A 56395-nucleotide genomic window follows, 5' to 3' on the forward strand; every position below is an offset into this window, starting at 1 on the left:
TCTTACAGATGGTTCTCCGCAACAAATTGAAATAAGCTGCACACCTTCCTTTGAAAAAAGGAAGGTTTTTTTCATGAATATGCGATTTTATGGTGAAAGTTTTAATGGAATCGGGAACAGGAAGAGAGGGAGGGGTATGCACATGGATCGAGATGAAAAAGTTGGAAAAAGTTGGTGGAAGCGGCTGATGCAACAAAAAGAAGTGGAGCCTGATCACGAGATTGATATCACGCTCTCTGAATTACGGCAAGCGATTCACGAATATGAACAAGCGTTGCCAAAAGGGGTAAATCGCACCGTCCTGTTGGATGACACGCAAGAAATCGACACGAAGCGATTGAAACATCATTTATCCGGAATTCCGAAACAACGCTTTTATATGTCAAAAGAAACATTTCATATCGTGCCTGAAGAAGAACGAGACGTCATATACGAGATGGATCAGGTGCAACGTGCCCTCGATCTGTATATGGATCAAGAAAAAAAATTACCGCTACGAAAATTTCAAGATTCATTACAACTAGATTTATCGCGATTAAGAGAAGGTGGTTATTTAAAAACGTTACCAAAACGACCGTACTACGTGGTGGACGAAACATTGATTGTCTCACTAGAACCTAAAGAGTCTACCTCTTGACAAGACACCTATATGTTTTGCGGTAAATGACACATTTAATGACAGATGGGGTTGTTACTTGTTTAAAAAGTATGTTAGGGTGGAAAACGTATATGAAAATAGAAAATTAAATAGGAGTGATTTTTATGGAACGGAAAAGCCGTGTGACGACCGTGTTCGTCGTATCTGCAATCATAACAGGCTTATTCACAATCTGGGGACTCTTCCCCGAGAGTGTCATTGGAAATGCGAGTCTACTCAATATAACGAGCACACTTCAAGGCTGGCTCTCAAACGGGATGGGTTGGTTCTATCTTTTGAGTGCGACAGGATTCCTGCTCGTTGCTATCTTTTTAATCTTTTCACGGTATGGCTCGATTCGTCTTGGGAAAGACTCGGACCGTCCAGAGTTTAGTTATTTGTCGTGGTTCGCGATGCTGTTTAGTGCCGGAATGGGGATTGGCCTCATCTTCTGGGGAGCAGCAGAGCCGTTACTTCATTTCCACTCACCACCATTCTCATCATTGACGCCTGAAGGAGACGCAAGGATAGCAATGCGTTATGCCTTTTTCCACTGGGGATTCCACCCATGGGCGATTTATGCGATGATTGCACTCGCCATCGCCTACTCGACGTTTAGAAAAGGACGTCCGGCGACGATTGGGGAAACGATCGGTTCGCTCGTCCACAATCGTTATGAAAAACCTGTGAAACAGACAGTCGATATCCTTGCAGTCATTGCGACGGCGTTCGGGGTAGCGACATCACTTGGTTTTGGTGCTCAACAGATTGCCGGGGGCCTTCATTACCTCATCCCTGGGGTACCGAACGCCTTCGTGACACAGTTGATCATCATCGCCGTCGTAACGGTTCTTTATATGATCAGCGCCTCAACAGGTCTCGACAAAGGAATTCGGATTTTAAGTAACACAAACATCTTCCTCGCCATCGTCTTACTCGTTGCAACGATGTTTGCTGGACCGACGGCGTTCATTTTCGACTTGTTTACGCAAACTGTCGGTACTTATTTGCAACAACTACCGGGTATGAGTTTCCGTACCGCCGCGTTTGAGCCGATTGAACGAGAATGGATCAACGGTTGGACAATCTTCTATTGGGCATGGTGGATCTCTTGGTCACCATTCGTCGGAACATTCATTGCGCGCGTTTCGAAAGGACGTACGATTCGTGAATTCATCATCGGAATCTTACTTGTCCCGACATCGTTTGGGCTCATCTGGTTCTCTGTCTTTGGTGGTTCAGCGATTTGGGCTGACTTGTTCGGTGGATACAACTTGATTGGTCAAGTAAACGAAATCGGTACAGAAATCGGACTTTTCGCACTGTTTGACACGTTCGGTGGATTTGGAACGGTACTGAGTATTGTCGCTGTCTTCTTGATTTCGACATTCTTTATCACATCTGCGGACTCTGCAACTTATGTATTAGGAATGCTCACATCGAATGGTAAGCTCGTTCCTCCAATGCGTATTAAAATGACGTGGGGGATCATTCAATCTTCAATCGCGGCCGTACTGCTTTATTCAGGAGGCCTTGCCGCCTTACAAGCTGTAGCGATTCTTGCGGCATTCCCATTCGTTTTCGTACTCATCTTTATGATCGTCGCCTTGTTCAAAGATTTGGCCGATGAACCAGATGAGCGAGACAAATGGCTCGAAATGCAAAAGAAAGATGAAGATAAGTTAGGTTAAACCAGTTAGGGTCTCTATGGAGGCCCTTTTTTAGTTAAAAATATTTTGCTTGTCTTCTTCGCTAGTGTAGGATAGTAAGTGAAGAAACGAGGAGGATAGGCTATGAAACAACAGATGAAAAAACGGTTGAGCTGGGTGATATTGGCCGGCATCCTCATTGTCGGGGCGTTACTCGCTTATAATTTTTACGTTCTCTTTAATTTAAATGGTGAAGAGAAAGAACAGGTCGAACCTTTTTACTCAAATGTCGTGATCGGATACCAAGAGCGTAAACTTCCGAAAGAAGGAGAAAAACTCGAAGAACGGGAATATCTTGTCACATATGACGATGACGGACATTTTGTCTCGGAAGTCGTTACAGGTCCGAATGTCGGTGCAAAAGCAGAATGGGACGGAGAGACGTACTTGGAGTTTAACCCGGATGGGGAAGAGGTTCTACGCCAAGAAACGAATTCAGGAGCAGTTGCGCCACACCCGTTCTTGTCACGTGCCACGAACGAACAGATTCGTAAATGGCTTGATGATGGTACTCTTGGTTCAAGTGAAGGAGAGACGAATTTAGTTGGACGTACTGCGCAAGCTTACGTAAAGTCCGAAACAGCTGAAGCGGTTCCGAAAGAATGGATTGAAAATTATCCATCGATTTTCAGTGAGGAAGAAAATAAAGAAACAGTCACATATTATGTCGATGCGAACGAACGAATTTTGCTCGCGGCAGAATCGCGGAATAACGGGAAGTTATTCCATTCGATTCGGATGACATCTTTTGAATCAAGATAATCCGATGGGGAGCAGACATGATGTCGGCTCCCTTGTCGTCTGAAAGGGAGAACAGGATGAAACAAATTCAAGTAGAACAAGTTCAAACGGATTTGGCGAACTGGGAAGCGGGCGAAAAAATCAATGAAGCAGCATTGTTATCCTATGCACATTGGTCTCGAGCGACTCAGCATCAAGAAGAATTGATTCGTTCGTTGACCTTACTCGCAACGAATCGGCTCGAACAAAGGGAGTCGATGGACCCGTTACTAAACCGTTGGGTAAAAGAGTTGGAGTCGATGAATGCGTTACCCAATGAGTTGCGTTTATTTCAATTGAATGAGCTGTTGCGCCGTTCGAAGCAGGCACTTCAAATCGATTGGCCGACACTACGGGAAGCAGATTATGCATCGATGAAGGTACAAATTTTGACGGAGTACGAGTCTAAAACATCAGTACTACTCGACCAACTCGACCAACTCCATGATGAAGTAGAGACTGCAAAATCGGATTTGCGTGATTCCGAATGGCGAGGTCAGCTCGAGAAATTGTTTGAGGCGATTATCGAGGCAATGCAAGAAGTCGCATCTCTCGAAGATGATACGGCGTCCTTGCTTGCATCGATGCAAGGGAACTATTTCAGTCGGGAAGCGTTTCGTCGGTTCGGGGAACGTGTGGGATTCGTTAAGGAGCGACTGGACACAATCTGCAATCTGTTACCGGAACGTCAGAGCGAAACTCGGTCGAGTGCAATTGAATCACTCGAGGAGATGATTGGACTCGAGAACATTAAAGAGCGGGTGAAGGCGTGGTATCGCTTTCTTCTCTTCCAAAAAGAACGAGAGAAAGCAGGCTTCTCTTCGAAGCATCAGCCTTCCCTCCACCTCGTTTTCACAGGAAACCCGGGAACCGGCAAGACGACACTTGCAAGGCTTATGGCAGAAATCTATTTCGAGCTCGGTTTGCTCGGTCGTCCAGATCTCGTTGAGGCGGATCGCTCGAGCCTTGTCGGGGCATATGTCGGCCAAACAGAGGAACAAGTGATGAATAAGGTGAAGGAGGCAGAAGGTGGCGTCTTGTTCATTGATGAAGCGTATGCGTTAAAGCGTCAAGATGCGAGTGGAAGCGATTATGGACAAGCAGCCATCGATACACTTGTCGCAGCAATGACGAGTGGTGAATATGCCGGGAAGTTTGTCGTCATCCTTGCCGGTTATCCAGAGGAGATGCGCCATTTCTTACTCGCGAACCCGGGCTTGCGTTCAAGATTCCCTGAATCGAATCATTATGAGTTACCGAACTATCGTGACGAAGAACTGGTCGCCATCGGAGAAAAAGTGGCGCAAGAGAACAATTACGTATTGACCGAAGATGCAAAACGTGCGCTACTCTCTCGAATTGACCGGGAACGAGTCGATTTGACATTCGGGAACGCCAGAACCGTTCATAACATTTTACTTGATGCGATGTTTAAAAAAGGCTCACGATTTGGCGCAGATGCCCCTCTAGACGAAATGGCCCTATTGACGGAAGAAGACTTCGAACAGCCGATGGATGAATCGTCTCCGACTTCTTTAGATGACCTTGTCGGTATGGAGGAAGCGAAAACGCAGTTGGCAGAGATTGAAGCGCTCGTAAAGGTTCAGAAGAAACGAAAGGCGCTCGGTTTGAAAGCTGCACCCGTCCAACTCCATATGACGCTTACAGGAAACAGTGGAACTGGGAAGACGACCTTTGCTTACTTGTATGCACAGATGTTGAAACGCACAGGATACTTGAAGCGGGGACATGTTAATGTCGTCAGTCGAGCCGACTTGGTCAGTGGCTATGTAGGACAGACAGCTCAAAAAACAAAAGAAGCAATCCGTGACGCACTTGGTGGCGTATTACTCATTGACGAAGCGTATAGCTTGAATGGAGGAGTGAATGACTACGGTCGGGAGGCGATTGATACGCTTGTTGACGAGATGCCTAAACATGGTGAGAACCTTGTCGTCGTCCTTGCGGGATATGAAGGGCCGATGCGCAGGTTGATCGAATCGAATCCAGGGCTGAGCAGTCGGATGAAACGCACGATCCATTTCGCTGACTATTCACAAAGTCAATTGGTGGAGATTGCTATAAATTATGCGAATCAGTTCGGATACGTGATAGACGATGAAGCGGTTGAAGCATTGGCGACTCGATTGGGAGAAATTAAGCACGCGAATGCACGAACTGCTCTTTCCGTCATTGATGAGTCGATTGCGCGTCAATCGTATCGTATCGTTTCGAATGAAGAGGAAGAAGCGTCTCTTCAACAGTTATTAGTAGTAGATATTAAGAGTAAGTTATAATATACTGGCGGTAGGAAAGAAGGATGATTCAATGCATACGATTCAAATTCCAGTTAGATATCAAGAAACGGACATGATGGGAATCGTCTATCATGCCAACTATTTGGTTTATTTAGAGATTGCGCGTACTGAATTGTTACGACAACTTGGGGTCGAATACAAAGATATGGAAGAGGCGGGATTTGTTTCACCCGTGACGAACGTTACTGTCGATTATAAACGGAGTGTGACATTCGGTGATACGGTCCATGTCCGCGTATGGGTTGATCAGTATTCGAAAGTCAGAACGATTTATGGGTATGAGTTGACGAACCAACAAGGCGAACTTGTCGGTAAGGCAACGACTACACATGTGGTCGTCAAACGAGGTGATTTTAAACCGATTCGCCTCGATCGTGAATTTCCAAAATGGCATGAGATGTACATGAGCGTCATGAATCCTGTCTAAGAATCTTCTGTCTTCGTACCGTCAGTGTGGTATCATATCTTGACGGTACTTTTTGATATTTAGAAAGGGGAAGATCGCATGCGTTATCCATCATTCCTGATGGTTTGCGGCGCCTTGACGTTTACATTGGTCGGTTGTACGACAAACGAGCAAGTTGAACCGAAAGAACCAACGACACAGTCACCAACAATAGATGAATCACAGACATCACCAAACTCAGATCGTGAAGACGATGTGGATACGGAGTCACCAACTGACGAAGAGTCGACAGATGATAAACCAGAAGTCGACGGACAGCCAACTGAACCGGATCCATCTACAGAGATGGAACCAACGATACCTGCCCAACCGATTGAGATAGATGGTGTGGCAAACTTGGAATTAGATGAATTAATTCTTGTGAATAAACAGATTGCACTACCGGCAAATTATCAGCCCGCCGATTTAGTTGAAGCGAATATTGATTTTGTTGATTCGACGGTCGGTGAGCGCCGGATGTTGCGTAAAGAGGCAGCAGTGGCGATTGAACGTTTGATGAAAGATGCGAAAACGGAAGGGATTGACTTAAAGGGGACAAGCGCATTTCGTTCTTACGCCTATCAAGTGAATCTATTCAATGCTTACGTCGAACGCGATGGAAAAGAACAAGCCATGAAGTATTCCGCTCCTCCAGGTCATTCTGAGCATCAGACTGGCCTTGCAATCGATGTATCGAGTGCATCTGTGAACTATCAACTCACTCAAAACCTTGGCGAAACGGTTGAAGGGAAATGGTTAGCGGACCACGCCCATGAATATGGCTTTATCATCCGCTATCAACGAGCGTTTGAGGAAGAAACAGGGTATATGTACGAGCCGTGGCACTTACGCTTTATCGGTATGGAACATGCCAAACAAGTGCATACTTTAAATAAACCATACGATCGTTATATTCAGGAATTTATGAAGTAAGGGGAATTGCGATGCCATATATGATAGAAATCATGATTATACTTTTAAGCTATTTACTCGGGGCGATCCCGTTCGCACTCATCATCGGCAAGATTGGCTACCGAGTAGATGTACGTGAACACGGAAGTGGCAACTTAGGGACGACAAATACGTTTCGAGTCCTTGGAAAGAAAGCCGGTATCCTTGTTTTGCTCGGAGACATGGGGAAAGGGTTCGCAGCGGCGCTGTTACCACTTTTATTTGGTAGTGAGATGAGTTTGCTCCTAGCGGGGATTCCTGCGGTCATTGGGCACTCTTATCCGATTTTTGCGAAATTCAAAGGTGGTAAATCAGTCGCAACGAGTGGTGGAGTTCTCCTAGCGGCATTCCCGTGGTTCTTCTTTGTCGTTGTCGGTACGTTTATTGTGACACTTCTCATCTCTCGAATGGTGTCCCTCTCTTCCATGGCTGCGGCGGCGGTCGGACTCGTGACGGCAACGACGTATAGCTTATTGACGAAAGATTGGTTACCGTTAATCGTTATCGTGCCACTGGCATTATTTATCATCATCAAACATCGTACCAATTGGCAACGTATACGAGCGGGGAAAGAACCGAAAGTTCCACTCTTTCAAAAAAAGCCTAAGTCTTGATTCATACAGGCGCGTCTATTGAGGACGTGCCTTTTATTGTGTATTGTTGTTGATTTACATAAAAAAGAAACAAAATCATGTTGGATTTGCTCGTTCTTTACTTTCACTTTACGTTAAATTTACATCCGTTCGTTACACTAGAAAAGGAATGATTTTAGTGGAGGAGGCAGGGATGTGTCTTTAATCGGTGAAGAGCGTAAACAAAAAATTGTCGAATGGGTTGAACGGGAAGGCAAAGTGAAAACGAGTGAGTTGATTGAACGTTTGAACGTTTCTGGGGAATCGATTCGACGTTATTTAGAAGAGCTAGAGAAAGAGCATCGGATTAAACGCGTATATGGGGGCGCGGTCCTTCATCAAAGTATGTCCTTTCAGCCCATTGTCATTGCAAACATGGATGGAATTCGCCGCATCGCCTATACAGCATTTCAGTTAATTCCAGATGATACATTATTATATATCGGGCACGGAGTCGCGGCCGAACAAGTGGCATCCCGGTTGCGTGGACGCAATGTGACAGTCGTTACCCCATCTTTGACGGTGGCGAAAGCGCTATTTGAACAGCGAGCAAAAGGTGTGCTCGGTGGCGAGATTCAGTTATTAGGTGGTACAATCGACCCGAAACATCTCGTGACGACCGGTGAACAAGTTCTCGCACAACTCCAAACGTATAGGTTTGACCTTGCGGTTATGTCTGTCGAAGGGGTTGATGCATCGCTCGGTTTGACTTGTGATGCCTTCGGACTCACTAGTATCACCCAAGCAGTGATGTCTCAGAGTCGCGAGACGTACTTATTGACAGATCATACTCAATTAAACCAACAAAAACGGTATCGGGTTTGTGATTTTTCAAAGGTGACGGCCATCATCTCTGATTTTCCGGAGCCACAAGAATTTAAAGGCGTCTTAGCCGAACATGGTGTGGACTGGAAGTTCGCGCCTTAAAAGGAGAGATTACATGAAAATAGAAGTGATTGTCACGACACTATCAGAAGCCATTCAGGCAGAGCATCTTGGGGCAGACCGACTCGAACTCATTGCTGATATGGGAAATGGGGGGATCACCCCTAGCTTTGGAACGATTCGAAATGTTGTCGAACACGTATCGATTCCCGTACATGTCATGATTCGACCTCATACACGTTCGTTTCATTATAACGAAGACGATGTTGAAACGATGCTTGCAGATATCGGTCTATGCCGCGAACTCGGAGTGGATGGGATTGTGTTCGGTGCATTGACAAAGGACGGAGCGATTGATGAGCGAATCTTAGGTGAGGTTATCAAACATAAAGGGGAGATGACGCTCACCTTCCATCGTGCTTTCGATGCATCTCGAGATGTGTTTGAATCAATCGAGGTACTGAATGAATATCCCGAAGTGGACATTTTGTTGACATCCGGTGGTGCAAATACTGCGATTGAAGGAATTGAAGTGTTGAATCGGCTTAAAGAACAGGCAGGAATGACGATATTGCCTGGTTCCGGCATTACGTTGAAGACAATGCCTTCTCTAAAAGAACGACTCGTTGTAGATATGGTACATATCGGGAACGGCGTGCGAACAGATGGACAGTTCGATGAATCGAAATTCAAACAACTACGAGGGTAACACGATGGCAGAAAACAGTCGAAAGACTGTTTTTTTGCTATAATGAAAGAAAATGATAAGTGTAGGTGAAGTCATGCAATCTTCTGTTTACAAACAATACGCTCTTCGAATGCTCTCTGGGAAATGGGGTGTGTCTTTACTCGTTGTGTTGACCGTCATGGTCATTCAGGCGATGATTACGACACGTCTCGACCTCTCGACGAACAATCCCGAAGTCCTCATGAGCTCGGTTGCACTCCTGTACGGGGCGACGGTCTTGCTTGCGCCGATAGAGCTCGGAAAGAACTGGGTCTTTCTTCAGGTAGCCAAAGATGAAAAGCCAAGTTTTGGTCTATTGATTGAATCGTTCGGTTCGGTCAAAGAGTACGGGCGAGCCGTGTCGTACTATGCCGTATTCTATCTGGGACTCAATGTGCTGATGTTGTTCCTCATCGTGCCGGGAGTCTGGTTTTATTTGACGTATCGTATCGTCCCATTCATCCTACGGGACGAACCGAAGCTATCTGCATTTCAGGCGATGCGAAAGAGTCGTCAGATCATGAAAGGACATAAACGGACGATGCTGAAGTTGTTCGCAAGCTTCATCGGGTGGTATGCGCTCGTTCTTCTCACAGGAGGACTAGCATATATCTTCGTCACTCCGTATCTACAGACGGCTATTTCTGGCCTTTATTTAGAGATGAAAGCATCCTATCAAGCAAAACAACCGGTCGGGTAATCCGACCGGTTGTTTACGTTCAATGCTGATCTGTCTTTTTAGGATTGGGGGCATCTTCAAAATCATGTTTTTCCTCTTCCGAAGCATCCGCATGCCACTTCTTCGCTTGTTCAGTGGCAATTGGTATTGCTTTAGTTTCGGAATAGCCTTGCGCGAGCAATGCATTCGCGATATCAATGGCTTTCTTTTTTACGAGTGGGTCGAAGTTTTTCAGTGATTCTGGATAATCTTTCATGTTCCATGGCACGAAAATCGCCTCCTTCACTCCTACTAATTCCACAAATGCTTGGTTTCAAACTTCTTGATGGATGTAGTAATCGATGAGCGCTTGGGTACCGTTCTCTCCGTAACCATTCTCCTCGAGGATATTATAGAGTCGGTGGGCAAGCTCGAGTCCCGGCAATTTCAAGTGAAGATCATTTGCACTCTCGATGGCGAGGGTCATATCTTTGATAAAGTGTTTAATAAAGAAACCAGGAGCGTAATCTTCAACAATCATGCGGGGAACAAGATTCTCGAGCGTCCAGCTTCCGGCTGCTCCTCCACGGATCGTACGGATGAGTGCTTCTGGGTCAAGACCTGCCTGCTTACTGAACGCCAGCATTTCTGCGTTCCCCATCATGATTCCAGCGATGGCAATTTGGTTGGCGAGTTTAGCGTATTGACCGCTTCCGGCATATCCCATCCGTTCGATTGCTTGCCCCATCGCTTCAAATAATGGCTTTGCTTTGTTGAAGGCAAACTCACCACCGCCGACTAGAATGGAAAGTGTTCCATTTTTGGCCCCGACGTCCCCGCCTGTGACCGGCGCATCGAGAGGGAGAAGACCCCGGTCGATGGCAGTTTCTGCGATTCGTTCAGCGAGCTTTGGCGACGAAGTTGTCATGTCAATCAATATTGTACCCGGTTCGGCTGAGTCGAGAATATTCCCATCTCCAAAATAGATGGACTCGACATCTGACGGATAACCGACGATTGTGATGACGGCATCGGCGCCTTCGCAGACGTCTTGTATCGATTCGCACCATGTCACACCCTCGTCGAGGAGATCTACCGCTCTTTCTTTCGTACGTGTAAAGGCCTGCACGTCAAATCCATGTTTCATCAAATTTCGTACCATCGATTGTCCCATGACCCCTAGTCCGATAAAACCAATTGTCTTCACGTTGATTGTCCCCCTAGTAATTGTTGTGAAACGAGTCGCTTATAAAGTTCGTTCTCATTTAAGAGTTGTTCATGTTGCCCGATTCCGCTAATACGACCGTCTTCTAAGACGACGATTTGGTCAGCGTGTCTGACTGTTGATAGACGATGGGCAATTACAAGTGTAGTTCGTCCGACCATGAGACGGTCGAGGGCTTCTTGAACGACACGCTCAGATTCTGAATCAAGACTTGATGTTGCTTCATCGAGCAATAGAATTTGCGGATTACGTAACAACGCCCGCGCAATCGCGAGACGTTGTCGTTGCCCACCAGACAATCGAATACCTCGCTCTCCAATTTCTGTATCGAGCTGTTTAGGCATCGCCTCAATAAATGACCACGCATTCGCCATCTCGCACGCCTCTCTGATTTCTTCATCGCTTACATCCTGTTTAAGTCCATAAATAATGTTTGTTCTTACGGAACCGGAAAGGACAGGAGAGTCTTGTGCGACATAACCAATGATTTGACGCCACATATCACGTCCGTATGACTGAATCTCGCGTTTTCCATATCGTATCGTACCTCCTGTAGGTAAATAGAATTGTTCAACGAGGGAAAAGAGAGTCGTTTTTCCGGCACCGCTGCGTCCCACGATGGCGGTCGTCGCTCCAGGCGAAACGTGAAGGGTCAATCCTTGAATCACCGGTTCCGTACCATAGTGGAATGCTACATTTTCAAATGAAAGTTCGGCTTGCTCGATCAGTTCTTCACGCGCGCTATACGGTTCAGGACTGACATCAAGCAATTCAGCGATTCGTTCAGTAGCACCACGCGCCTTTTGGAGTCTCGTCAGAAATTCACTCATTGTGATAAGTGGCGTGATGATTTGGAACAAGTACAACATAAACGCGAGCAGTTCGCCTGTCGATAATGCTCCGGTCGATACACGATAAGCGCCGAAACCAAGAATGGTAATCAACATTCCGGTCAATGTGACATTAAGGAGCGGGATAAGAATCGCTTGAATGCGCCCTTCCTTTACTCCATAGTCGAACAGTGTCTCGATTTTGGCTCTACCAGTTTGCACTTCCGTCTGTTCCGTTGCCTGTGATTTCACGAGTCGGATTTCACCGAGCAATTCGGCAAAGAATCCGGAAAGATTTCCAAGTTCTTGTTGTGTCTCTTTCGCAATGATTCGAAGTTTACGACCGAGCGGAATGACGATGATTAGTGTAGTTGGCACTGAGAACAAGATGACGAGTGTCATTTGCCAATCAAGTGTGAACAGTATGGCGACAGCACCGACGACCGAGACGAGAGAGGTCAATAGGCGCACGCTTTGCTCGGATAATAGCTGCTGAAGCGTTGTCGTATCATTGTTTAATCGGGAAACGAGTTCACCAGACTTGATTCCATCGTAGAAAGGAACGGGCAATTTAACAAGATGGGTCCACAATGTCGTCCGCAAATTGGCGACAACACGTTGACCGACAATATGTAGCCAGTAAATCGAAACAGCGCTCGTGATGACTTGAATGAGAAAAGCGATGATGAAGTACGCAATCCACTCGGGCGTCAACAGGTCGCTACTCCAACGGTCGACCACACGTTGCAGAATAAGCGGAATGGCCAGTGATGCAGCTGCTTGAAGGAGCGAAATAAGAATGGCGCCGACAAACAATCCTTTCGGAGGATTCGCAATTTTAAAGAGTTGAAAAAAAGTTTGCCATGTAGATGATTTCATTTTTGGAACATCCTCCTCTCCTCTTACTTTCGCTGTTTCAAAAACGGGTGTCAAGACGTCGAATCGAACGATTGAGTCATGCTAGAATAAGAAGAAGAGGTGATAGGTGATGAAATGGATTCACACGGCCGATTGGCATCTAGGAAAGATTGTCCACGGCCGTCATATGACACAAGATCAACGGAATATATTATTCCATTCGTTTTTGAACATCGTTGACGAGGAACAACCGAATGCAATCATCATCGCAGGTGATTTATATGACCGTGCCGTCCCACCGGTCGAAGCTGTCGATCTACTTGATAAAATGTGGCGGGAGCTCGTATTGAAGCGGGAAATTCCGGTTGTCGCTATCGCGGGAAACCACGATTCGGCAGAACGTCTTGAGTATAGTTCTAAGCTGTTGAGACAGGTGGGACTTCATATCGTCGGTAAACTAAATCCAGATGAAGGTCCTCTTGAAGTCGCCGGGGTTCCGTTTTATCCAATCCCGTTCCTCGAACCGGCTCGAGTGCGTCACATTCTTGGCATCGATACGATTCGTACGCATCATGACGCATTACAGGCAGTCATTGAAGCGTACGGAGTAATCGACAAAAGGGCGGTGTCGGTCGGGCACAGCTTTGTGGCAGGTGGACTTGAGACGGATTCGGAACGACAATTATCGGTCGGTACCGCCGGTCAAGTCGCGAAAAGCTTGTATGAACCTTTTTCATATACAGCTCTAGGTCATCTACATAATCGTGATGCGATTCAGGCGGAAGGAATCGCTTACAGTGGTTCCTTAATGAAATATTCATTCTCTGAGGTCAACCATGAAAAATCAGTCGATGTCTTGGAATGGGACGGGCAATGGAAGCGGCGACGCCGGACGTTGACACCAGAGCGAGATATGCGACAACTCACTGGAACACTGAATGAACTCCTTTCGCCATCTTTTTATCAAAAGCAACAAACGGATGACTACCTTAAAATTGTTTTAACTGACGATAAAGCGCTATTTGACCCAATGGCAAAACTGCGCACTGTATATCCAAATATTTTACATCTCGAATTGGAGCTGTTACGACGTCAGGAACAGACGTCCACGTTTAAACGAGAAGCACTTGAACGGCAATCGGTTGAAGAAGTCTATTTGCAGTTCTTTGAAGCTGTACATGACCAGGGTGCTTCCGATGCCGTGAAACAAATGATTGAAGAAGGTGATGTCACATGAGACCGGTTGAGTTGAAGATTCAAGCATTCGGTCCGTATGCGGAACGCGAAGAAATTGACTTTACACAGTTAGTTGGTCGCTCGATGTTTGTAGTGAGCGGTCGGACGGGTGCTGGGAAGACAACAATTTTTGATGCGATGACATTTGCGCTCTATGGTCGGGCGAGCGGAGCACTTCGAAACGCGAGTGACTTTAGAAGCCAATATGCACAACCTGAAATGAGGACAGAGGTGGACTTTTCATTCACGATTCGTGGTGACCGCTATCGAATCGTACGACAACCTCAGCAACCCCATCCGAAAAACAAGACACCAATCCCACATGAAGCGGTGCTGTACGAGTGGGAAAATGGATGGAAACCGTTGGCGACAAAAGTAAATGAAGTTCAAGAACAAATCGAATCGATTTTACAACTATCGTATGAACAATTCAGTCAAATCTTATTGCTTCCTCAAAATCAATTTAGACAATTACTTGATTCGAACTCAAACGAGAAGCAACAAATTTTACAATCGATCTTCAAAACAGAGGCGTTTCGTGCCTTTCAAGAGAAATGGGCAGAGCGATATAGCGTTTACCGAAAACAAGTCGAATGGTCGGTCGAACGGACACGACTAAAGTTATTGGAACTCGAAGACGATTCGATTGAAGAAGTTTCGACGAAATCGATTGATGAGATTGAGCGATGGCAAAACGAACGGGAAGAAAGATTGATTGAAACATGTGATGCTGCTAGTAGCACAAAACAGATTCATGCAAAAACGCTCAATCAAGTTCGGAACGAGTTCGAAGAGGCAAAAACACTCATCAATCTGTTCGTGGAGCAAGAACAGACAAAGCAGGCACTTGAAGCTTTTTTAAGTGGAGAATCGCTTCGAAACGAGCGACGGGAACTGCTACAGAACTTAGAAGCTGCAGCGAGCATTCGGCCAGTCTTTGAACGTTTATTGGAAATGGAGCAGCAAGTTCACCGGCTGACCATGGAAGAGCAAAATTCCTCGACGAAACTTGAAAAGTTGAAAGCCACTCAATCGACTTTAATCGAACAGCAATCAGCTATTGAAGCGGACAAACAAGAAGTCATCACCCATCAAGAGCGACTTCGGGTAATTGATGAGATGATGCCCCGAATCAAAGAACGTACGTCTCATATGACGCTTCGAGATCGATTGGCGCAACGGGCGCATGGTTTGGCTGACTTTTCAAAAGAAGCTCGACTGCAAGAGCTTCAAGAGCAAGAACAACAATTAGTTGAGGGACTGAAGACCGAGCCTACCGAACGCGCGGTTGATGTTGAACGGCATGTGGACCGATTGATGCAATTGGTATCACTTGAAACGAAGGTGGAAGGGTTATCGAAGCAACTCGCCGAGTGTGAACGAACGGGTAAAGACATTCAGCGACAGCATGCGACCCAGCAGGACGTGGTGTCCACTTATAAACATCAGGAACGACTGATGTTAGCAAGACAACTTAGCGAATCGCTCGTAGACGGAGAACCGTGCCCGGTATGTGGTTCCCGTCATCATGAAACCCCACAGCACGAGGAGACATCTGTAAACGTTGCTGAGCAGAATGAAGCTTTAACGCGTCTCGAAGAACTGTCTACACGTTTGATTGAGGCGAGAGCGGACTATCGTTCGCTCCATCAACAACTCGAAACAGTTCAAAGAGAATTTGACGAAGTGTCTAAAGGCGTAAGATTGGATAAATCGTTAACGGAAGAAGTCAAGAAATGGAGTGTTCATGCTGAGACGTTGCAACGTGATGAACGAATGCGTCAAGAGCATGAACGGACGTTACGTCAATTAACAGTCGAAATCAGACAGCTTGAGCAAGAGCGGCGTAATCAATTTGAGGAGCGTCAACGTGTCCTCTCCGAACTTGAAATGACCCAACAAAAGCTTCACGCTTTAGGTCAAGCAGAAGAAACAACGCTTGAAGCGTTACAATCAGAACGCATTGATCGACAAAATCGTTTAACGGGACTCATGAAAAAAGTAGAAACGTATGAGCATGAGTTCGAAACTGGGAAAAAAGCAATGTGGAAAGAGGAAGAACGACTTTCTGTGACGCGTGAACAACTGAACGAGGCGAATAAACAGTATGGTGTGCAACAAGCGCTTTGGTTCAAACAATTAGATGCGACACATCTGACTCGTGAACGCTACGAAGAGCTCGCCAATCAAATCGATCAACGAACGATAATTCGTGAAGAGCTACAACGTGAAGAGGAAGAAGGAGTTCGACTTCGACACTATAAACAAATGATTGAAGAGAAACTCGGAAGTGTGGAGCGGCCAGACTTACAATGGATTGAAACAAAAGTGAAGGAAGCCGCTGAATTGTATGAGCAAGCATCGGAACATTTGATCACCGCTCAGGACACCTTGTCTCGACATCGTCAAATCGTTTCAGAATGGAATGCCCTTCTTGAGGATACGGCGCTTGAAGAGAAGAAGTTAGAAACAATCAAGTTAATTGCGGATACCGGAAAAGGAATTAATCCGCAGAAAATGACGTTTGAGACATATGTACAAACAGCTTTCTTTGATCAGATTCTATATGCTGCAAACATTCACTTGGATCAAATGACAAGCGGGCAGTTCCGACTTGAACGTAAGGTAGAGACTGCGAAAGGAAATGCCAAATCCGGACTCGAGTTACTCGTTTTTGATGCGTACACCGGTCAATCAAGACGCGTCCAAAACCTTTCGGGAGGGGAAGGGTTCAAGGCGTCGCTCTCTCTCGCCCTCGGACTTGCGGAAGTAGTGCAACATTTGAGTGGGGGTGTCAGTCTCGAAACGATGCTCATCGATGAAGGATTTGGGACACTTGATGCCGAATCCCTTGACCAGGCGATTGAATTATTAATGTCTCTGCAGGCGACGGGTCGCCTCGTCGGGGTCATCAGTCACGTGCAAGAATTGAAAGATCGCGTCGATGCCCGAATCGAAGTGAAAAAATCTAGAAGCGGGTCATCGATCCAGCTGATTGTGGAGTGAAAGTTGTGAAACAGATGGTCACGAAATCAAGTATCATAGATAGTCTAAAAATAGCCGGTATTAAGCCGGGAGAGGCTTTGTTTGTCCACACGTCGCTTTCTAAACTCGGGTGGGTATGTGGTGGTGCCCAGACTGTGATTGAGGCGTTGCAAGAAGTGGTAGGGCCAGCTGGACTGATTATGATGGCGACCCAAACCGGAGACAATTCAGATCCGGCTGAATGGGAAGCTCCCCCCGTCCCGGTTGAATGGTGGCAGACGATTCGTGCCGAAATGCCACCATATGAAAAGGGGAAGACAGCGACTCGTGGAATGGGACGTGTTCCGGAGCTCTTCCGAACACACCCGGACGTTTATCGCAGCTCCCACCCGATGTGGTCAGTCGCCGCATGGGGAAAAGATGCAGAAGAAATCGTTTCTGGTCACACGGTCGACGTCGGTTTTGGTCCCGGCTCTCCAATCGAACGAATGATTGAGCGAGATGCACGTGTCCTTCATCTCGGCTCACCGCTCGATGCGACGACACTTTGGCACTATGCCGAGTACGGAATCGATGGACCGACAAAATCGTTTGGTTGCGCCGTCCTTGATCGCGATGAACGTGAATGGATTACGTTTGACCACATCGATGTAAACAGTGATCCATTTGGTGCGATAGGCGAAAATATTGTCAAACAAAAAGGTGTTCGAACGTTTACGATCAACGAAGCGACATGCTATCTGATTCCATCTAACACATGGGAACCGGTGCAACATGCTCTCGTCGCGCTTCGAAGTTGGTTGAGATAAATGAACGCAGAATCGAGGGGAAGAAACAGATGAGTCGTTGGATGAAAATATTGAGTATTTCTGTACTTGTCATCTTACTCGTTGCCGGACTAGTGATTGGCGGGATCTCAGCACACATCGGCGATCAATTGACTTCGCCTGAGCGTGAAACTTTGACATACACGCCGAAGTCATTAGGGTTAAAGTACGAGAATGTTACGATTCAATCGGAAGAAGAGTATGATTTATATGGATGGTGGATTCCACATCCTACGCCGCGTGCGACAATTGTTTTCGCGCATGGGTATGGTAAGAATCGAGAACAGGAAGATCTGCCGCTTAAAGAATTGATTCCTGAATTTCATGAACAAGGATATCAATTCTTAACATTCGATTTTCGTGCATCGGGCATTTCTGAAGGGGACCGTGTGACGGTTGGTGCCAAAGAACAATCGGATTTACAGGCAGCTATTAAGTATGCACAAGGCCGCTCAGAGGGACCAATTGTCCTGTATGGAATCTCAATGGGAGCGGCGACAGCACTTTCTACAGCAGATGATGTCGAAGTTGCGGCGGTTATCGCAGATAGTCCATTTAGTGATTTAAGGAACTATCTCGAGACGAATCTACCCGTGTGGAGCGATTTACCAAATGTTCCGTTCACGCCCGTCATCATGACTGTGACACCTTGGTTTACCGGTCTCGATGCCGATATTGTCTCTCCCATCCATGACATCAAATCAATTGATGCGCCGATTCTTTTAATTCATAGCTCAGGTGACGATGCAATCCCTGTCTCAGAAAGTGAAGAACTGGCTGCAGCTCAAGAGCAAGTCGAGCTCTGGGTGACCGATAACGACGGACACGTTGGATCTTATCGGTCATTCCAAACAGAATATCGTCAACAGATTTTCGATTTTTTAGAACGTTCATTATGAGTAAAGGGGCGCATTTGACGCCCCTTTTTGATATGATTGCAGACGAGACCAATGAAAGAAGGGTATAACATGGACTTTTTGCAGTTAATACAGTTTCTTTTGCTCGGGACGTTGATTGGAATCTTGAGCGGCTTCTTCGGAATCGGAGGCGGAATTTTACTGACACCACTACTCCTCGTTTTCGGGTATGAGGCGAGTGCGGCAATCGCCCTCAGTCTCATGTTGACACTCGGATCAACGACGGCAGGAACGATCTCGCACATTCGTTTGCGTAACGTGAACGTGCCTCATGCTTTATGGATTGGTGTATTTGGGATACTCGGTACATGGGTTGCGACGCCACTCGTCTTTTATTTAGAAGGGGTAGACGGAGCGACGCTGATCATTTCTCTCGTTTACATTGCGTTACTTACGTACTTCGCGATTTCTTTCTTCCGCTCGAAACAGCACGTGGAAGGAAGTGTTGGTACGGGTTCCGTGCCACGTCTAGGCATCATCGGTGTCTTTGCCGGTTTTATTTCCTCATTGATGGGTGTGAGCGGGGGGTTCGTATTGACTCCGCTACAAGTCAAATTACTCAATACTGAAATGAAACGTGCGGTAGGAACGAGTATTTCAGCGGCACTTCTTATCGTCATTTCCGGCGTGATTAGTTACGCCGTAGCTGGCGCAGAAACGAACTATTGGCATGGAATCGCCCTGATTGCTGGTGCCATGATTGGGTCACCGTTCGGAGCAAAACAGTTACAGCGGTTCAGTTCACAACATGTCAAAAAAGCGCTCGGTGGATTTTATGTTACGGTCGCATTCAGTGTGGCGCTCAACCTGATAGGATGGAATACCGCATCACTCTCACTTCTTGTGTCATTGGCGCTCCTCTTCATCATTACGCTCATCATTCGAGCCCGAAAAAAATAAACCCCGTCTACGGACGGGATTTTAACTGAATTTAGCGAGAGTTCTCCCACCTCTAAGCGTCTCGGGGCACAGCCGAGCGTAGGTGGAAGATGGATCGCCTGGTCCAAAATTCTATTCTCCCTGTGATGGATATAACGAACAAAAGTTCGTGATTCCGTCAGATTCCTATTCCCATTCGGCGGGTATCGGATGAGGAAGACACATCACGATCTTCTGGAGGGAGGAGGGACAGACATGCTGAAAGGCTACACATACCGGCTCCACCAGCCTCAACCTATTGAGGCTGGCAAACTGAAACCCCTTCAGGGCAGGGACTGCCCGGCGAGCTTGGTCAACAACCGTGGCTGGTAAGAGCACGGTCTTCCCAAGAAGCTCCCCCTTCAATGTACGAAGCACATAAGTGGTGAGTAGTTCACCGTCTAGAAATATGATCAATGTTTTCTTGGATTTCACCGACTTTGCCTTTTGCCTCGCGGAGTCTGCGCTCAAAAGCTTCTGTGTCACGTTTCTCATGAGACGATTTGTCGACTCCTCGATGTTGTCCTTTATCAGAGCGTTTATAAAAGTGGGTCGCTTTCTGTAATCGTTTTTTAAACGTCGAATCGCTCATAAGGACACCCCCTTCCATATAAACAATATTCCACATAAGGAAACCAGCGAAACGTTCAAACCTTTAAGAAACGAGCGAACGTCGCACTTGGACATTTTCAGAAATCTTGATTGCCATAATTCCTGCGAGCACAGCCTTGATTGAATCTCCGAAAACAAATGGGATATTCACTTTGAGCGCATCAATGAATGACATGCCAAGCATGAATTCAAGACCGATGCTGCCGAGTAAATAGACGAGTCCTAAACCGAATAAGAAGTTGTAACCAATTAATCCAGGAATCGAGCGATGGCGTTCGCTGAACCAGCCAATCAGAAAAGCCGCAATAGGGAAGGCAATCAAATAACCGACTGTCGGACCTACGAATGGTGCGAGACCACCTTGACCGCTCAGTACCGGAAGTCCGATTAATCCTAGTAATAGATAAACTATCACTGCCAGTGAGCCTTTACGTGCCCCGAACACACCGGCGATTGTCATGATGGCAAGTGTTTGAAGCGTGATGGGAACCGGTCCGATCGGTATTTCAATAAATCCGACACTCGCGATGAGTGCAGCTCCAAAAGCGATTTGTGTCATGTCTTGAATCTTCATATGTAAACCCCTTTCAAGTTAACGTTAACATAATAAAAGTTAACATCTTAGGAAGAGGTTAGCAAGAATTTTTTTGACAAGAATAAATTAGTAAAAATACACCAGAGATATTTGTCTCTGGTGTATTTTTTGTTAAAGTCCATTTTGACTTAGAACTGTCTGATATGCTTTTGTATCAGCATAGATTTCATCCTTGAGTGGATGAAGATTACGTTGGCGGATTCGATAAAATTGGTAAGACACAAGTGCTATATTCGAAATAAGAGAGATAAGACTAACGATGAAAAATGCTCTCGGATTATGAGTGGATGGAACAGGTGCCAACCGGTCGACAAAAGATGGGACAGTCATGACAAACATGATCCATAAAGCGAGTGTATGTGCACGGTGCTGTAACCATGCTCCTTTTTTGATAAAAAATGAAGGAATCGTACAAGCGAGTAAAAGTGCAAATCCCGCATAAAATGAATGGTCAGATATACAGTTGTAGACGTATGCAAAGTTCCAAAGATCATAGGCGATAATCCATGGCCAAATCATGTCAGGCCATATCATATCTTTTGATTGGTCTTTTGAAATCTTGATTCCAACCCATCCACAAATCGCAATGATATTTAGTAGTCCAGCGACCCCGTTCATTAAGTTCCACGGACCAGACATGACCCACAAGTTATCAATATATGCTCCGTTCGGGACGTTATAAAAATAAACTTGAAAGTCACGAATGCATGCTTCTAATATGTTTAGCGCCAATATACCAGGAGGGAATAAAAGAATCCATTTATTGTTTAATAAAGTAGGGCGATAACGAATTAGCATAAAGCCAAGGCACCCCGCGAGTGCAGAATAAGTCTTCACCCAGTTGAACCACGTACCTGTTCCATATTCATTTCCCGGTGACGCTGTCGTTGGCCAAACAAATATAGTTAAAACGACTGGAACAATCAAAAATAGAGTCAATCCACCCCATTTTGTCGTCCGACTGAATTCATTGAAAGCCATGAGCGCAAATAGAACAAATAACCATATTCCCCAGCCTACAAGATCTGTTTGCTCGTATAGTATTCCCATGATAAGTGACTCCTTTATAAAAAATATTGTTCAACATTGAGCAATTGAAGGCAAAAATTGATACGCAATACGAACGTTAACTCGCTTTAACTCTCTTAAAACTCAAGGTCGCTTTATTATTATGAAGTTGCCACATATGCCAAAATACATAAGGAACAATAATGACAAAATTAATCATTCCCCACGTTCTCAATACTTCTGGATTGAACCAAGTCGAGGAATTCATAACAGTCGGGAAGACATCATAGCATGCTCGAATTAGCAGATGAGCTGCTAACGTATAGATTCGGGCAGTGATATATAATTCTGGTCTACCTTTTAGCACTGGATAAAGTTCGGCAGCAATCAAAATACAGAGAGAACTTGCAAAATAAGTTGGTGATTCGGCATATACAAAACAAGCATTCCATGTCGTATAGATAAAATTCCAAGATCCGGTCGTATATGCGACGAGATCAGCATAACCTTCTTTTGCAAACCTCCAAAAAGTCGGAGCAAACGGAATCGTGACACAAAGTAAAAACCCACAAGCGGCATTAAAATAGTTTCCAAGTGTTGCATCCTTGATGGTTGCTTCGGCAATATTCAAAAACAGAATTCCATAAAAGAACCATAAAAATTCATCTCGCTTCAAGAAATCCCAGATGCGACCTTGTTTATTTTCATATATTGCGATTCGAGAAAAACCAACGATGATCGTCGGAATGATAACGCTTACAATTTTTGCCCATCTAAACCATCCATCTACATTTCCCATCATCCATAACGGGATCGTCAACAGCGAAGCGAGCCAAAAATAGGCGGACAATTTGTAGTGTTTACGAAAGAAAACAACGATTCCTAACAGTAGACCTAAATAGAGTGGCATTGAGATTACATGAGGCCATACGTTCATTAATTTCACCTTCTCATTTGAATTTAACAAACATAACGTTTGTTATGTTTTTAGTATAGGCTGATATTTATCAATAGTCAATGTGAATTTATTCACAATATTGAAGCGAAACCTAGTTCGGGCTATGTTATTCTAAAGTGGAATCGAAAGGGGATAAATTGAAAGTGGATGGAAAAACAATAATTCTTGCTGCTGCAAAAAATGTGATCATACGACATGGTGCCAATGGGGCGACGGTTAGAGCGATTGCCGAAGAAGCGAACATGACGACTGGAGCCATCTATCATCATTATAAAAATAAAGAGGATTTATTATATGATCTTTTAGATGAAAGTTTGTCAGTTTCCTCTCAAATCGCTAAAGAAGTAACTAACGAATCATTTTCGAAAGAACTAGTGAAGGAAGAGATTGTACAAAACACGGCCAATCGATTTTATAAAGATGCAGAGAATCGGCTTCAATATCATTTCGCTCACGACGTATTACTAGGAAATATGGATGCGCAAGCAAAATTGAAAGTCAAATACTCTGAATGGACGAAACAAATCGAGCAATTATTGATTCATTTGTATGGGTTAGAAAATACCCGTTTGAATCAGGCCTTTAGTTCATGGTTGATTGGCGCAATTGATGGAGTAGTTCTCCAATATTTACTAGACGTCAACGAGAACTCGATTGATGAGATGATGGAAGTGTTCGAAATTTTACTAGATGAGGGTCTCGAATCATTTGTTGAGCGATTGAACGAAAAAGGAAAGTAAAAGATCCGCCACTCGATAGAGTGACGGATCAAATCTGTTAGGAAGAAGTCATCATTTTCATACATTCTGAAGCTTCCTTCAACTGTTCGCGGACGGCATCAAATCCTGTGCCACCATAACTGTTCCGACGTTTAACGGCCTGTTCAGGGGTGAGGGCGACATACACATCTTTTTCAATCAAAGTGGAGTGGCTTTGAAACACTTCAATCGGAAGCTCACATAAATATAATCGTTCATTCACGCAATGCTTGACTAGTTTTCCTGTCACCTCGTGCGCCTCGCGGAACGGCAACCCTTTTGCTGTCAAATAATCGGCGAGCTCGGTCGCATTAGAAAAATCACGTTCGGTCGCTTGTTTCATAACGTCCGAATGGAATGTCAATTCATTCATCATCCCAGCCATGATACTAAGAGAGCCTTGAACGGTCTTGACCGTATCGAACATTCCTTCTTTATCTTCCTGTAAATCTTTATTATAAGCGAGTGGAAGTCCTTTCATGAGCGTCAACAATCCCATCAAGTTTCCAATCACACGACCCGATTTTCCACGGACAAGTTCGGCCATATCCGGATTTTTCTTTTGTGGCATCATACTTGAACCGGTAGAGAAGGTGTCTGACACCGTGATGAAGCGATATTCTTCACTCGCCCAAAGAATCAATTCCTCGCAGAATCGGGAGAGGTGCATCATGAGCATCGACGAATTTGAAAGGAACTCGAGAATGAAGTCACGATCGCTCACGGCATCGAGACTGTTCGGGTAGACCCGATTGAATCCGAGAAGTTCAGCTGATCGGGTCCGGTCAATTGAGAAAGTTGTTCCGGCAAGCGCGCCTGCTCCAAGCGGTGACCAATCGATTCGTTTCAAACTGTCGGTGAAGCGTTCTTTATCCCGCTCGAGCATCCAAAAATAGGCGAGCAAGTGATGAGCCAGTGAGATTGGTTGCGCGCGCTGAAGGTGCGTATAGCCAGGCATGATCGTCTCGACATGGTCTGAAGCGTGTGCATGGAGTTCCTGCTGAAGGGATTCAATCAATTGAATCACTTCATGCACCCGTCCCTTTAAATAGAGGTGCATATCCGTCGCGACTTGATCGTTTCGGCTACGTGCCGTATGCATTTTCCCGGCAACCGGTCCGATCGCTTCATGAAGCAGAGCTTCTAAGTTCATATGAATATCTTCGTGATATACTTCGAATTTTAATTCACCTGCATGTGCTTTTTGCTTAAGTTGTTGTAATCCATCAAGGATTTGAGTGACCTCCTCTTTTAAGAGGATGCCCTGGTCACCTAGCATCGTCACGTGAGCCATGCTACCTTCTAAATCTTCAAGGACGAGTTGAGCGTCAAATTCAATCGATGCACCGAACGCATCGACCCAATCACTCGCCGTTTTCTCGAAACGGCCTCCCCATAGTTTACTCATTGACGAACGCTCCTTTTTCCATCAACACCTCTGATTGAACTTTTGTTGGCAAACCCCATAACTTGATGAATCCGACAGATGCTTGCTGATCGAACGTGTCCGCCGATGTATATGTCGCAAGTTCCTCATCGTAGAGTGAGATTGGGGACTTGCGGCCGTCGACGATGGCGTGCCCTTTAAACAGCTTCATCCGAACCGTGCCTGTGACGGTTGCCTGTGTCTCATCGATAAAGGCAAGGAGTGCCTTCGTGAGCGGAGAATACCAAAGTCCGTTGTAGATCGTCTCCGTTAACTTTTGCTCGACAATCGGCTTAAAGTGCGCGACTTCACGCACGAGTGTCAAGGCTTCAAGAGCTTTATGGGCCGTAATCAATGTCATGGCACCAGGTGCCTCATACACCTCACGTGATTTGATACCGACGACACGGTTCTCGATGTGGTCAATCTTACCGACGCCATGCGCACCAGCGACGATATTGAGCTCTTTCAAGATATCAGTGAACGGTTGGCTCTTCCCATCAATGGCGACCGGCACCCCGTTCTTGAATTCAATTTCAAGGAAAGTCGGTTCGTGTGGTGTATCCTCGATTGCTGCAGTTAACTCATAAGCGCTCTCAGGTGGTGCCGCCCAAGGATCTTCTAAAATGCCGCATTCGATGGCGCGTCCCCAGATGTTCTGATCGATCGAGAAAGGCTCTTCTTGAACGATTGGAATAGGGATATGGTGTTGAGCCGCGTACGCAATTTCTTCCTCACGTGACCACTTCCATTCACGAACGGGTGCGACGATTTCCAGTGAAGGGTCGAGTGCGTGAATGGACACTTCGAAACGCACTTGGTCATTTCCTTTCCCTGTACATCCATGAGCCACAGCGACGGCTCCTTCTGCTTGTGCGACCTCGACCAATTTCTTCGAGATGAGAGGACGAGATAGTGCCGAAACGAGTGGATATACGCCTTCATATAATGTATGGGCCTGCATCGAATAACGAGCGAACTCGTTGACGAATTCATCGACCGCATCAATGACGATGGATTTTTTCGCTCCAACTTTCATTGCTTTCTGCTGAATCTTTTCTAAATCTTTTCCTTCCCCAACGTTTAAACATACCGCAATGACATCATACCCTTGTTCATCCAACCATTTAATTGCAACCGATGTATCAAGTCCACCTGAATAAGCCAATACGAGTTTCTGTTTCAAAATGTGAACACCCCTTATGAATAATTATTAGTTTTTATTTATAAATATACGATTTAGTGTAAGGGATAATAATTTAAGTAGCAACCTTTTTTTGAAAAAAGAAAAACCACGAACTTTTTTCGTGGTTGTCATTGTTCAATCTTGAGTTGTGGTAACCACTGAGACATGTGATTACTGATAGGGGAGATGAGTTTAGGGCGAGCAACTTCTAATGGGACGACTTCATACGGTCCACCGATAGATTTTCGAGCAAACGTCGGATAGAACATGGGATTCTTCAATTCAAAAGTCACACTGTTATCTTCGATTGTTTTGACGACATCAATCCCGATGATCCCACCTGTATTTCGATCATCCCCTTGTTGACCTGAAAGGAAATTACCGAGTGAGTAGACAACAAATGTCTGATTGCCGTTGACTCCTTCTAGCATCGCTGGAGGTTGCAGCACATGAGGATGGTGACCGATGATGATGTCGACCCCAAGGTCTGCTAACGCTTGTGCGAGTTCGGTTTGACCCTCATTCGGTAACGGTTCGTACTCCGTTCCAAAATGGAGGGAGACGACGGTCATGTCAGTCGACTGTTCCGCCTTCTCAATCTCTGGTTGCATCTGCGCGAGGTCGATATAGTTCACGTGATATGGCTGCTTCGGAACGACTCCATTCGTCCCGTACGTGTATGCGAGGAAGGAAAAAGAAATGTCATTGGCTGTCAACGTACGAATGTTTGCTTTGTCTTCAGCGGATAAAAAGGATCCGGTATAAGGCATCCCGATTTCATTCCAATACCCGATTGAGTTCTCGATGGCACGAACCCCGCGGTCGAGCGTATGATTATTCGCGGTCGTGACCAAATCGATTCCCGCCCGTTTCAAAGCATCTCCAATCTCATACGGGCTGTTAAATGCCGGGTAGCTCGACAGTCCGATTTCACTTCCACCAATCATACTCTCTTGGTTGGCAATTGAAATATCGGCGCGACTCAATATCGGAGAAATCTGTTCGAACGCAGAATCAAAGTCATACCCGTCATCGACACGAGCCGCGTTGTATACCGAGTCATGAAGAAGTACATCGCCGATCGCATAGAGAGAGGCCGTCGTAACAAGCGGCTCAGGTTCGACGGGCGGTGCTTCTTCAGGAACCTCGACAATGGGTTCTTCTACTTCTGCTGGTACTTCTTGATTTGTTGCTGGAGTCGTACTACAAGCAAATAATACAACTAAGCTAGGCAGGAAGGTAAGGCGAGAGACGATTTTGATTGGTTTCATCCCGATTCTCCTTTTCACGACAGATTCGTTCGATAACCATAAAATTCGTCGATAATTAAGAAAAATCCTGCTTATATAAATAAAGACAGGTCGTTTTTGACCTGTCATGAGAATTATTTGATATGTTCCTTGACCATGTCTTGCATGTGGTCAAACTCACGTTGAACGACCTCATTTGATGGCGGCGTCATCAAGCTCACGATGTAGATGGCGAGCGCCGACAAGAAGAATGCTGGAATCATTTCATACAATGTCCCAAACGTACCGAAGAGAGAAGCGGCATAGTTCTTCCATTGAAAAGACGACCGCCGGCGACGAATCCGCTTGTCGCATACAGTGTGAAAAAGATGAGCGTGACAGCTGCTGAAAAAGAACGTAACACGCCTTTTGTGTCTTTGAATCGTTTCTCAAAGAAGTCTGGGATTGTGATTGCATCGTCTGATATATATGAATAAATGCGCAATCTCGGAGCGACCAATAACCAGTTTAAATACGCGCCGATGGTCAATCCAATGACAATCCAACCGCTTGATACACCTGTTGCATACATGGCTCCCGGCAAGCCCATTAAAAGCCATCCACTCATGTCCGAGGCACCGGCAGATAAGGCGGCGACCCCGGGACCTAACGCCCGTCCACCCAACATGTAATCTCCGATGCTGCTTGTTCTCCGATACGCGATGATCCCAAGTAGGACCATCAGTGCCATGTACACGACGATAGACACTAAAATTCCGTTCATCAACATCCCCCCGAGAGATAAAAAATATGAAAATAATTTCAGTGATTGAGTATCACTTTGTCAAAATATTGTCACAACAAGTGGGGAAATGTAAAAATGTTTTTGATAGCTGGTCTTAAATTAACGGAACGTGCAAGAGGTGAGGTGATCATTGACGAGACCGGTCGCTTGTAGGTGGGCATAAACCGTTGTCGGTCCTAAAAACTTAAACCCGCGTCGTTTGAGGTCTTTACTCAATTGTTCAGATAGTTCCGTCGTTGCGGGAACATCTTCAAGTCGATCCCATGCATTGATGATAGGTTCATGATCGACGAATGACCAGATGTATGAATCAAACGAGCCAAACTCTTCCTGTATTTTGATAAACTGTTTTGCATTATTGATCGACGCCTCGATTTTTCGACGATTCCTCACGATTCCGCTATCGGATAGAAGTCTTTTCACATCCTCATCGGTAAAGCTGGCAACTCGTTGTACCTCAAAGTTAGCATAGACCAATCGATAATTTTCTCGTTTTCGTAAAATCGTGATCCAACTCAGTCCAGCCTGCGCACTCTCAAGGGTCAAACATTCAAAATGTTTCGTATCATCGTGTATGGGCTTTCCCCATTCCTTGTCGTGGTAGCTGACGTATAACGGGTCGGTACCGCACCACGGACAGCGAAAGATTCTTTCCAAATTCATCAGCTCCTTTTATGTAAAGTGTAGCATGTCTTGGCGGTTATGCTTGCGAATCGACGGGTATAAAGAGTGGGAATGGGGGACATTTAAAATGAGCGACTGGATGATTTCAGTAATCGAACAATATGGATACATAGGAATCGCGTTCATGATTTTTATTGAGAACGTATTTCCGCCAATCCCTTCTGAAGTTGTTTTATTGTTTGGCGGTTTTTTTGCTGTGAAGACGAACCTTTCAATTATACTAGTCGTCGTAGCCTCAACGACCGGAGCTATACTTGGAGCAATTCTGTTATATGGAATGGGTCTATTATTCGATGTTGAACAGATTGAGAAATGGACGAAGCGATACGGAAAGTGGTTGCGTCTTGATATAGAGGATGTCAAAAAAGCAGATGCCTGGTTTGACCGATACGGGGGATGGATGGTGTTCTTTGGGCGATTGATGCCTGTCGTCCGAAGTCTCATTTCAATACCTGCGGGGATGTCGAATATGCCGTTTTTGAAATTTTTACTCCTCAGTACTGTGGGGACAGCCATTTGGAACACGATTCTCATATTGATAGGAATGAAGGTAGGGGAGAACTGGAAAGAAATTCTCACGTATCTTGATGCTTATTCCTACACGATTTACGGTCTGTTGCTGATCGGTATGGTAGGATACCTGATCTGGCGAAAAAAACGTCAACATAAAAAGACGGTAAAAGATTAACGGAGACGATAAAACAGGCGGACCGAGTCACGGTTCGCCTGTTCACTCTTATTCTTTTTTCTTGTCCGGCAATACTTTCGTGAGTGTCCGTTCCGTCTTTTCTGCCAAATATTCTGAGAAACGGAATAAGATGATCCCGACAATAGCGGATACAAAAATATAGAGACCGACAAACAAGTTGATGGCTCCGTTCGAAAGCGCGGTAAATAATATAGAGAATTCGCCACGTGGAGCGAGCGAAAATCCGGCCTCATTGGCCTGGATTCGTGTCAGACCGTATATTCTTCCACCGACACGACCAACAATCCACTTCGATAAGACGCCCCACACAATCAGGACGAAGAATAGGGCGTTTACGATGACACCTTCCTCTAGATTGATTGAGATGCCAAATGAGATAAAGAAGATGGGTAAAAATAAGTCGCGAACCGGTACAGTCAATCGCTTGAGCGGTCTGACGTCGTGGATGTCCGCTAACATGATTCCAGCAATGAACGCACCTAAAATTTCGGACAAGCCAAACATCATCCCGATTCCGGCGAAAAAGAGAATAAGTCCGATTAAACCGATACTAGCATCATCCTGCCTAAGTAAATGTTTAGAAAACTTTTGCTGTCTAGATACGAAGTTTGATCCAATGAACAGCAGTACCCCGAATATGAGAAATCCTGTGAATACTCTTCCGATGTCACTCAGGGCCACTGGTTCCTCTTGAATAATGAAAGGTGCAATCGTTAGTAATAGCGGTGCAAAAATATCCTCGAATATGAGTAAAGCGAGAACAAAGTCTTTAATATCTTCATGTTTTTCGGAATGGCGCTCAAGTAGCTTCGCCGAGATGGAAGAACTTGTCGCATACAATACGGCGCCGATTAAAAAAGCACGAGGGAAATCCAAACCAAACAGTAAGGCAATCCCAAATGAGACACCGAACGAGAGGATGATGTCAAGGACTCCTGCTTTCCATACTTTACGCATCCGTTTCCATAGCTGACGTAGGGGAAACTTAAGACCAAGCAAGAAAAACAAGAGGACGATTCCGATTTCACCCGCGACTTTGAATACCTCGTTTCCATCCCAGAAAAATCCAACGCCTACCCCGATGGCGATAAACGCCAAAATGCTAGGGAAGTATAGGCGTTCAATCAGAAGGCTGAATACGGAAATCAGAGTGAGCGACAATCCGAGCAACACGATGATGTTTAATCCATCCATAAGTCATCTCCTTTAACGATGGGGTTCAACTGTTTGCTTGATTCCACTGATACTCCATCCCTACGGATTCAGGTCTTGAGTAATCAAAGCCGAACTGTCGATATAATCCATCTGCAGGGATATCCGCAATCAGACTGATGATGGCTGTTTCGTCTGCTTCAGTTAAAATCCAATCCATCATATGCTCCATAATCAACTTTCCAAGACCGAGTCCTTGGCATTCAGGGTCTACGACAATATCAACTAAATGAAAGACCATTCCGCCGTCACCTACGACACGCCCCATCCCCACAATCTCGTCATCTAAGTATAAACAGATCCCAAAAAGCGTATTCTTAAGTCCTTTGACCGTACTTTCATCAGACCGACGAGGCATTCCTGCCTTGACGCGCAACGCTTGATGCTGTTCCGGTGTTGGCGTTTCGACCTTTACTGTGACTTCATTGACCATACTAAAATCCCCCTCAACACAAGTTAATTTTACTTTCCCGATATATTGAATGAGTAAACCTTGATTTCTAAAAACGGCTGTCTGCATAATGAGAGAGGAGATAGGGGGAATAGCAGATGTTAAACGGTCAATCACTCTTGCCGGCGATACGGGACATGCGTGATTTAGAACGCTTTTTATCAAGTGATCTCGAATTAGGCGTGTTATTGGAAATTCATATGAGTCGATTGGAATCCATCTTTAAATTACTGGGGAGCCATCACAAAAAGGTATTCATTCATATGGATCTGATACAAGGAATGAAAGCGGATGAATTCGCGACTGAATATATATGTCAAACATATAAACCGTTTGGCATTATCTCGACGAAAGGAAACGTAATCGTGAAGGCGAAGCAAAAAGGTGTCGTGACCGTACAACGCTTGTTTTTAATTGATTCACTCTCACTTGAAAAGAGTATTCGTCATATTGAACGTTCAAAACCGGACTATATCGAAGTATTACCTGGAATTGTGCCGAAATATATACAGCGTGTTCATGAAAGGACAGGCATTCCGGTATTCGCAGGCGGCCTAATCGAGACAGCGGAAGAAGTTCAAGCAGCTCTTGATGCGGGAGCGAGTGTTGTTACGACCTCAAATCGAAAACTATGGTCCGACTAATCAGGATTTGGGTATACAGTCCTTTAGGAGGGATGAATGATGAAAGACGTGATGATTGTGACAGGTGTTAGTCAAGGCATTGGTTATGCGATTGCTCAAACTTTCGTAAATCAGTATGAAGTGATTGGGCTAGACATTGGAGAAGACCCAAACGTTGAAGGTATACATTTTTATCAGGTTGACCTCGGTGACAAGTCTGAACTCAAGCGTGTCTTCGAAGAGATCTATAACCAATTTGGTCGAGCCCATGTCTTGATTAATAATGGAGGCATCGCTTCACTGATCAAGCCGATTGATGAACTCGAGGTTGACACGTTTAAACGAGTCATCGATGTCAATTTAGTCGGGACATTTAGTTGTTCAAAATACTTTTTAGAATTGAATAAAGATGAGTCGTACGGAAGAATCGTCAATATGGCTTCAACAAGAGCATCGCAAAACGAACCTCACTGGGATGCATATGGGGCTTCAAAAGGTGGAATCGTCAGTCTAACGTACTCGCTAGCCATCTCATTGAGCGACCGACCGATTACAGTAAATGCAATCAGCCCGGGGTGGATTCACACGTCTGATGAGTCGTTACGTGAGATCGATCATGAACAACATCCATCGGGTCGGGTCGGTGAACCGGAAGATATCGTCCGTGCGGTGCGCTATTTGATTGACCGACAAAATGATTTTGTGAATGGACAAAACCTCATTGTTGATGGTGGTATGACGAAGAAGATGATATATGAAGAGTGATGAGACTTTTCACCTAATACCAATTTGTTTTTTAGGTTAATTATGCCTAATTTCGGGTAATAGATATTGGAGCTTTTATCCGAAAGAAGGGGGTACATGATATGAACCCGCTCATAGAAGAGGCCATTCGCTTTTCGTCTATACGTCACGGAGGACAGGATTGTAATGGTTCATCCATTCCATATTTGTCTCATCCCTTTTCGGTTGCTTTGTTACTCGAAACAGATCAACAACCACCGGCTGTCGTTGTAGCAGGTCTACTCCATGATGTGATAGAGAAGACCAATACGGAACCGCACGAAATTTTATCAAAGTTTGGTCCTGATGTACTTCGCCTCGTTCTTGCGGTCTCAGAGGGAATTCGAGACTTGACCTGGGAACAACGAAAGCAAATGACCCTTCAACGCCTGTCAACGCTTCAATTCGATGAAGTTGCTCTGTTCGTGGCGGACAAGCTACATAATCTCCGTTCCATTCGCTATGATTTAGAAATGGAAGGGATGAAGGTGTGGCAACGCTTCGAACGTCCGATGAGAGACCAATCTTGGTATTATCATGAGTTGTTATTAGCGCTTGAACCATTTCGGAGCTCGACGGATTTGATTGGTTTATATGAACAAGAACTTCATTTGTTATTTTATGGTGAGAAGAATGCGAAGGATCGAAAAGTAAGACAATTACTCGAATCGATTGTCATTAATTTCGATGAGGACATCTGGATCCAGGAAGTGGCACCGCTTTGCCAGACCGCGTATGAGTTAAGAGAAATCGTTGGACGTGAGACATGTGATGAAGAAGAAGTTGCACGTTTCAGACAGCAACTGTACCAATCCGGTTGGACGGAACTTTCGTCACCATCAACGCTTGCTGGCTTGAAGGAACTCAGTTATCGCACTGCACTTGATGTGAAGGATTTAGTCATTCTCATGCGTCACTCGATTGTCAACTAGATTTGTTCATGCTATAGTCAAATGGAAGATAAAAAGGGGAGTAGCGACCACATATGTGGTCGATGGGTCGTCATTACAGTGCGTCTGCACTCGGTCCATCGAGCTTTTACAAGTACGCAAGACCTTTTTATGGGCGTTTTTGTCGTCCATAAAAAGGTCTTTTTTGTTTATCCAAGGAGGAGAAAAAATGGTATTTGTTTATTTTTTATTAGCTGCGGCTATTACGGTCTTTGCCGCGATTAAATTATCCACTTACGCTGATGTCATGACAGAGAAGTCGAAAATGGGTGGGATGCTCATCGGAACCGTCCTATTGGCAGGGGCGACGTCGTTACCTGAAGTGACGACGAGTATTTCGGCCGTCATGATTAATAACCCCGATATCGCGATTGGGAATATGCTCGGGTCCAACTTATTCAATATTTTCATCTTGGCGATGTTCGACTTATATTTCCGTCAAAAACAACTGTTTAACTATGCGAGCCGGGACCATTTATATACGGCGGGGCTCGGCTTATTATTGACCTTCACGACATTGGTTGCTTTGATCGTCCGTGTTGATATGACGTTCATCGGAATCGGAATCGACGCGCTCTTGATTGCCATTCTCTATGCGATTGGAATTTACTATATCGGTAAGCAGCCGAAAGATCCGGTCGCTGAACAAGAAGTGGAGGAAGAAGTTGTCGTCAGTAAATATGAAGACATCACGTTAAAACGGGCAGTCGTTGGTTTTCTGATTGCTGCTATCATGATTATGGCAGCAGGTACAGCCCTATCGATTACAGGAGATCAGATTGCCGTCGTCACGGGACTCGGTTCAAGTTTTGTCGGAAGCTTTTTAATCGCCGCATCAACATCGTTACCAGAAGCAGTCGCTGTCTTCATGGCACTTAAACTTCGAAACGTAAACTTAGCGTTCGGTTCGATTCTCGGTAGCAATATTTTTAACATGCTCATCATCGCTATGTCAGATGTATTCTATCGCAACGGTTCGATTTTGGCAGATGTCTCGACGTCTCATCTCGTCTCTGCGGTCGGAATCACGATTCTGTCCATCCTTGTTATGTATAGTGTGCTCCGTCAAAATGTCACGTCGAAAGTTCGGTATGCGATACCTTCACTACTCGTCTTAGTCGTTTATTTTGTTTCTTCCTATTTGATTTTCATCGGATGATTTTGTAGCATCAGCCTCGTGCTGATGCTTTTTCTGTTGGCATGCGAATCCGTTCCTTCGGGTATAAGGGAAGGGAGAGGAGGGGTGGCGATGCAAATGCATAAAGTAGAAGCACGTCAAGCGTATACGATTTTAATTCCTGCCTATAACCCTGATGGTGCACTCGTCACACTCGTTGAGAAGTTGAGAGCAAATGGATTTTTATCGATTATCGTCGTCGATGACGGTAGCGGTGCTTCAGCACAATCGACCTTTGATGCAGTGACACCTTTAGTTGATCAAGTATTGACCCATGATCAGAATCAAGGGAAAGGGGCTGCTTTGAAGACAGGATTACAATATATTGTAAATAAGTATCCTGACCATTTAGGGGTCATCACAGTCGATGCCGATGGACAGCACCTGCCTGAAGATGTTGTCAACGTATATGAGGAAGGTGTGAATAAGCCACACCATCTCATCATGGGATGTCGTGATTTTAGTGGGGAGGAGATTCCGTTTCGAAGTCGATTTGGGAATCAGGCGACACGGCTCGTTATGTTGATTGGGAGCGGATTAAAACTGAAAGATACACAGACCGGGTTACGTGCCATCCCGATGCGATACGCGAGACAATTATTGGACATTCCGGGAAGTCGATACGAGTTTGAGATGAATATGCTCACGTTCACAAAACGGCTACAGGTGCCCATTCAACAAACGACCATTCAGACGGTTTACGAGAACGAAAATGATTCATCTCATTTCAGACCGGTACTCGACTCGATTTTGATTTACCGGATGTTCTTGATGTATTCGATATCGTCAGTCGCTTCGTTCCTTGTCGATGTTGGAGTATATGCAGTCTTCATCTATTTATTATCCCCGTACTTCGATACAGCCCATGTCATCGTTGCAACGGTACTCGCACGAGTCATTTCCTCTCTATTCAATTATTTTGTCAATCGAAAAGTAGTCTTCCATTCGAAGGCACGTCGATCACTTTCCAAGTATTTTGGACTCGTCGTTCTCCAAATGGCGATCTCGGCACTATTGGTTTATCTTCTGTTTCTCCTATTTAGACAAGGAGAAGTCGTCTTGAAAATTATCGTGGATAGCTTTCTCTTTTTCATCAGTTATTATGTTCAAAAACGATGGATTTTTAAAAAATAACCGGTCATGATTTCATGACCGGTTTAATATGCGAGCGTTCCCGTTTTGACGGACGTATAGCGATGTAACTCTTTCGGATTCGTAATACTTGTCTTGTGCATCATATCACGCATGAGTAGGGCGCATACGCGAGCATCTTCCGCGGCATCATGGTGAAGAAATGGTACATTCAAATACTCGGCCATCGTGTTCAACTTATGGTTTGGTAACCCGGGATATAGTTTGCGTGACAGTTTGACGGTGCAGCCGTACTCGATTGTAGGGAAATCGAATAAATCATATTTCACAATCGCCTTTCTCAAGGCACCCATATCAAATGAGGCGTTATGTGCGATGACGAGGTCCACTTCCCGTAAAATCGGGTAAAGAGAGGAAAGTACTTCTGGTAATGCCGGCGCATCCCAAACGTCACTCGGACGAATACCATGAACGCGGACGTTGCGCATATCGAATTCTTCTTCCGGGTTGACGAGTCGTTGATCGGTTTCGACGACTTCTCCATTCTCAAGAATGCTCCATCCGACAGAACAGATGCTGCGACTGTCGCGGTTCGCGGTTTCGACATCAAGAGCGAAAATTGAATATTGCATGGTCCACCTTCTTTCTAAGCAATAAAAAAAGTCTAACAGAAAGTTAGACGAATGTCGTGTTTAGGCAGCGACGAGTGTACGGCAAGCTTCCGAACAACGCTCACACGCTTTCGCACAAGCCTGACAATGGTCATGAAGATGGCGGCCACATTCGACGGCACATGTGTCGCATATTTGGGCACATAGAGAGAGAATTGGTTTAGAAAATGCGGAGTCTGATTCTAAGGCGTTTAAAGCTAGCGTACAAATGTCAGAACATTCCCTAGTTAGTCGGATGCATTCGGTGAACATGTGTAAATCCTCTTCTTGTAAACTTTTTGAGAAACAGTGGTTGCAAGCCCGTAAGCATTCAATCACGCTCGTCAATGTTTCTTCTACAGATGTGCGTTCCATCGGAAGTCCCCCTTGTATGAAAAGTCTATCTACCATTACCCGTTCACTAAGTGGTTGAATCGCACCAGGTCAATAAAAAAGTCACACCTCATCCGAGATGTGACAAATTAATGGAGCATAGGGGGCTCGAACCCCTGACCTCTACGCTGCCAGCGTAGCGCTCTCCCAGCTGAGCTAATGCCCCGTTCGAAATCATTATATCATCCTAGTATTCGCTATGGCAATTCTCTTTTTCATTTTAGGTTTATAAAATTAAAAGCCTGGGAATTTCATGTTAGACGTTATATTAAGAAAGCAGGTGTGCTCTATGGAAATGATTCTTTTGGCACTCTTACCGGCACTCATGTGGGGAAGTATTCCGCTCATCGTGTCGAAAGTGGGAGGCAAACCGATTCAGCAATTGATCGGAACGACCATCGGGGCGATGATCATGGCGGCAGTGATTGCCCTCGTCTTCCGACCGGAGTTCACGACACTCGCCATCGTGACCGGGTTTATCTCAGGGGCGTTTTGGGCGCTCGGTCAATACTTACAGTTTCAATCATTCCAAATCTTAAGTGTCTCGAAGGCGATGCCAATCAGTACGGGCATGCAGCTCGTCGGGACGTCTCTCTTTGGAGTTATCGTTCTCGGAGACTGGCAGACGACGACGGAGCTATGGTTAGGGTTCTCGGCGCTCGTCTTGATCATCATCGGGGCGACGATGACTTCGTATCAACAGAAAAAAGACAAAGATAGTGCCGGCGCCTTGAAAAAGGGACTACTCGTCCTCTTCGTTTCGAGTATCGGTTACGTCACGTATGCCGTTTTGACGAACTATTTTGAAGTAGAGGGAATCACGGCAATCCTTCCACAATCCGTCGGAATGTTCATCGCAGCCCTTCTCTTTAGTCTTCGTGAGAAAGACGTCAAGAAACTGGATCCGCGTACGTTCAAAAACATCTTGGCGGGGCTTGCCTGGGGGATCGGGAACTTTGGACTTTTCGTCTCGAGCGGAGAAGTCGGGATTGCGACCTCATTCGCCTTATCCCAATTAAACGTCGTTGTGGCGACACTCGGTGGAATCTACCTCTTGAAAGAAGAGAAGACGACAAAAGAACGTGTCTTCGTCTTTATGGGAATTGGTTTGATTGTCGTTGCCGGATTTATGCTTGGGATTGCCAAGAGTTAATTTTCAATTATGGACTGAAAAGAACCTTGAATGCGCACTCGTGCTAGAGTGCCATTCAGGGTTTTTGTTTTGAGTAAATTTTAATCGTTGAAAGGAGAGCAGGAGATAATGTAATCGATAGGGAAGTAATCCCATGTTGCGTTCGTTATATTGGACGTGCAACGCATTCGTGATTGATCAGAAATTTGTAGAATAAAGGGGAAACGAATCATGGAATCAAATGTAGTGACGATATCAGCTCTCGTCGATGCACCAATCGACACAGTATGGAAACTCTGGACAGACCCTGACCATATCAAACAGTGGAATCATGCGTCTGACGATTGGCATACTATTGAGGCTGAGAACGACTTACGGGTCGGCGGGAAGTTTCGTAGTCGGATGGAAGCAAAAGATCAGAGCATGGGCTTTGATTTTGAAGGAGTATATGAAGAAGTTGAAGTAAATGAGCTCATTCAGTATCGCCTTGAGGATGAACGGAGAGTCAGAATTTCATTTGCTTCAGAAGGGGATCAGACGAAGATGGTCGAGGTGTTTGATGCGGAATCGATGAATCCGGTTGAAATGCAACGACAAGGCTGGCAGGCGATTCTCGACAATTTCACTCGATATGCGAATGGGAAGAGTGTATAAAAGATAAACGGAGGCTTTGAACAGCAGGTCGCTTTTCAATTAAAGTGGACGCTGCTGTTTGTCATGTTAGGCTAAATGATTGTCTTAGTGCGAGACGAAAATGAGTTAAAGGTGCTGGCTATATGTATGACTACACGTTACTAGAGAGATTTCTATTTCGATTTCCTTCCTTCAATCATCAGAAAATGAAATTAGAGTTAGATCGGAAAACGATATTGATTACTGGAGCGAGCTCAGGAATCGGGCAGGCGTTCGCTTATCTACTAGCGGATACAACCGCGCATCTGATTCTCGTTGCCCGAAGAGAAGCAGACATGAACGTCATAAAGTCTGAAATCGAAAAGGGGTCAGCCAAGGTGACTGTGTTCCCGGCAGATCTTCGAAATGAAGAGGAACGGAAAGGATTGCTGGCGTATCTCCATCAACTACCGGACGGATTGGATATTGTCGTCAGCAATGCAGGAATCTCCATCAATCGCCCCATCACCGAGTCGCTCGATCGGTACCATGACTTCACACGGACGATGGCAATCAATTATTTTGCTCCGGTACAATTGATACTATCGCTCATTCCGTTGCTCGAAAAGAAGAACGGGCAGATCGTCAATGTGTCGACCATCAATGTATTACTTCATCCTTTTCCTCACTGGGCGGCCTATCAGGCATCAAAAGCCGCATTCGATACGTGGTTTCGCTCCGCGGGTCCGGAACTCACAATCAAAAATATTTCCACGACGGCTCTATATCTACCGCTAGTAAAAACACCGATGATTAAACCGACGCTGGCTTATCAGCATTCGCCTGCCATGTCACCGGTACATGTGGCGGAACTGATTGGACATGCCCTGTATACGAAACGAACAGTATATAAGCCGTGGTGGTTGTTCCTCGGTCAAGTAGCGTCTCTTGTTTTCAGAAGACCGATAGACTGGATGGTCCCTACATTACTTAAGAGAAAGGAGCGTGACAGTAAGAATGGTTAAGTTATTGAAAGTCTTGTCGCAGCTCCATTTTCTATCACCATCAAACCTAAGCCGTCTGTTTGTCGCAATCCGTCAAAACGGAATCAACTTGATGCTGCTTTTTACATTGACTGAAAGAGCTGGGAGTCAAAAAACGGCTCTAGTGGACAGTCGAGAAACAGTGACATATCAGGAGCTAAAGACACGTTGCGAACACCTTGCTCATCATTTGGCTGATCAGTATGGGGTTAAAAAAGGACATAAAGTGGCGTTTCTATGTAAAAACCACGCGTCTTTCGTACAAGGGATGTTTGCGGCCTCACGACTCGGTGCTGACATCTATATGCTTCATTGTTCGATGAGTCAACTGCAGTTCAACCGGCTCGTAGAAGAACAATCATTCGATCTTTTGATTTACGATGAGGAGTTTGAAGACTTAATTGAAAACTCGTCTTACGAACATTCGACACTCGTCAGCTATCATAAGGAAAAGGTATCAATCAATCGTTTATCGGATTCGAAACGACCTCATCAAGGAAAGCTTCCGGTCGCATCGAGCGGGAAAATCGTGATGTTGACCGGTGGCACTACGGGTAGTCCGAAACAGGTGATTCACAAACCCTCCCTCTTTCACTTTCTAGCTCCATTCACGGCTTTATTGAACCGGTTGCTTTTGTCGTTATTCAACACTGCCTATATTGCCACGCCGATTTACCATGGCTACGGCATCGCCATTCTTTTATCTTTTCTAGCGCTAGGGAAAAAGGTTGTCATTCAGGAGAACTTTGATGTGCAGAGAGCCTGTGACCTCATTCGGCAATACAAGATAGAAGTGGTCACGGTCGTCCCGCTCATGATCCACAAAATGTTACGACACGATCCAACATCACTTCATTCCCTCGCATGTATCGCATCCGGTGGTGCGAAGCTTCATCCCGTTTTAGTCCGTGAAGTACATAACGAGTTAGGGAGCGTCTTATACAATCTCTATGGGACATCGGAAGCGGGCTTAAATCTCATCGCCACGCCAGAAGATTTACAGTATGATGCGAATACGCTCGGAAGAAGGATTCCGGGAGGAGACTTGCAGATAGTGAAGGATGGGGTGGAAGTCGATCCAGGCGCCATCGGGGAATTTTGCATACGAAATAAGTGGTCCATGCAAAACAGGAAGAACCGCTGGATTCTAACGGGTGATGTCGGATACCGTGATGAGAACGACTATTATTTTTTGTGTGGACGAACAGACGACTTGATCATCTCTGCTGGAAACAATATTTACTCCGGGGAAGTCGAGACGGTTATGCGCGACCATCCGAATGTCGAAGACGCCGCTGTCATCGGGGTAGAGGATGTGTACGCCGGTCACATCTTGAAGGCGTATGTACAGGTATACGACGAAAAATTAACAGAAGAAGCACTAGTGAGCTGGTTGCGCGAACGAGTGACAACATATCAGTTTCCACGAGAAATCGTATTCTTGGAGGCGTTGCCTTATACAGAGGTTGGAAAGTTAGACAGAAAACGACTTAAAACGATCACTCGTGCAGATGAATAGATATTTAGGAGCGAATCAAATAATAAAAGTGGATGGTTTACTTTTTGTTTTTTCGTTTTTAGCCATTGTTTTATGCCATATTTTTTGAATCTCAAGGTAGATGTGATGATCATTCTTTTGACAATCATTACATTATCGTTTATTAAACATGTTGCATCGTTAATAAAGAAGGATAGTTAAATCGTTATGAATCGAAACGTAGTAACCACAGATAGATAATAAGATTACTTTTTCAATTTGAATTGTTTGATCCGCCACATCATCGACGTCATAAAAGCTGCCCATCCACCGAGTACAAGGATATAAATTGCCAAGAAAAACACAAATGCTCCATAGTCTTCGAGCTCTTCGAATGGATTCTGAATAATCATCGGTTCGGATAGTATGCCGACCACCATCAATGGAATGAAAAATAGAAAAAATCGCTTCCAAAAGTAGTGTTTGTATAGTTGTGGCAATGTCTGCTCCATGATCGACCCTCCTCAATGAAATTACACTTATTTACATATATGATAGCATATACACAATTGATGTTGGATGATTGGTCTTTATTTTTTAGCCGATTTCAAATGAAAAGAGGGTGGCCGATTCATTCAGCCGCCCTGCAGTCAATTCATTCACTTGTTCCAGTCAGTTCTCCCGTCCCGAACGTCGCGCTGAACGCACGGCACCAGATGACGACGGTGTTGTACTCTTCTAGATTCACATCCTTAGGGACCAAGTAGTTTTGATTCCCGATATTCCCTTTTAGAGCCCCTAGACTGACGCCTTCGGTCGTCTCTTGACCTGGTTTTGTCAAATAGACAAATAAGTCTGGACCGTTCGTCGTCTCGAACTCTTCAAATCGGAGATATGTCCCGTCTTCTGCCTCGACCGAGCGGATCGTCCCGGTCGTCTCATAATTTTTCTCCCCGTCCATGAATACACCCGCTACTTCGGTTGGACTCGGTTGTGCTTCCGGTGTCTCGGACGTCTCTTCTCCCGCTTCTTCTTCAGGGGCTGGTGATTCGACAGCTGTCGGTGGCAACCCTTCGTCGACCGTCTCTGTTAAAAATAGTGGGGAGATCAGCCACCAGGCGATGGCTATGATGGCGATACCGATGATTCCGATGATGATTTTTGTACGAGTCTTCATATATAATCCTCCTTTTCAGGTGTTTGAATCGTTACATTCCTTTTCCCGATTCATGGGCTTATAAAAAGACGCGAATCATTCAATTCGCGTCAGTTGAACATCATACTGTCTCGGTCCACTTCTCCTCGATGAACTCGTCGCGTCCCGAGATGGCCCGGTCCTCCTTATAATGCTTCGGATTTTTTTTATGATAGTCCTGATGGTAGTCTTCTGCAGCAAAGAACGTCGTCGCTGGAATGATTTTCGTGACGATCGGGGCCGTGAAGCGCCTGCTCGCTGCCAACACGTCGCGACTCGTCTCAGCAGCGACTTGTTGTTCTTCCGTGTGATAGAAGATAGCTGGGGCATACTGAGGTCCCCGGTCTTGGAATTGACCACCGTCATCGGTCGGGTCGGTCTGAATCCAATACAGTTCAAGGAGACGTTCATACGAGAATAATGCTGGATCATATGTGATTTGAACGACCTCAAGGTGCCCCGTCGTCCCGGTTTTTACTTGTTCATATGTCGGATTGGCGACTTGTCCACCCATATAGCCGGATATGATGCCTTCAATCCCTGGTAATTCCTCAAATGGTGTCACCATGCACCAAAAACAGCCGCCTGCGAATGTTGCTTTTTCCATTCTGTCGTTCCCTCCAAATCGTCATTCAACAAAAAAGCGCTCACGTCGGATGACATGAGCGCTTTCGTCATATCGTCCAAGGTTTCCCTTGCTGGTCGTAGCACCTTGCCTAAGGCAGGTTGCTGTGAAGTCGCGGAGCCAGATCTCTCGTTCACTCTTGATATCGATATGTAGTTGGTGAGAGCATCATATCACCCTCAAAATACATTCGTCAATGATTCGGTTTTCGTTTCAACTGAAAAACAGTCAAGACGATGATGAATCCAATCAAAGCGATGGAAATGGGTGTACCATAAGGCACATTTTCACCGTATAGCTGTATGAAAAATAGACCGAACACAGCTAGCAACACGAATATGTAGGATCGTGTCATAGGAACCTCCTGTTTTTTCTTAAGTGTAACAAGAACACATCGACTTGGCGATACGAAAAGGAAATCAGACATAGAGCACGAATAAAAGGGAAGAGATAAAGGAGGAATGTATGATGGAACAAATCCAATTACATGAACTGACGATTGAACGTGCGCATCGTGGGTATAAAGAAGGACAATTCACGGCGAGAGACGTGACCGCCTATTATTTAGGACGGATTGCGACATATAATGAACGGCTTCACGCCGTCATTCAAGTCAATCCGGACGCCCTGTTCGAAGCAGAGGCGGCAGACCGAGCCTACCGAAAAGGAGTACGCAAACCGCTACTCGGTATTCCCGTCTTGATCAAGGACAACATCGAGACGAACGGTCTGATGCGCACGACAGCGGGTGCCGCCGCGATGCGACATCATTTCGCCGGTCGAGATGCCGAGCTCGTCAAACGGTTACGGGCTGACGGGGCTATTATCCTTGGGAAGGCGAACCTGTCCGAGTGGGCGAACTTTTTAACGGAAGGTATGCCGAACGGATGGAGTGCCGTCGGTGGACAGACGATGAACCCATATGGCGACGCGTTAAATGTCGGGGGATCAAGTTCGGGGTCGGCTTCTGCGGTCGCGGCGAACCTCGCTCTTCTTGCGGTAGGGTCCGAGACGAGCGGTTCAATCGTCCATCCGAGTGTCCATAACAGCATCGTCGGGATCAAGCCGACCGTCGGATTAATCAGCCGCTCCGGAATCATTCCAATCTCACGTTCTCAAGATACGGCAGGACCGATGGCGCGTACGCTTCGTGATGCGGTCATCTCCTTACAATCGATGTGTGGTGAGGATGAATCGGATCCGGCGACTCTTGAGACACCGGTCGGCCCCCCTTACGTGACATGTCTCGACGTGAGGCAGGCGGTCGGGATGCGCGTCGGGTTCGTCAAACCGGACATTTCAGACGAAGAAGTCGGATTGTATGAACAGGCAATCCAGTTGCTACGACAAGCCGAAATCGAACTCGTCGAGGTCACGCTGCCGAAGCATGCGGCGCTAGAGCAGGCGGACATCCTGTTCGACGAATTCAAGCTCGGGGTCGCGGCGTATCTCGCGAACACGACAGTGCCATTTAAGACGCTTTCCGATTTGATCGAGTGGAACGCGGAACATCCTGAATCGATCCCGCACGGCCAGACCATCTTTGAAGAGGCGAACGCCCGATCTGGAAAACTGATCGAAGCGAGCTATCTCGACCGTCGCATCGCGGACGTCCGTCTCGCAAAAACAGAAGGGATTGACGCATTGCTTCAAACTCATAAACTGGATGCAATCGTCCTCCCACATGACATGAACTACGACATGGGTGCGAAAGCAGGGCATCCGACGATTACAATCCCTTATCAACTGAAAGAGAGCGGTGCCCCATTCGGCCTCTCGTTCACGGGGACGAGCTACGCGGAGCGTGATTTGATTCGGGTCGCTTATGCGTTCGAACAGTTCATCACACGACCGACGCCTCCAGATTATTCGTAAGTTGCACCCGTCTCTCACGTCCGCTACAATGGTACGTATGCGGATTAGAGAAAGGACAGATTACAATGAAATCATCTATATACGGGTTGACGTTTGATCAGCTCACAAATGAGTGTACGGAAGCGGGATACGGTGCCTTCCACGCACGTCAAGTTTGGGACTCGCTCTACATCAATCGGGTCAAATCGATGGACGACCTCAACGTACGAGACGAGGTGCGCGAGTACTTAACAGAGAAATACGTCATCTCGACTCAAGACCTGTTCGTCAAACAGGAAGCGGGCGACGGAACGGTCAAATTCTTACTTAAATTACATGATGGGCACTACATCGAGACGGTGCTCATGCGTCATAAATACGGTCGTTCGGTCTGTGTGACGACACAGGTCGGATGTAACATCGGCTGTAGCTTCTGTGCTAGCGGGTTGTTGAAGAAGACACGTGACTTGACGGCTGGTGAGGTCGTCGAGCAGATCATGACCGTCCAACATTTCCTCGATGAAGAAGGAGATGGTGATCGCGTCAGCCATATCGTCGTCATGGGAATCGGCGAACCGTTCGACAACTTCGACAACTTGGTCGACTTCTTGCGTGTCGTCAAAGATGAGCGTGGTCTTGCGATCGCTCCGCGTAAGATCAACGTGTCGACGAGTGGGCTCGCGGACAAGATCTACAAGTTCGCAGACCTTGACTTACGCATCAACTTGGCGCTCTCGCTTCATGCGCCGAATGATGAGCTTCGGACACGCATCATGAAAATCAACCGGGCGTTCCCGCTTGATCAACTCATGCCATCGATTCGTTACTACGTCGAGAAGACGAACAAACGAATCACTTTCGAGTATATCCTACTCTCGAAAGTGAACGATTTACCGGAACATGCGGAAGAACTCGCCGACTTGATTGAAGACATTAAAGACAAGTCGTACATCAATTTGATTCCATACAACCCGGTCAACGAGCACATCCAATATGAGCGAAGCACGCCTGAAGACATCATGGCGTTCTACGACATCTTGAAAAAACGTGGCGTCAACATTGGTGTCCGTCTCGAGCACGGGACAGACATCGATGCGGCATGCGGTCAACTCCGCAGTAAGCATATGAACGTCGAAGGCGCGAAGTGAAAAATGGCCTCTCCGAATCTCGGGGAGGCCATTCGTTTACTGTTTTTGCCCGACATATTGAATCACAGCGGATTCGCCGTGATGGAGTGTGCCTTCTTCTCGCCAGACGACCGTCTCGTTTAAGACGAGAGGGACGAAATCGTCTTCGAGTTGGTGAAACATCTCTTCGGTGTAAAGAAGTGAGGCGTCGTTTGGTCCACCTGTCCCGTAAGCGAGTTGATGTGTAGAGTAGACTTCACTCAGGAACAAACCACCAGGTCGAAGCGTTTGTCGAATACCGGCGAACACCTTTTCTCTGACATGTGGAGGAAAGTGGCCGAAGATACAGATGACCATGTCATACGCCTCGTTTGGCCAGTCCGCTTCATTCAAATCAATCTGTTTCGTCTGAAGGGAGACGTTTCGTGACGTCGCCAAACGATTCGCTTTCTCGAGCCCTACTTTCGAAGCGTCCCACATTTCGACGTCGAGTCCGAGTGTGGCGAGCCATACTGCGTTTCGACCTTCTCCTTCCGCGATGGCTAACACAAGTTTTCCTTCAAGCCGATGTGTTGTGATGAAGTCGAGTAAAAATTGATTTGGCTCCGTTCCGTACACATATTCATCGGTATTGTAACGTTCGTTCCATTTAGACAAATGATCCACTCCTCTCACCTTTCAATAAATATATCAAAATGATGAGACTAGGGTGGAAATCCTCTACGATTTTTCGAATTCATGCATAGTCCAAATGGGAGAAGGGAATAGATTTCTGAACTAATGGATAGAGTGGAGGCTAAGTAATGGAAAGAATAGATGCGTCGTTGTGGATTCGGGTACGAAATACGCTTGGTGAAGGTCCTTGTTGGGATGCTGAGTTGAAGCGTTTCTATTGGGTGGATATCGAAGGGCATACGTTATGGTGGTATGACGAGCGAGAAGACGAGATTTCTTCTTTCGAGGTCGGAAAACAGGTCGGTTTCGTCATTCCAAAAGTGACGGATGGTGTCGTCCTTGGTCTTAAAGACGGGATTTATGAATGGGATGAAATCAACCGGGAGTTAATTAAAATTGTCGAATTGGATGACCCTGAAGGTCGATTACGTTTTAATGATGGGAAAGCCGATCCGTACGGTCGTATTTTTGCCGGGACGCTCCACTTGGACGATAAAGAGAATCAGGCATCTCTTTATCGGGTGGACCGCGATGGAACGACGACAACACTTATGGAAGAGTTGACACTTTCAAACGGGTTGACGTGGTCTCCTGACCATTCCGTTTTTTATCATATTGATACACCGACCGAAAAAATTCGACAATATGATTTTGACATGAAGACCGGCACATTGTCGAACGGAAAGGTCGTCATCGACTTTTCGGAAGAGGACGGCTTCCCGGATGGCATGACATCGGATACGGAAGGTTTTTTATGGATCGCACATTATGCAGGAAGTAAAGTATCTCGCTGGGATCCATCGACCGGTGAAAAAGTGTTAGAAGTTCACGTCCCTGCCCCGAATGTCACATCATGCGCCTTCATCGGGGATGGTCTCAATCGATTAGCCATCACAACAGCACGTGAAGGGATGGACGAGGAGGCGTTAACCGAACATCCGGACGCTGGATCGGTATTTATTATCGAGACAGATGTGAAAGGGATGCCGCTTTATCGCTTTGGGCGTTGAGGAGGACATACGATGGTGAAACGACTGTTAGTGCGAGCAGGTATTGGATTGGCAGTTGCGGCAGCGGTCAAGGTGGGAATTCAAAAATTACAAGAAAGTCGAGCGCGGGAAGAGGATCATTCTTATCTCGATCCGAAGTGGGACGAGGTCCCGAGTGTCGATTCGGACAAGGACGAGGATGAAGTCGGATTGACGCAGCTCGACTCCATTTATCGAGCCGAGTGGCAAGCGAACGCCTATCCGCGTTCAGAAGCAGAACGGAAAGCGTTGGAAGAATAATTGAATGTTCATGAAAACACGTCGATGAGGCGTGTTTTTTTATTGACAAAAGGGTGGAACCGTTACATTATACAAAGAGTAATGATTACTATTTAACGGAGGTCCATCATGAAACGAATTCCAATTACGGTACTCTCAGGTTATCTTGGTAGCGGGAAGACGACACTGCTCAACCACATTTTACATAACCGTGATCACAAAAAATATGCGGTCATCGTAAACGATATGAGTGAGTTGAACATCGATGAGAAGTTGATTGAACAGGGCGGATTCTCCCGTACCGATGAAAAGTTAGTCGAGCTCTCGAACGGGTGCATTTGCTGTACGTTACGTGAAGATTTGCTCACGGCTGTCGATGAGCTGACAAAGAATCGTGACCTCGATGGGATTATCATCGAGTCATCAGGGATTTCCGAGCCAATTCCCGTCGCACAGACGTTCACGTATGCCGACGACGCCCTTGGGATCGATTTGACGAGCCGTGTCTATATCGATGCGATGGTCACCGTCGTCGACGCGTACCGCTTCTTCAAGGATTTCAATTCCGGTGAATCGCTCATGGAACGTCAACAAGCCGTCGACACAGGTGACGTTCGCGAAGTGGTCGACCTACTCGTCGACCAAGTCGAATTTGCGGATATCATCGTATTGAATAAGGCGGACCGGGTGACTGAAGCGGAGCTGCAGGAGATGAAGGGTCTGCTCAAGACGCTCAACCCGAGCGCACGATTGTTGACTTCGACCTACTCGGACGTGGCGTTAGACAATCTACTAGACGTCCGTTTGTTCGATTTCGATCAGGCGATGCATGCGGCGGGATGGATTCAAGAGCTCGAGGCAGAAGAACATACGCCGGAAACGGAAGAGTATGGGATCAGTTCGTTCGTTTACCGTCGTCGTCGACCGTTCCATCCTGAGCGTTTGATGAATTGGATGGAGCATTATCCAGAAGAAATCGTTCGCGCCAAAGGGTTCTTATGGATCGCGTCACGGAACGACCTTGCCTGTCTCTTCTCTCAAGCCGGATACGCGTCGACGCTCGAACACGCGGGCCGTTGGCTAGCGACACTTCCGGAGAATGAACGAGAGGCGATGTTTGCCTCAGAACCTGAACTACGCGAGGACTACATCGAGCCGTACGGAGATCGACAGAACGAATTGGTCCTCATCGGTCAACGGATGGACCGGGAGACGGTCGAGCGGTCACTTGATGCTTGCTTGTTGACGGATGAGGAGATGGTGGAGCCGTGGAATGCCTTCCATGACCCACTTCCTGGTAATGGCCAACTCGTCACTTATTCAGATTGACCGTTTACAAAGTGACGAAACATCGCTATACTGTGACTGCATAAGTAACCGCATATCAATGACTGCACTAGGGGTGCTTCGGCTGAGATGAGAGCATGGCTCCAATCCCTTATAACTCGATCCAGGTAATACTGGCGTGAGGAAGTGCGGCACTTTCTCTATGCAAGTTTGTATAGATTTTGTTGCTGCATTCTCATGAATGCGGCTTTTTCTATGCAAACACATATAGAGGGGGAAACAAGATGAATGAATCATGTGGCACGAGTCCGATTGTCGGATTTCGCTTCACGCTTAGCCCGATGACAGATGACTTTGTCGGGACGATTAAAGGAGCATTGAAAGGAACAAATATGACAGGTGTGTGGCGACATACGGATGACGTATCGACCGTGATCCGAGGGCGCGTCGAGCACGTGTTCGACGTCGCACGGACAGTCTTGAGTCTGGCTTCGGAAGAAGGACGCCATGTCTCGATGAGCGGAACCTTCTCCGTCGGATGTCCGGGAGATTCGGCTGGGGATGAGGCGCTCGATGCACCACCACAACCATTGAATGGAATGTCAAGAGAGCAGTATGTCTCTTCACAGTTCGCGCTTTATCCGATGGGTGCAGGTAACTATATGGATCTCATCTATGATGAAATCGAACAAGCGAAACAGGCTGGTGTGTATAATGACTCAATGCACTACGCGTCAGGAATTCATGGGAATTTGGATGATGTGTTCTCGTATTACGAGGCGGCGTTCAACCGGACGCGCGAGAAGAATCGACACGTCGTCATGACGGTGACGTTCAGTGTGAACAGTCCGTCACATGGAGGTCAACATGCTTAAGTCGTGGAAATTGAAAGAGGTCGTTCTCGTCTCCGTATTGTCTGTCGTTTTTGCCGTTGTCTATTTATTGTTCGTCCATATCGGGAATTTATGGGCAGGGTTGATTGGACCAATCGCCTATGAGTGGATCTTCGGTATCTGGTTCATCGTGTCAATCATCTCGGCGTATATCATTCGAAAACCGGGTGCTGCCTTCATTTCGGAAGTGATGGCTGCGACGATTGAAATGTTGATTGGGAATGCGATCGGACCGCGCATCATCCTGGTCGGCATCGTTCAAGGTCTTGGTGCTGAAGCCGTCTTTGCAATGACGGGTTATCGTCGATATGAGCTATGGGTTCTCATGCTTGCTGGATTTGGCTCGGCCGTCACGAGTTTCGTGTACACCTACTTCATGAGCGGATTTGCGATGCTTGAACCGGGATATGTAGCGACGATGTTCGGGCTCCGTGCGGTTAGTGGCATGGTCATCGCAGGAATCGGTGGGAAGTTGCTCAGTGACCTGTTGCTCAAGACAGGGTCACTTCGCGGCTATGCAATCGCTCGGAGTGGGAACGTCCATGGTTGAGACAGAATCGCTTTCATTCCGGTTTCCAGAAAGTCAGGACACCATTTTAAAAGAGGTGACACTTTCCATACGACCTGGACGTACCGTATTGAGCGGAGCGAGCGGAAGTGGGAAATCGACGCTTCTTGCGCTATTCAACCGTCTCTATCCAGAGAATTGTGATGGGATCCTTGAAGGCAGACTCGAACTGTTCGGACGTTCACACGACGACTATGCACCGGGCGAGATCAATCAGCGGGTCGGGACCGTGTTCCAAGACCCGGACACACAGTTCGTGATGGAACGGGTGGAAGAGGAACTCATCTTCACACTCGAAAATTTGGAGACACAAGTCGAGGTAATCGATCAGCGCGTGACAGAGATTCTCGAGTCACTCCAACTGACCGATTATCGAAATCGACTCATCGATTCCTTGTCAGGCGGGGAGAAACAGCGGATTGCCGTCGCCTGCGCCATGGTTGGACAACCGGAATGGTTGCTTCTCGATGAGCCGTTGACGCACCTTGACCCGGTGACCGCGTATCGATTCGTCGAATGGCTCGATCAAATGGATGACGTGAACGTCATCGTTGTCGAACATCGCGCGCATATGTGGGGAGACTTTTTTGATTGGCAGATCGAACTTGAAGAAGGACGGATTGTACGTAACGAACCGTTTCGATCGGTCGATGATTTTACATTCACACCGTCGTCAACACCACAACAAGAAGTCGAGCACTATGTGGTCGACGAGGTGGTGCGTGACACATTCCAATTAAAAAGTGTGACACTTCAAGTTCGCATTGGGGAAGTGATCGCCATTTTGGGTCCGAATGGGAGCGGAAAGTCGACGTTTTTACGAAGTTTGACGGAATGTGATCGCCGTGTCGGACTCGTCCCTCAATCTCCGGAACACTTATTTTTCATGAATTCGGTCGAGCAAGAACTGCAGTTTGGCCATGAGGAATCGATTGATATCGTGTTGGAGGATCTATCACTCGAGAATAAACGATCTCTCCATCCACTTTCGCTCAGTCATGGGCAGAAGCGACGACTCGCTGTCGGGATCCAGTTACTCTCAAACAAACAGTTGCTTGCCTTTGATGAACCGACGGCAGGGCAGGACGAGCCGTCACTCCATGCACTCGAGATGTTAATGAAGCGACATGCGAAAAAGGGACAGACGATCCTGTTCGTGACCCATGACTTGTCGTTCGCCAACATCGCCAATACGTTCTATCTGATGAAGGATGGGGTACTCTCAGGACCGTTCGGGGATGAACTTTGGCAGGACACGGAGAAACTTCATCATTATCGGTTAGTGGGAGGGAGGCAACGATGTCACTCCATGATATGAATCCGACGGTCAAGTTTATGACGTTCACGATTATGATGTTCGGACTGGCCTTGTTTTATAACCCGTGGACCCCACTCGTCATCATCGCCGGTACGTTAGTGATCCAGACCTTGGCGACGGACGTGTCATGGAAAAGGTGGAGCCTGTTCTTGATCCCGTTTCTCATCACGGCGCTCGGAACATTTTGGACGACGCTCGTATTTGGGAAAGAGCTCGAGGGAGAAACGTGGGTGACCCTTCTCGGTCAGGACATTTCGAAAGAAGAGGCGCGCGTCGCTATCTCTCTTAGTCTACGTGTTTTGGCGTTCACCGTGTTGTCGCTTCTTTTCATGTTGACGACCGATTCGAAACGATTCGTCATGAGTCTGATGCAACAGGCGAAGCTGTCGCCGACGATTGCCTATAGTGCACTCGTTGGATTCCGTTTCCTACCGTTAATGCAACAGGAAATGTATCAGCTTCAATACGCACATCGTCTTCGTGGCGTTCCTCTTGATACAAAATGGGAACGCGTTCGGCATGTGCCGAAACTACTTCTCCCGCTATTAGCAGGCTCGATCCGACGGGCGGAACGTGTCGCCTTCTCGATGGAGGCGAGAGGATTCACGAGTGGGAAACGGACCGTCTATGAGCGGATTGACGTCAAACCGTCCGATTACATGTGGTCAGGTGTGTTCTTCACACTGTTCGGTCTTTCAATTTGGGTAGGGATATAAAAAGACGACTCACTCGGAGTCGTCTTTCTTCGTTTCTTTCACGATACGGAACTTCGGTTTTACTGATTCATTGTTGAACGCCTCGAGGACCGTATTCTCATTCGCCATTCGGATCTGTTGTGGTTCGCCTTTTGCTGTCGTACCGATGCAATACATATTCGCCTCATAATCGGCAAACAGTGATTTATAAGATGTCGCGTGGTGCATCAATCGACCTGGCGATCCCCAGCCGACGATGATCATCCCGCTGCTCGCATCTACCTCTTGTAACGTCTCTTCGACGTAATGGTAGTTCGTCTCATCAAGTTGAGATTCCACGTAAGGGAGGTTGTCATTGATGGCGAGTGTCGGGACGAGACTGATGACACGCATTTCTCGAATCGGTTGTGACAAATGATTTTGCATCAACATATAAGCACGCTGTGTCGTCGTGCCGGACAAAAAGGCATCGCTCATCCGCGGCGAGTAAATGATGACGGCACAGATGACGCCATCCTCCACATCGGTGAACTCATACGTTCGCATATAGCGTTTCGTTTTATCTTCGTTGAAGATTGATTTTACGCGGATGGTAACTTCTTCTACATGCGTGTTCATTTCCATTCCTCACTTTTTCATGTAAGCATCAGCCGAGCGCTTTGAACCACTCGACATATCGAATCGTGTAATAAGCGACTTGTTGACTGAACGTATCACGCTCATCAGGCATGAACGTCACGCTTGACTCATAGTTTTCAAAATACGTCATGACATCGTTGACATACTGCTCACTTCGATTATATTCGAAGATGGCGTTTCGGACGGATGCCACCGAATCTGTCTTTTTTCCACCGTGTTCACTTAAATAATACGCCGCCGTGTGCGCAGAATCAACTAGACTGTGTGGGTCTGCTTTTCCATCACCGTTCCCGTCACGACCGAGACCCCCATACTGTTCAATCAAGGCAAGGTTCGTCAAGTCCACTTCGTCTTCCGGAACATCGCCTTTTTGGTCATCGGTGTCATATTCCCAACCGAGCCATGTGCGAGGCATGAATTGAAACGGTCCAATCGCGCCGACAGACGAGCGCATCGAAGAACTGTGGGAGAAGATTGTCTCTACACGGTGAACGGCGGCAAGTAGACGCCAGTCCACGTCATACGTTTCGGCTGCGTCTTGATACACAGCGAGATGCGTGTTCGGGACGCCGTTCTCTCCATAATAGGTTCGATACAATCCATTGTTCACTTTATCATGTTGACCGAGCCAGCCGACTGCCCCGAGCAAAAGCACGAGCACAATGATGAAACCGGTCAGTCGCAGCATCATACGTTTCAAGATACCGCCTCCTAGCTTTTAGACAATACCCGAATAGTGTAGCATATAGCTAACAGGAAGGACAGGAGTGAATATGAATGCTCGAACGTTTGATTTTTACAGCAATCATCGGCTACATGCTGATTGTTCAAATTTTCAATGCCAAATTGATTCGTCCGTTGATTGAAACGAGAGGACGGGCATGGGTGTACGAACAGACCGTGAAATCGGCATGGGGATTGACCTTGTTGATTGTCGCTCTCGTATTTTTATTTCAAGTACCGCTATCTGAAATTGGTTTAAGATTTATACCAGAACCGGGAGATGAAGAAGCGTGGCAAATCTTTTTAATATCATGTGTCCTTGTTACTTTGATATTCGTCTTCTATTTGTTGGTAAAAATTTCATCTCGACTCAGGAATGCTTTACGTCCTTACTATGAACTGGATTTAGAGAAATTACTTCTACCACGTACGAAGACTGAAGAACAGGCATGGAGCGCCGTTTCGATCACTGCGGGAGTGACAGAGGAGTTCATCTTCAGAGGAGTCCTCCTGTACACGATTTCCCTCTATATAGAGGTACCGAATATGACACTCGCCTTAATTGGTGGTGCCTTATTCGGCATCGCTCATGCTTATCAGGGGGTAAAAGGTGTCCTTACGACAGGAACCGTCGGCTTCGGACTTGGCATCTTATACTTAGGGATGGGCGTCCTGTGGCCGGTCATGGTTTTGCATATACTGCTTGATTTGATTGCTGGTCCAATTCATGTCGATGCAAAAAGCGATTGACTGCCTCTTCATAGGCGGGGGCATCCTTGATTATACAGTTCGTATGTTCTGCCCCGTCGATTAATGTCAGGTCATTGTGACGATTGAGGGCATTCATCTCGACTGACATCCAGGTCGGGACAAAATCATCTTTTGAACCGTGCACAAATAAAATTGGGGTCGTCGTTTCGGTGACGGCCTTTTTAGGTTGAACTTGTTTCATTGTGAAGCCGGCACGGGACCACAGAAAATAATCGATTCCAGGAAGAATGAACTCTGCCGGGATACGATGCAATTCCTTTAACTGATACCGCATCAACTGCCTCATGTCATCAAACGGACATTCTGCGATGACGAAATCGACGTCAGTGAGCGGTGTCGTCTGTAAGACGGTCGCTGCTCCCATCGAGACACCATGTAGACCGACTTGCTCGACTTGTTCATTTGTTTTCAACCAGTCGACCCAGTCAATCATATCGTATTTTTCATGATAGCCGTATGAGGCATATATCCCTTCGGATTCACCATGTGATCGTAAGTCAACGGCGAGCAGGTTGTAACCGAGACGATGGAACATGGCGAGGTGAGGAGCCATGAAACTATGTGAAGCGGTATATCCATGCACAAAGACAATCCATTTCGTCGAGGAATCGTTCCGATAGATTCGTCCATAGAGTCGATAATCGTCTTTGGACTGAATCGAGACGTGTTCAAATGGAACGTCGTGATAAAATGCGCGGTCCTCTTCCGTATATGGAGCGAGTAACATCTCTGGTGTCTTGCGCTTGCCTCTCGTCATCCGTTTGAAGGCATAGTAGCTGACCGCATAGTATCCTGTGAATAGTGAGGCTAATCCAATTTTCCATTTTTGTTGCATATATACCGACTCCTTTCATCGCTATTGTACCCGAAACGAATCGATACGGTCCTGTTTTCTTACATAAGGATGGGCTATACATAGCATAAGCGGGTTAATTGAAGGAATCATGGTGCATCGAAAAATATGGGTCCGAGCGATATGATGGAATGACAAAAGCAGGGAAGTGGGGGAGATCTTGATGGAGAGGGCAGATATCTATCGAATGATTCAAAGGGTGTTGAGCAATCGGGAGGGGACACTCGAACGAGGAATAACTTTCTCGTGGACGACCGATGGTGATGAACGAATCGTCGGACTCGTATTTGATCTGTTACTCGACCGCTCTTTTCTACTCAACAAAACGAGCCTCCTCACCGAAGTACAAGAGGTTGCGCATCTGGTCGGGTGTCGACCAGAAGAAATCGTCCACGCATTCTCCTGTCTCTCGGGGATTCGACTCGAATCGAATCATATCACCGAACGACTGATGACCATTGAAGAGGCGACCATCTCCGGGGATGGGTTAATTAGTGTCACTATTCGCCTTGGAGGATGGCTCACTCATCAACTGCATCAAATTTGTCTTCGTGATGCCCTTCTTCCTTGTTGACCTCGGTCAAGGTACCGTCGATCACGCGAAGGACACGGTCACACACATCGAGCATACGTTCATCATGTGTGATGACGACGACACTTCTTCCTTTTTCATGTGCCTGTTGGGACAATAGTTCCATCACACGTCGCCCATTCTCATAATCGAGACTCGCCGTCGGTTCATCTGCCAAAATGAGTTGCGGGGAGTTGATCAAAGCCCGTGCGACGGCGACTCGTTGCTTT

62 protein-coding genes, 1 tRNA gene, 2 pseudogenes and 2 riboswitches (2 of these 67 running past the window's edge) are annotated in these 56395 nt (G+C 46.3%); of the genes and pseudogenes, 38 read left to right on the plus strand and 27 right to left on the minus strand.

Annotated features, from left to right (window positions below; all coding sequences use genetic code 11):
* The 11 genes from acnA to KNO96_RS01520 form a co-directional block, all read left to right on the plus strand.
* Positions 1 to 35, plus strand: partial view of an aconitate hydratase AcnA gene (gene acnA / locus KNO96_RS01470; protein ID WP_214698820.1) — the 3' end only. Its footprint begins 2680 nt before the window's first position; only the last 35 of its 2715 coding nucleotides appear in the window; the start codon falls outside the window, past its left edge; its stop codon occupies positions 33 to 35.
* A 107-nt stretch (positions 36 to 142) separates the two neighbouring features.
* A complete protein-coding gene (locus KNO96_RS01475; protein WP_251125023.1) occupies positions 143 to 637 on the plus strand; it encodes a DUF3939 domain-containing protein in 495 nt (164 codons plus the stop codon).
* A gap of 125 nt (positions 638 to 762) precedes the next feature.
* Positions 763 to 2328: a BCCT family transporter gene (locus KNO96_RS01480; protein ID WP_214701940.1), complete on the plus strand. Its 1566-nt coding sequence runs from the start codon at positions 763 to 765 to the stop codon at positions 2326 to 2328.
* Between the two features lie 102 nt (positions 2329 to 2430).
* Positions 2431 to 3108 (plus strand): hypothetical protein, encoded by a 678-nt coding sequence (locus KNO96_RS01485; RefSeq protein WP_214698815.1) that lies wholly within the window; start codon positions 2431 to 2433, stop codon positions 3106 to 3108.
* Positions 3109 to 3164: 56 nt separating this feature from the next.
* Positions 3165 to 5423 (plus strand): AAA family ATPase, encoded by a 2259-nt coding sequence (locus KNO96_RS01490; RefSeq protein ID WP_214701941.1) that lies wholly within the window; start codon positions 3165 to 3167, stop codon positions 5421 to 5423.
* 31 nt (positions 5424 to 5454) lie between these two features.
* Positions 5455 to 5871, plus strand: a complete 417-nt coding sequence (locus tag KNO96_RS01495; protein ID WP_026825868.1) for an acyl-CoA thioesterase — start codon at positions 5455 to 5457, stop codon at positions 5869 to 5871.
* A gap of 78 nt (positions 5872 to 5949) precedes the next feature.
* Complete coding sequence (locus KNO96_RS01500) at positions 5950 to 6822, plus strand: M15 family metallopeptidase (protein WP_214701942.1); 873 nt, start codon at positions 5950 to 5952, stop codon at positions 6820 to 6822.
* A gap of 23 nt (positions 6823 to 6845) precedes the next feature.
* Positions 6846 to 7454, plus strand: coding sequence for a glycerol-3-phosphate 1-O-acyltransferase PlsY (plsY, locus tag KNO96_RS01505; protein WP_214699930.1), 609 nt, complete (start codon positions 6846 to 6848; stop codon positions 7452 to 7454).
* Between the two features lie 174 nt (positions 7455 to 7628).
* Positions 7629 to 8399 (plus strand): DeoR/GlpR family DNA-binding transcription regulator, encoded by a 771-nt coding sequence (locus tag KNO96_RS01510; protein WP_026825870.1) that lies wholly within the window; start codon positions 7629 to 7631, stop codon positions 8397 to 8399.
* 13 nt (positions 8400 to 8412) lie between these two features.
* The gene (locus KNO96_RS01515; RefSeq protein WP_214701943.1) at positions 8413 to 9066 is read left to right on the plus strand and encodes a copper homeostasis protein CutC; all 654 of its coding nucleotides are present in this window, start codon (positions 8413 to 8415) and stop codon (positions 9064 to 9066) included.
* A 73-nt stretch (positions 9067 to 9139) separates the two neighbouring features.
* On the plus strand, positions 9140 to 9784 hold the full coding sequence (locus tag KNO96_RS01520) for a DUF975 family protein (RefSeq protein ID WP_214701944.1): 645 nt from the start codon (positions 9140 to 9142) through the stop codon (positions 9782 to 9784).
* A 70-nt stretch (positions 9785 to 9854) separates the two neighbouring features.
* Here KNO96_RS01520 and KNO96_RS01525 read toward each other — a convergent pair.
* The 3 genes and pseudogenes from KNO96_RS01525 to KNO96_RS01535 form a co-directional block, all read right to left on the minus strand.
* Positions 9855 to 10031: pseudogene (locus KNO96_RS01525) on the minus strand (DUF2188 domain-containing protein); the annotation flags it as partial.
* 45 nt (positions 10032 to 10076) lie between these two features.
* Positions 10077 to 10949 (minus strand): NAD(P)-dependent oxidoreductase, encoded by an 873-nt coding sequence (locus KNO96_RS01530; protein WP_214701945.1) that lies wholly within the window; start codon positions 10947 to 10949, stop codon positions 10077 to 10079.
* Complete coding sequence (locus tag KNO96_RS01535; RefSeq protein ID WP_026825874.1) at positions 10946 to 12676, minus strand: ABC transporter ATP-binding protein; 1731 nt, start codon at positions 12674 to 12676, stop codon at positions 10946 to 10948. Before KNO96_RS01535 ends, KNO96_RS01530 begins: the two co-directional genes overlap by 4 nt.
* A 109-nt stretch (positions 12677 to 12785) precedes the next feature.
* Between KNO96_RS01535 and KNO96_RS01540 the strand changes: the two genes are divergently transcribed.
* The 5 genes from KNO96_RS01540 to KNO96_RS01560 all read left to right on the plus strand — a co-directional run bounded on the left by KNO96_RS01540 (position 12786) and on the right by KNO96_RS01560 (position 19520).
* Positions 12786 to 13892 (plus strand): exonuclease SbcCD subunit D, encoded by a 1107-nt coding sequence (locus KNO96_RS01540; protein ID WP_214701946.1) that lies wholly within the window; start codon positions 12786 to 12788, stop codon positions 13890 to 13892.
* The gene (locus tag KNO96_RS01545) at positions 13889 to 16897 is read left to right on the plus strand and encodes an AAA family ATPase (protein ID WP_214701948.1); all 3009 of its coding nucleotides are present in this window, start codon (positions 13889 to 13891) and stop codon (positions 16895 to 16897) included. The genes KNO96_RS01540 and KNO96_RS01545 overlap by 4 nt, the downstream gene beginning before the upstream one ends.
* A 14-nt stretch (positions 16898 to 16911) precedes the next feature.
* The gene (locus tag KNO96_RS01550; protein ID WP_214702834.1) at positions 16912 to 17685 is read left to right on the plus strand and encodes an AAC(3) family N-acetyltransferase; all 774 of its coding nucleotides are present in this window, start codon (positions 16912 to 16914) and stop codon (positions 17683 to 17685) included.
* A 29-nt stretch (positions 17686 to 17714) separates the two neighbouring features.
* The gene (locus KNO96_RS01555) at positions 17715 to 18602 is read left to right on the plus strand and encodes an alpha/beta hydrolase (protein ID WP_026825877.1); all 888 of its coding nucleotides are present in this window, start codon (positions 17715 to 17717) and stop codon (positions 18600 to 18602) included.
* Positions 18603 to 18671: 69 nt separating this feature from the next.
* Positions 18672 to 19520: a sulfite exporter TauE/SafE family protein gene (locus tag KNO96_RS01560; protein WP_214701949.1), complete on the plus strand. Its 849-nt coding sequence runs from the start codon at positions 18672 to 18674 to the stop codon at positions 19518 to 19520.
* A gap of 412 nt (positions 19521 to 19932) precedes the next feature.
* Here the strand turns inward: KNO96_RS01560 and KNO96_RS01565 are convergent, their stop codons facing one another.
* The 4 genes from KNO96_RS01565 to KNO96_RS01580 form a co-directional block, all read right to left on the minus strand.
* Entirely contained in the window at positions 19933 to 20130 is a 198-nt protein-coding gene (locus tag KNO96_RS01565) for a hypothetical protein (protein ID WP_026825879.1), read from the minus strand.
* Between the two features lie 63 nt (positions 20131 to 20193).
* Positions 20194 to 20724 (minus strand): biotin transporter BioY, encoded by a 531-nt coding sequence (locus tag KNO96_RS01570; RefSeq protein WP_026825880.1) that lies wholly within the window; start codon positions 20722 to 20724, stop codon positions 20194 to 20196.
* A 132-nt stretch (positions 20725 to 20856) separates the two neighbouring features.
* A complete protein-coding gene (locus tag KNO96_RS01575; protein ID WP_026825881.1) occupies positions 20857 to 21795 on the minus strand; it encodes a DUF5692 family protein in 939 nt (312 codons plus the stop codon).
* 76 nt (positions 21796 to 21871) lie between these two features.
* Positions 21872 to 22690, minus strand: a complete 819-nt coding sequence (locus KNO96_RS01580; RefSeq protein WP_026825882.1) for a hypothetical protein — start codon at positions 22688 to 22690, stop codon at positions 21872 to 21874.
* Positions 22691 to 22854: 164 nt separating this feature from the next.
* On the opposite strand from KNO96_RS01580, the gene KNO96_RS01585 reads away from it, so the two are divergent.
* The gene (locus KNO96_RS01585; protein ID WP_214701950.1) at positions 22855 to 23451 is read left to right on the plus strand and encodes a TetR/AcrR family transcriptional regulator; all 597 of its coding nucleotides are present in this window, start codon (positions 22855 to 22857) and stop codon (positions 23449 to 23451) included.
* 37 nt (positions 23452 to 23488) lie between these two features.
* Here KNO96_RS01585 and argH read toward each other — a convergent pair whose 3' ends face one another.
* The 6 genes and pseudogenes from argH to KNO96_RS01610 all read right to left on the minus strand — a co-directional run bounded on the left by argH (position 23489) and on the right by KNO96_RS01610 (position 28772).
* Complete coding sequence (argH, locus tag KNO96_RS01590) at positions 23489 to 24877, minus strand: argininosuccinate lyase (RefSeq protein ID WP_214701951.1); 1389 nt, start codon at positions 24875 to 24877, stop codon at positions 23489 to 23491.
* Positions 24870 to 26084 (minus strand): argininosuccinate synthase, encoded by a 1215-nt coding sequence (locus KNO96_RS01595; RefSeq protein WP_214702841.1) that lies wholly within the window; start codon positions 26082 to 26084, stop codon positions 24870 to 24872. The genes argH and KNO96_RS01595 overlap by 8 nt, the downstream gene beginning before the upstream one ends.
* Before the next feature lie 125 nt (positions 26085 to 26209).
* The gene (locus tag KNO96_RS01600; protein WP_214701952.1) at positions 26210 to 27352 is read right to left on the minus strand and encodes a CapA family protein; all 1143 of its coding nucleotides are present in this window, start codon (positions 27350 to 27352) and stop codon (positions 26210 to 26212) included.
* 113 nt (positions 27353 to 27465) lie between these two features.
* Complete coding sequence (locus KNO96_RS14390; RefSeq protein ID WP_285800470.1) at positions 27466 to 27594, minus strand: hypothetical protein; 129 nt, start codon at positions 27592 to 27594, stop codon at positions 27466 to 27468.
* A gap of 53 nt (positions 27595 to 27647) precedes the next feature.
* Positions 27648 to 28094: pseudogene (locus tag KNO96_RS01605) on the minus strand (sodium:solute symporter family transporter); the annotation flags it as partial.
* A gap of 120 nt (positions 28095 to 28214) precedes the next feature.
* Positions 28215 to 28772, minus strand: coding sequence for a DNA-3-methyladenine glycosylase I (locus KNO96_RS01610; protein ID WP_483299199.1), 558 nt, complete (start codon positions 28770 to 28772; stop codon positions 28215 to 28217).
* Between the two features lie 94 nt (positions 28773 to 28866).
* Here KNO96_RS01610 and KNO96_RS01615 point away from each other — a divergent pair, with 94 nt between their 5' ends.
* Positions 28867 to 29487 (plus strand): DedA family protein, encoded by a 621-nt coding sequence (locus KNO96_RS01615; RefSeq protein ID WP_026825889.1) that lies wholly within the window; start codon positions 28867 to 28869, stop codon positions 29485 to 29487.
* Between the two features lie 48 nt (positions 29488 to 29535).
* Here KNO96_RS01615 and KNO96_RS01620 read toward each other — a convergent pair whose 3' ends face one another.
* Positions 29536 to 30702 carry a cation:proton antiporter gene (locus KNO96_RS01620; RefSeq protein WP_214701954.1) on the minus strand — a complete coding sequence of 389 codons (1167 nt, stop codon included), beginning with the start codon at positions 30700 to 30702 and terminating at the stop codon, positions 29536 to 29538.
* 25 nt (positions 30703 to 30727) lie between these two features.
* On the minus strand, positions 30728 to 31153 hold the full coding sequence (locus tag KNO96_RS01625; RefSeq protein WP_026825891.1) for a GNAT family N-acetyltransferase: 426 nt from the start codon (positions 31151 to 31153) through the stop codon (positions 30728 to 30730).
* A 116-nt stretch (positions 31154 to 31269) separates the two neighbouring features.
* On the opposite strand from KNO96_RS01625, the gene KNO96_RS01630 reads away from it, so the two are divergent.
* The 5 genes from KNO96_RS01630 to KNO96_RS01650 all read left to right on the plus strand — a co-directional run bounded on the left by KNO96_RS01630 (position 31270) and on the right by KNO96_RS01650 (position 35838).
* Positions 31270 to 31815 (plus strand): glycerol-3-phosphate responsive antiterminator, encoded by a 546-nt coding sequence (locus KNO96_RS01630; RefSeq protein ID WP_026825892.1) that lies wholly within the window; start codon positions 31270 to 31272, stop codon positions 31813 to 31815.
* A 39-nt stretch (positions 31816 to 31854) separates the two neighbouring features.
* Positions 31855 to 32559, plus strand: coding sequence for an SDR family NAD(P)-dependent oxidoreductase (locus KNO96_RS01635; protein WP_034771036.1), 705 nt, complete (start codon positions 31855 to 31857; stop codon positions 32557 to 32559).
* A 101-nt stretch (positions 32560 to 32660) separates the two neighbouring features.
* The gene (locus KNO96_RS01640; protein ID WP_214701955.1) at positions 32661 to 33509 is read left to right on the plus strand and encodes an HD domain-containing protein; all 849 of its coding nucleotides are present in this window, start codon (positions 32661 to 32663) and stop codon (positions 33507 to 33509) included.
* Between the two features lie 187 nt (positions 33510 to 33696).
* Positions 33697 to 34686 (plus strand): sodium:calcium antiporter, encoded by a 990-nt coding sequence (locus KNO96_RS01645; protein WP_214701956.1) that lies wholly within the window; start codon positions 33697 to 33699, stop codon positions 34684 to 34686.
* A 90-nt stretch (positions 34687 to 34776) separates the two neighbouring features.
* On the plus strand, positions 34777 to 35838 hold the full coding sequence (locus KNO96_RS01650) for a bifunctional glycosyltransferase family 2/GtrA family protein (RefSeq protein WP_051545972.1): 1062 nt from the start codon (positions 34777 to 34779) through the stop codon (positions 35836 to 35838).
* Between the two features lie 23 nt (positions 35839 to 35861).
* On the opposite strand, the gene KNO96_RS01655 is transcribed toward KNO96_RS01650, so the two are convergent.
* The 3 genes from KNO96_RS01655 to KNO96_RS01665 all read right to left on the minus strand — a co-directional run bounded on the left by KNO96_RS01655 (position 35862) and on the right by KNO96_RS01665 (position 37005).
* Positions 35862 to 36428: a 3'-5' exonuclease gene (locus KNO96_RS01655; protein WP_026825897.1), complete on the minus strand. Its 567-nt coding sequence runs from the start codon at positions 36426 to 36428 to the stop codon at positions 35862 to 35864.
* Between the two features lie 60 nt (positions 36429 to 36488).
* Complete coding sequence (locus KNO96_RS01660) at positions 36489 to 36821, minus strand: four-helix bundle copper-binding protein (protein ID WP_084483592.1); 333 nt, start codon at positions 36819 to 36821, stop codon at positions 36489 to 36491.
* Positions 36822 to 36932: 111 nt separating this feature from the next.
* Positions 36933 to 37005: transfer RNA gene (locus KNO96_RS01665), tRNA-Ala, on the minus strand.
* A 123-nt stretch (positions 37006 to 37128) separates the two neighbouring features.
* On the opposite strand from KNO96_RS01665, the gene KNO96_RS01670 reads away from it, so the two are divergent.
* From KNO96_RS01670 to KNO96_RS01685, 4 genes are all read left to right on the plus strand, one after another.
* Positions 37129 to 37992: a GRP family sugar transporter gene (locus tag KNO96_RS01670; protein WP_214701957.1), complete on the plus strand. Its 864-nt coding sequence runs from the start codon at positions 37129 to 37131 to the stop codon at positions 37990 to 37992.
* A 210-nt stretch (positions 37993 to 38202) separates the two neighbouring features.
* The gene (locus tag KNO96_RS01675) at positions 38203 to 38625 is read left to right on the plus strand and encodes an SRPBCC family protein (protein WP_214701958.1); all 423 of its coding nucleotides are present in this window, start codon (positions 38203 to 38205) and stop codon (positions 38623 to 38625) included.
* A gap of 122 nt (positions 38626 to 38747) precedes the next feature.
* Positions 38748 to 39608 carry an SDR family NAD(P)-dependent oxidoreductase gene (locus KNO96_RS01680; protein ID WP_214701959.1) on the plus strand — a complete coding sequence of 287 codons (861 nt, stop codon included), beginning with the start codon at positions 38748 to 38750 and terminating at the stop codon, positions 39606 to 39608.
* A complete protein-coding gene (locus tag KNO96_RS01685) occupies positions 39589 to 41145 on the plus strand; it encodes a class I adenylate-forming enzyme family protein (protein ID WP_353047578.1) in 1557 nt (518 codons plus the stop codon). Before KNO96_RS01680 ends, KNO96_RS01685 begins: the two co-directional genes overlap by 20 nt.
* Before the next feature lie 224 nt (positions 41146 to 41369).
* On the opposite strand, the gene KNO96_RS01690 is transcribed toward KNO96_RS01685, so the two are convergent.
* The 4 genes from KNO96_RS01690 to KNO96_RS01705 form a co-directional block, all read right to left on the minus strand.
* Entirely contained in the window at positions 41370 to 41615 is a 246-nt protein-coding gene (locus tag KNO96_RS01690) for a hypothetical protein (RefSeq protein WP_214701960.1), read from the minus strand.
* Between the two features lie 143 nt (positions 41616 to 41758).
* The gene (locus KNO96_RS01695; protein ID WP_214701961.1) at positions 41759 to 42280 is read right to left on the minus strand and encodes a DM13 domain-containing protein; all 522 of its coding nucleotides are present in this window, start codon (positions 42278 to 42280) and stop codon (positions 41759 to 41761) included.
* Positions 42281 to 42380: 100 nt separating this feature from the next.
* Complete coding sequence (gene msrA / locus KNO96_RS01700) at positions 42381 to 42905, minus strand: peptide-methionine (S)-S-oxide reductase MsrA (RefSeq protein ID WP_214701962.1); 525 nt, start codon at positions 42903 to 42905, stop codon at positions 42381 to 42383.
* A 67-nt stretch (positions 42906 to 42972) separates the two neighbouring features.
* Positions 42973 to 43072, minus strand: a riboswitch (SAM riboswitch).
* 44 nt (positions 43073 to 43116) lie between these two features.
* Positions 43117 to 43278, minus strand: a complete 162-nt coding sequence (locus KNO96_RS01705) for a hypothetical protein (protein ID WP_214701963.1) — start codon at positions 43276 to 43278, stop codon at positions 43117 to 43119.
* Positions 43279 to 43391: 113 nt separating this feature from the next.
* Here KNO96_RS01705 and KNO96_RS01710 point away from each other — a divergent pair, with 113 nt between their 5' ends.
* Together KNO96_RS01710 and rlmN are read left to right on the plus strand one after the other, a co-directional pair.
* Positions 43392 to 44798, plus strand: a complete 1407-nt coding sequence (locus KNO96_RS01710; protein WP_251125020.1) for an amidase family protein — start codon at positions 43392 to 43394, stop codon at positions 44796 to 44798.
* A 65-nt stretch (positions 44799 to 44863) separates the two neighbouring features.
* On the plus strand, positions 44864 to 45925 hold the full coding sequence (rlmN, locus tag KNO96_RS01715) for a dual-specificity RNA methyltransferase RlmN (RefSeq protein WP_214701965.1): 1062 nt from the start codon (positions 44864 to 44866) through the stop codon (positions 45923 to 45925).
* A 36-nt stretch (positions 45926 to 45961) separates the two neighbouring features.
* Here rlmN and KNO96_RS01720 read toward each other — a convergent pair whose 3' ends face one another.
* Positions 45962 to 46570 carry a class I SAM-dependent methyltransferase gene (locus tag KNO96_RS01720; protein WP_353047577.1) on the minus strand — a complete coding sequence of 203 codons (609 nt, stop codon included), beginning with the start codon at positions 46568 to 46570 and terminating at the stop codon, positions 45962 to 45964.
* Positions 46571 to 46707: 137 nt separating this feature from the next.
* On the opposite strand from KNO96_RS01720, the gene KNO96_RS01725 reads away from it, so the two are divergent.
* From KNO96_RS01725 to KNO96_RS01755, 7 genes are all read left to right on the plus strand, one after another.
* A complete protein-coding gene (locus KNO96_RS01725) occupies positions 46708 to 47589 on the plus strand; it encodes an SMP-30/gluconolactonase/LRE family protein (protein WP_214701968.1) in 882 nt (293 codons plus the stop codon).
* Between the two features lie 12 nt (positions 47590 to 47601).
* Complete coding sequence (locus KNO96_RS01730) at positions 47602 to 47868, plus strand: hypothetical protein (protein ID WP_026825910.1); 267 nt, start codon at positions 47602 to 47604, stop codon at positions 47866 to 47868.
* Positions 47869 to 47976: 108 nt separating this feature from the next.
* On the plus strand, positions 47977 to 49176 hold the full coding sequence (locus KNO96_RS01735; protein WP_026825911.1) for a GTP-binding protein: 1200 nt from the start codon (positions 47977 to 47979) through the stop codon (positions 49174 to 49176).
* 59 nt (positions 49177 to 49235) lie between these two features.
* A riboswitch (TPP riboswitch) is annotated at positions 49236 to 49336 on the plus strand.
* Between the two features lie 82 nt (positions 49337 to 49418).
* The gene (locus tag KNO96_RS01740; protein WP_026825912.1) at positions 49419 to 50009 is read left to right on the plus strand and encodes a YkoF family thiamine/hydroxymethylpyrimidine-binding protein; all 591 of its coding nucleotides are present in this window, start codon (positions 49419 to 49421) and stop codon (positions 50007 to 50009) included.
* Entirely contained in the window at positions 50002 to 50577 is a 576-nt protein-coding gene (locus tag KNO96_RS01745; RefSeq protein WP_012726387.1) for an ECF transporter S component, read from the plus strand. The genes KNO96_RS01740 and KNO96_RS01745 overlap by 8 nt, the downstream gene beginning before the upstream one ends.
* On the plus strand, positions 50570 to 51913 hold the full coding sequence (locus KNO96_RS01750; protein WP_214701970.1) for an ABC transporter ATP-binding protein: 1344 nt from the start codon (positions 50570 to 50572) through the stop codon (positions 51911 to 51913). The genes KNO96_RS01745 and KNO96_RS01750 overlap by 8 nt, the downstream gene beginning before the upstream one ends.
* Positions 51895 to 52629, plus strand: coding sequence for an energy-coupling factor transporter transmembrane component T family protein (locus KNO96_RS01755; protein WP_214701972.1), 735 nt, complete (start codon positions 51895 to 51897; stop codon positions 52627 to 52629). The genes KNO96_RS01750 and KNO96_RS01755 overlap by 19 nt, the downstream gene beginning before the upstream one ends.
* Before the next feature lie 9 nt (positions 52630 to 52638).
* On the opposite strand, the gene KNO96_RS01760 is transcribed toward KNO96_RS01755, so the two are convergent.
* Together KNO96_RS01760 and KNO96_RS01765 are read right to left on the minus strand one after the other, a co-directional pair.
* The gene (locus KNO96_RS01760) at positions 52639 to 53226 is read right to left on the minus strand and encodes a DUF1643 domain-containing protein (RefSeq protein WP_026825913.1); all 588 of its coding nucleotides are present in this window, start codon (positions 53224 to 53226) and stop codon (positions 52639 to 52641) included.
* Between the two features lie 28 nt (positions 53227 to 53254).
* Positions 53255 to 53938: a lytic transglycosylase domain-containing protein gene (locus KNO96_RS01765; protein ID WP_034771456.1), complete on the minus strand. Its 684-nt coding sequence runs from the start codon at positions 53936 to 53938 to the stop codon at positions 53255 to 53257.
* 86 nt (positions 53939 to 54024) lie between these two features.
* Here KNO96_RS01765 and KNO96_RS01770 point away from each other — a divergent pair, with 86 nt between their 5' ends.
* Entirely contained in the window at positions 54025 to 54720 is a 696-nt protein-coding gene (locus tag KNO96_RS01770) for a CPBP family intramembrane glutamic endopeptidase (RefSeq protein WP_026825915.1), read from the plus strand.
* On the opposite strand, the gene KNO96_RS01775 is transcribed toward KNO96_RS01770, so the two are convergent.
* Positions 54653 to 55576, minus strand: a complete 924-nt coding sequence (locus KNO96_RS01775; RefSeq protein WP_214701973.1) for an alpha/beta hydrolase — start codon at positions 55574 to 55576, stop codon at positions 54653 to 54655. The genes KNO96_RS01770 and KNO96_RS01775 overlap by 68 nt on opposite strands.
* A gap of 181 nt (positions 55577 to 55757) precedes the next feature.
* Here KNO96_RS01775 and KNO96_RS01780 point away from each other — a divergent pair, with 181 nt between their 5' ends.
* A complete protein-coding gene (locus KNO96_RS01780) occupies positions 55758 to 56168 on the plus strand; it encodes a hypothetical protein (protein ID WP_214698669.1) in 411 nt (136 codons plus the stop codon).
* Here the strand turns inward: KNO96_RS01780 and KNO96_RS01785 are convergent.
* Positions 56116 to 56395, minus strand: partial view of an ABC transporter ATP-binding protein gene (locus KNO96_RS01785; protein WP_214701974.1) — the end only. It continues 401 nt past the right edge of the window; only the last 280 of its 681 coding nucleotides appear in the window; the start codon falls outside the window, past its right edge — the gene reads right to left on this strand; it ends in the stop codon at positions 56116 to 56118. The two genes, KNO96_RS01780 and KNO96_RS01785, sit on opposite strands and share 53 nt — an antisense overlap.

Origin of the sequence: Exiguobacterium sp. s89 (assembly GCF_018617735.1) — a bacterium.
Taxonomy (GTDB): domain Bacteria; phylum Bacillota; class Bacilli; order Exiguobacteriales; family Exiguobacteriaceae; genus Exiguobacterium; species Exiguobacterium marinum.

Excerpts from the sequence above, each read along its gene's own strand:
- KNO96_RS01475 (WP_251125023.1), top strand. The coding sequence starts at position 143 with ATGGATCGAGATGAAAAAGTTGGAAAAAGTTGGTGGAAGCGGCTGATG.
- KNO96_RS01480 (WP_214701940.1), top strand. The coding sequence starts at position 763 with ATGGAACGGAAAAGCCGTGTGACGACCGTGTTCGTCGTATCTGCAATC.
- KNO96_RS01485 (WP_214698815.1), top strand. The coding sequence starts at position 2,431 with ATGAAACAACAGATGAAAAAACGGTTGAGCTGGGTGATATTGGCCGGC.
- KNO96_RS01490 (WP_214701941.1), top strand. The coding sequence starts at position 3,165 with ATGAAACAAATTCAAGTAGAACAAGTTCAAACGGATTTGGCGAACTGG.
- KNO96_RS01495 (WP_026825868.1), top strand. The coding sequence starts at position 5,455 with ATGCATACGATTCAAATTCCAGTTAGATATCAAGAAACGGACATGATG.
- KNO96_RS01500 (WP_214701942.1), top strand. The coding sequence starts at position 5,950 with ATGCGTTATCCATCATTCCTGATGGTTTGCGGCGCCTTGACGTTTACA.
- KNO96_RS01515 (WP_214701943.1), top strand. The coding sequence starts at position 8,413 with ATGAAAATAGAAGTGATTGTCACGACACTATCAGAAGCCATTCAGGCA.
- KNO96_RS01520 (WP_214701944.1), top strand. The coding sequence starts at position 9,140 with ATGCAATCTTCTGTTTACAAACAATACGCTCTTCGAATGCTCTCTGGG.
- KNO96_RS01535 (WP_026825874.1), bottom strand. The coding sequence starts at position 12,676 with ATGAAATCATCTACATGGCAAACTTTTTTTCAACTCTTTAAAATTGCG.
- KNO96_RS01540 (WP_214701946.1), top strand. The coding sequence starts at position 12,786 with ATGAAATGGATTCACACGGCCGATTGGCATCTAGGAAAGATTGTCCAC.
- KNO96_RS01545 (WP_214701948.1), top strand. The coding sequence starts at position 13,889 with ATGAGACCGGTTGAGTTGAAGATTCAAGCATTCGGTCCGTATGCGGAA.
- KNO96_RS01550 (WP_214702834.1), top strand. The coding sequence starts at position 16,912 with ATGGTCACGAAATCAAGTATCATAGATAGTCTAAAAATAGCCGGTATT.
- KNO96_RS01555 (WP_026825877.1), top strand. The coding sequence starts at position 17,715 with ATGAGTCGTTGGATGAAAATATTGAGTATTTCTGTACTTGTCATCTTA.
- KNO96_RS01560 (WP_214701949.1), top strand. The coding sequence starts at position 18,672 with ATGGACTTTTTGCAGTTAATACAGTTTCTTTTGCTCGGGACGTTGATT.
- KNO96_RS01565 (WP_026825879.1), bottom strand. The coding sequence starts at position 20,130 with ATGAGCGATTCGACGTTTAAAAAACGATTACAGAAAGCGACCCACTTT.
- KNO96_RS01570 (WP_026825880.1), bottom strand. The coding sequence starts at position 20,724 with ATGAAGATTCAAGACATGACACAAATCGCTTTTGGAGCTGCACTCATC.
- KNO96_RS01575 (WP_026825881.1), bottom strand. The coding sequence starts at position 21,795 with ATGGGAATACTATACGAGCAAACAGATCTTGTAGGCTGGGGAATATGG.
- KNO96_RS01580 (WP_026825882.1), bottom strand. The coding sequence starts at position 22,690 with ATGAACGTATGGCCTCATGTAATCTCAATGCCACTCTATTTAGGTCTA.
- argH (WP_214701951.1), bottom strand. The coding sequence starts at position 24,877 with ATGAGTAAACTATGGGGAGGCCGTTTCGAGAAAACGGCGAGTGATTGG.
- KNO96_RS01600 (WP_214701952.1), bottom strand. The coding sequence starts at position 27,352 with ATGAAACCAATCAAAATCGTCTCTCGCCTTACCTTCCTGCCTAGCTTA.
- KNO96_RS14390 (WP_285800470.1), bottom strand. The coding sequence starts at position 27,594 with ATGATTCCAGCATTCTTCTTGTCGGCGCTCGCCATCTACATCGTGAGC.
- KNO96_RS01615 (WP_026825889.1), top strand. The coding sequence starts at position 28,867 with ATGAGCGACTGGATGATTTCAGTAATCGAACAATATGGATACATAGGA.
- KNO96_RS01620 (WP_214701954.1), bottom strand. The coding sequence starts at position 30,702 with ATGGATGGATTAAACATCATCGTGTTGCTCGGATTGTCGCTCACTCTG.
- KNO96_RS01625 (WP_026825891.1), bottom strand. The coding sequence starts at position 31,153 with ATGGTCAATGAAGTCACAGTAAAGGTCGAAACGCCAACACCGGAACAG.
- KNO96_RS01630 (WP_026825892.1), top strand. The coding sequence starts at position 31,270 with ATGTTAAACGGTCAATCACTCTTGCCGGCGATACGGGACATGCGTGAT.
- KNO96_RS01635 (WP_034771036.1), top strand. The coding sequence starts at position 31,855 with ATGAAAGACGTGATGATTGTGACAGGTGTTAGTCAAGGCATTGGTTAT.
- KNO96_RS01640 (WP_214701955.1), top strand. The coding sequence starts at position 32,661 with ATGAACCCGCTCATAGAAGAGGCCATTCGCTTTTCGTCTATACGTCAC.
- KNO96_RS01645 (WP_214701956.1), top strand. The coding sequence starts at position 33,697 with ATGGTATTTGTTTATTTTTTATTAGCTGCGGCTATTACGGTCTTTGCC.
- KNO96_RS01650 (WP_051545972.1), top strand. The coding sequence starts at position 34,777 with ATGCAAATGCATAAAGTAGAAGCACGTCAAGCGTATACGATTTTAATT.
- KNO96_RS01655 (WP_026825897.1), bottom strand. The coding sequence starts at position 36,428 with ATGCAATATTCAATTTTCGCTCTTGATGTCGAAACCGCGAACCGCGAC.
- KNO96_RS01660 (WP_084483592.1), bottom strand. The coding sequence starts at position 36,821 with ATGGAACGCACATCTGTAGAAGAAACATTGACGAGCGTGATTGAATGC.
- KNO96_RS01670 (WP_214701957.1), top strand. The coding sequence starts at position 37,129 with ATGGAAATGATTCTTTTGGCACTCTTACCGGCACTCATGTGGGGAAGT.
- KNO96_RS01675 (WP_214701958.1), top strand. The coding sequence starts at position 38,203 with ATGGAATCAAATGTAGTGACGATATCAGCTCTCGTCGATGCACCAATC.
- KNO96_RS01680 (WP_214701959.1), top strand. The coding sequence starts at position 38,748 with ATGTATGACTACACGTTACTAGAGAGATTTCTATTTCGATTTCCTTCC.
- KNO96_RS01690 (WP_214701960.1), bottom strand. The coding sequence starts at position 41,615 with ATGGAGCAGACATTGCCACAACTATACAAACACTACTTTTGGAAGCGA.
- KNO96_RS01695 (WP_214701961.1), bottom strand. The coding sequence starts at position 42,280 with ATGAAGACTCGTACAAAAATCATCATCGGAATCATCGGTATCGCCATC.
- msrA (WP_214701962.1), bottom strand. The coding sequence starts at position 42,905 with ATGGAAAAAGCAACATTCGCAGGCGGCTGTTTTTGGTGCATGGTGACA.
- KNO96_RS01705 (WP_214701963.1), bottom strand. The coding sequence starts at position 43,278 with ATGACACGATCCTACATATTCGTGTTGCTAGCTGTGTTCGGTCTATTT.
- KNO96_RS01710 (WP_251125020.1), top strand. The coding sequence starts at position 43,392 with ATGGAACAAATCCAATTACATGAACTGACGATTGAACGTGCGCATCGT.
- rlmN (WP_214701965.1), top strand. The coding sequence starts at position 44,864 with ATGAAATCATCTATATACGGGTTGACGTTTGATCAGCTCACAAATGAG.
- KNO96_RS01725 (WP_214701968.1), top strand. The coding sequence starts at position 46,708 with ATGGAAAGAATAGATGCGTCGTTGTGGATTCGGGTACGAAATACGCTT.
- KNO96_RS01730 (WP_026825910.1), top strand. The coding sequence starts at position 47,602 with ATGGTGAAACGACTGTTAGTGCGAGCAGGTATTGGATTGGCAGTTGCG.
- KNO96_RS01735 (WP_026825911.1), top strand. The coding sequence starts at position 47,977 with ATGAAACGAATTCCAATTACGGTACTCTCAGGTTATCTTGGTAGCGGG.
- KNO96_RS01740 (WP_026825912.1), top strand. The coding sequence starts at position 49,419 with ATGAATGAATCATGTGGCACGAGTCCGATTGTCGGATTTCGCTTCACG.
- KNO96_RS01745 (WP_012726387.1), top strand. The coding sequence starts at position 50,002 with ATGCTTAAGTCGTGGAAATTGAAAGAGGTCGTTCTCGTCTCCGTATTG.
- KNO96_RS01750 (WP_214701970.1), top strand. The coding sequence starts at position 50,570 with ATGGTTGAGACAGAATCGCTTTCATTCCGGTTTCCAGAAAGTCAGGAC.
- KNO96_RS01755 (WP_214701972.1), top strand. The coding sequence starts at position 51,895 with ATGTCACTCCATGATATGAATCCGACGGTCAAGTTTATGACGTTCACG.
- KNO96_RS01760 (WP_026825913.1), bottom strand. The coding sequence starts at position 53,226 with ATGAACACGCATGTAGAAGAAGTTACCATCCGCGTAAAATCAATCTTC.
- KNO96_RS01765 (WP_034771456.1), bottom strand. The coding sequence starts at position 53,938 with ATGATGCTGCGACTGACCGGTTTCATCATTGTGCTCGTGCTTTTGCTC.
- KNO96_RS01770 (WP_026825915.1), top strand. The coding sequence starts at position 54,025 with ATGCTCGAACGTTTGATTTTTACAGCAATCATCGGCTACATGCTGATT.
- KNO96_RS01775 (WP_214701973.1), bottom strand. The coding sequence starts at position 55,576 with ATGCAACAAAAATGGAAAATTGGATTAGCCTCACTATTCACAGGATAC.
- KNO96_RS01780 (WP_214698669.1), top strand. The coding sequence starts at position 55,758 with ATGGAGAGGGCAGATATCTATCGAATGATTCAAAGGGTGTTGAGCAAT.